We start from the raw sequence: 56900 nt of genomic DNA, 5'->3' as shown, positions 1-56900 counted from the left end.
TCCCCGGCGCATTGCGCCAGTAGCCTTTGTAATCCATGCCAAACCCGAACAGAAAACGGTCTTCCACTTCCAGCCCGGTGAAGTCTGCCTTCAGTCCGGGGCGGGCCTTGCGGTCGTGCTGTTTGTCCACCAATACCGCCGTCAGCACCTCATCCGCCCCTTGTGAACGGCAGTAGTCGACAATGGCCTCCAGGGTCGTGCCCTCATCCAGAATGTCATCAACAATCAATACTGTGCGCCCGTGCATGTCGGCATCGGGTTTCAGCTTCCACTCCAGAATGCCGCCAGTGGTTTCCTGACGATAACGGGTGGCGTGGAGGTATTCGGCCTGCACTGGGAACCGGAGGTGCGGCAGTAGCTGGCCGGTCAGAATGAGGCCACCGTTCATCACACAAAACAACAACGGGTTGCTGGTTTGGAGGCGGTGGGTAATGGCGTCCGCCATTTGCGCAATCGCTGCGTGTACCTGAGATTCGTCCACCAGGCAATCCGCCTCCGCAAACACTTGCTGCAACTCATCGAAGGTGTCATTCATGATGATCAGGTCCTGTCGTAAAACGGCGCATTATACCGAAGCCAATCCCAGGAAGGGAGGGGTTGACTCAAAAGTGGGGAACCTGCTGCCCAGTCTGGCATTGGTCAATCGACGAACAATGCGTATTATGTCGGCCCTAAACGTTTGAAAATGAAATTTGATAAACGCTCGTGCGCCATATTGTCGAACAATTATTGTGGCGCTCGCTATCCGTCTGTGGAGAATTGTGATGAAGAAGTGGCAGTGTGTGGTGTGCGGTTGGATATACGACGAAGCGCAAGGCTGGCCGGAAGATGGCATCGAGCCTGGCACGGTTTGGGATGATGTACCGGACGACTGGGTATGCCCGGACTGTGGTGTGGGTAAAGAAGATTTTGAGATGATTGAAATCAGTTAATGGTCGGTGACAGGAGAGCAAGAATGAGTACAGGCGCCCCGATTGTAATCATTGGTACCGGTCTGTCCGGTTACTCGCTGGTGCGGGAAATTCGCAAGCAGGACAAAGAAACCCCTGTGCTCATGATCACCGCTGATGACGGTTTCAGCTATTCCAAGCCGATGCTTTCTACCGGCTTAACCAGGGGTAAAGAAGCGGACCAGCTGGCGCAGGCCACATCGGCCGACATGGTTGAGCAGATGGGTATCGAGCTTAGAACCCATACCACCATCACGGCGATTGATACCGACGCCCACGAGCTGAGCATTGGCGATGAGCGTCTGGCCTATTCCAAGTTGGTGCTGGCCTGGGGCGCCGATGTCATCCGATTGGCGATTCCGGGTGATGGCCAGGACAAGGTTTATTCAATCAATGACCTGATGGACTACCGGGCTTTTCGCGAGGCGCTCGATGGTAAAAAGCGAGTGGCCATTATGGGGGCGGGCCTGATTGGGTGTGAGTTTGCCAACGACCTTCGCAACGGTGAATTCGAAGTCGACGTTATCGCACCTTCTGACACGGTGATGCCGGGGTTGCTGCCGCCGGAAGCTGCACAGGCCGTCGTTGATGGCCTCAAAGGTGCCGGTGTGCGGTTTCATCTGGAAACGGTGGTTGAACGGATTTCCACGCAGGGCGACGGGGTTGAGTTAGCGCTGGCAAACGGCGAAACCTTGGCGGCGGACATCGTTATCTCGGCGGTTGGTTTGCGTCCGCGCGTTGAGTTGGCAAAAGCCGCGGGCTTGCAGGTCAATCGCGGGATTCTGGTCAATCGGGCATTGGAAACCAGTGCGCCGGATGTGTATGCCCTTGGCGATTGCGCCGAAGTGGACGGCCACGTTCTGCTGTATGTTCTGCCATTGATGGCGTGTGCCCGGGCATTGGCGAAGACGCTGGTGACGGAACGGACGGAAGTGAAGTACGGCACCATGCCAGTGATGGTCAAGACGCCTTGCTGCCCGACGGCCGTTTGTCCGCCCCCACAGGCGGCGGAGGGTGCCTGGCACATAGAGCGCGACGGTAACAGTGTGCGCGCCTTGTTTAAGGCGCCGGACGGTGAGTTGCTGGGGTTTGCAGTCACCGGAGACTATGCGGTTGAGAAGCAGGCCCTGGCCAAGGAAGTCCCACCGTTGCACGATTAAAATCGGTATTCAATGCCGAAATCGATGCGATAATTGAGGTGTTGCAGGGCGTCCGGCAAACTCCCGAATCCGGGCGGTGATGCTGCGGTGCCCACCAGATGGGCGTCCTGCTGGCCTTCTGCAAGCTGCACGGCGGTTCTGGAATCCTCATAGGTTTCCACGCGACCCGTACTGATGGCGGGTTCCATAAATTGCCAGCCTTGGCCGGGTGCCTGTGCATCGGGCCAGTCAGGTTGTGGCAACACCGTCGGTGAAAGCGCGACGCCGGTACACTCTTCGCAGGCCTCAGGGCGTGTGGTTGTCTCAAAGGCGGTTTGCCGAACAATCCGGCTATCCCGCTGAGGGTCGTAACGCCAATCAAATGGCTCGGGCTTATGGCTTGCCAGCGCAGTGCCGGAGAATACCAGCCATGCGGTTAAGCTGAAGGCGACGGCAAAGCCACGCCTGGGTGTCAGTTTCCGCCAGTCGACTGGCGCAAGCCTGCTATTGCGTCCTGCCAGGGGCTGAGGTAGAACAAAGCTTTGTGAGCTAACTAATTTATCAGGAGCAGGCATGCTGGACGTCACCAGAAAACTGGTTGAGTTGCTGGATCTTGTACCCCTTGGGGACGATCATTTCCAGGGCGAGAGTGAAAATCTCGGATTCCCGAATGTCTTTGGTGGCCAAGTGCTCGGCCAGGGGTTGATGGCGGCCGGCCGGACGGTGGAGGGGCGGTTGCCTCATTCGATGCACGCTTACTTTCTGCGCCCGGGCAACCACCGACTGCCAATAGACTATGAAGTCCAGCGAGTGCGGGATGGTGGCAGTTTTTCCGTCCGGCGAGTCATTGCGCGTCAGGGTGGTAAGGAAATTCTTACCGGGTCGGTGTCGTTTCAAGTGGACGAAGACGGTTTTGAACATCAGATCGATATGCCTCCGGCGCCAGATGTGAATAGCCTGAAGTCTGAGCAGGAGTATAGCGAGATGCTAAAGCGCCATACACCCGAAGCTCTTCAAACAGCACTTACGCGGGAACGTCCCATAGAGATTCGTCCGGTCGATCCGGTGAACCCCCTACGCCCTGAACCTCGCCCACCGCACAAACAGAGTTGGCTGCGAGCCCAGGGTCAATTACCGGATGACCCCATATTACACCGGTGTTTGCTGGCGTACGCATCGGATTTCAGTTTCCTGGGTACCTCTCTGAACCCCCATGCGGTGACCTTTATGAGCCGCGACATGCAGGTTGCTACCCTGGATCATGCGCTCTGGTTCCATCGGGATTTCCGCATTGATGACTGGCTGCTCTACGACACGGACAGCCCGAGTGCCTCGGGTGGTCGTGGTTTTAATCGCGGTAATTTTTTCAGCAGTGACGGCACCCTAGTGGCATCAACGACCCAGGAAGCGCTCATTCGCCGGCGCAAGAAGCCGGCCTGATCACCACCTCTCAGCCATGATGGCAGGCCGCGGTAACCGGCTGTCTGTCCAGCCATTCAAATAGGTCGGCCATCGGCAGCGGGGGCGTCAGCACGTAGCCTTGAATCATATCGCAGCCCATGGCCGCCAGCAGTTTGATGGTGTCCTCCGTTTCAACGCCTTCAGCCACCACTTGGTAACCCAGGCTGTGGCACATATCAATGGTGGTCTGAACAATGACCCGGTCTTCCTGCTGGGTCTGCAGGTCGGTGATGAGCGATCGGTCGATCTTGATTTCGCTGGCCGGCAGTTGCTTGATATAGGACAAAGACGAATAGCCGGAACCGAAGTCATCGATCGACAATGGGATGCCGGTGGCGTGCAGTGAACGTAACGCGCGCAGGGAGTTGACCGGGTCCAGCATCATTGAGGTTTCCGTTACCTCCAGGATGATGTGGCCACGATGGCGGCTATAGCTTGTCATCAGACGCTGGACGAACAGCGGGAATTCGGGCTCGCGTAAGTTATTCGGTGAGATGTTCACCGACAGGGTGAAGCTATAATCGCGCTCAAGGAATCGGTCGCGAGCGTCCAGGGCGTGCTCCAGTACCCAGCGTGTCAACGGCTTGATCAGTCCGGTTTGCTCCGCAACGGCGATGATTTGGTCGGCTGACAGCGGCTGACTTCGGCCCGGCCAGCGGATTAACGCCTCCATACCAACAACGGTGTTGCTGGCAAGCGCGAGCTTGGGCTGGTAATGCAGCGCCAGCTCGTTGTTCTGCAATGCCTGTTTAAGATCCGATGCCAGCGTCAGTCGTTCTGCGCTGTAAGAGTCCAGCTCCGGTTGGTAATACGCCAGGCCGCGATCCCGGGCTTCGTCGGATTCCTGGGCAATGTAGGCGCGGCGAATAAGAGCATTGGTGTCGTCGGCGTGGTCCGGGTAGATTGAGACCCCGGTTAACGGATCCAGTGGTAACTGCATGCCCAGGTAATCAATAGGTTCCTTGAGTTGTTCCAGGCACTGGATGATCTGCCGGGGGCTTTGTCGGACCACAGTGGCATCCATGAGAAAACCGAAAGTGGCAGACTCCAATGAAGCCAGGTGAACGGTTTTGCGGTCGTTACACTCAATCGGCCAGACTCCGGGCAATTCGCTGATAATGCTGTTAAATCGTCGGGCGGTTAGTTCCAGCAATCGGTCAGTGTTGCGATGGCCTAATGTTTTGGTGATGGCCTGCAGGTTGTTGAGTTGAATAATCCCGACCGCGTGGCGCTTTTGCGGCTCGCGGGTCAGTTGATCCTGCAGCAACAGTTCAAAGCAGCTGCGATTGGGTAGGCCCGTCAGCGGGTTGTGCAGCGCCTGCTCGACCATCCGCAACTCGGCTTTGCGCCGTGCGGCCATGGCTATCAATTCCGCTTCCCTGGCCGCCGATTTGTCCTCCCTCTCCTGATAGAGCCTGGCGGCCAGTGCCAGAGTCAACAGAATGGCTTCCAGCGCGGACCCGATTTGCATGCCATACATGGAGATGAAATTGGTCGGGATAACGCCGTACTTGTTGGCCGCCGTTAACGCGCTGCCAACCGTTAGTAAGCCCCAGGCAACGGTATAGAAACCGGCCTGAGGGTTGCCGCGCACCCACTGCAGCGGGCCAATGACAGTCAGCAGCAGACAGCTTGGGATGGCCAGCATGACGGACAGCCGTATGGAGGTGTTGTAGTCCAGCAGGAAAGTGCCCGCGAGGGCCAGCAGGTTGGCCGCAATGATGGTTCTGACCAGCCGGTCCATATAGCGGCTCTTGCTGTGCAGAGCCAGAAAGGAACGCGCAAACAGCAGCGCAAACACCATCGCAATGGGCACCGACACCAGCATGGCCTGATTGTGAAGCGAGGGACTGCCCGGCCACAGCACGGAGTAGGTAATGCCGCGTAGCGACGACAGTAAAAAGAGATAGCCCAGGGTGGAGAGCACGTAATAGAGGTACATCCGCTCCCGCAGCGCCAGGAAGATAAACAGATTAAAAAAGATGACGGTGATCAGAATGCCGTAGTAAATGGAATGGAGCCGGTCTTCCACCAACGCGTGGTCGATATAGGCGCCTTGATCCCATAGCCGAATCGGGACCTGCAGGGCGCCCTGGGTTTCGACCTTCAGCATCACCTGGTAGCGATGGCCATGGCTGACCTGAAACGGGATTACGAAATGGGGGTGCTTCAGCGGGCGCTGGGCAAAGGGCTGACGGTCACCGGTGACCACCCGTTTTACGATGGCACCGTCTTTGAGCAAATAGAAGGTTATTTCATCCAGGTGGGGGTAGCTGATTTCCAGTATCTGTTGTGCCGGGAGGGTGGGGATGGCCATGCGAAACCAGAACGTGTCGGTCACATAACCGAAGTTCGGGCTCCCGCTCTCAAGGGGCTGCCACAAACGGCTGCCGTGGACGTCGTCGTAGGTCAGGTCACGTTCTGGTGACGCCTGGATGAATTCGATGTCGGGCTGGGTCCAGTCAGCCGGTTTAACGTCGGCATGAACCTGGGAGGCCACAATGATCATTGCACCCATGAGGGTGAAAAGCAGAACGAGTTGGCGCACAGGTAAACGGTCTTTTTAGTATTAATCTATAAACGTACAGGACGATGACGGTGTGAGCGGAACACAGGTTGAAGGGGATTATGGCGCCTGAGGTTACGTGCCTCAAGTGGGTAGGAAGGTAACTTGTTCATTATGTGAACGGTTCGTACCTTATAGGTGTCAATTGTCCTGCGTCAGGGCAGTTGGGCGATCCATTCTCGTACCCAGGGTAGCGCGATGACTTCTGGATCGGGGGTTTCCAGTGCATCGATTCGCAGTGTATCGCCTACTTTGCGACCAGCCATTTCATGAAATACTTCCTCCATCAGGTCGCCAGCACCACAGAAGGTATCGCCGTAAGAGCTGTCGCCCAATACAATTACGCCAAACGGCCGGCCCGGCTTCAGTGGGAGGGTGTCGCGCAAGTTCATATACAGCGGCAGCAAAGTCGGAGGCACCTCACCCTGCCCTGTGGTTGAGGTACAGATCAGCACCGGGTCGTTGTTGGCGGTCAGGTCAGCGAGCTCGGGGGTCTCAAGCACTAAGGCCTGGTGGCCTTCGGAGGCCAGTTGGGCATGGATGGCTCTGGCCGTCTGCAAGGCGCCGCCGTACACACTACCCACCACAATGTTGATCGCTGTCATAACTGTCTCCCCTGTCGCTGCCTTATAAGCGCCCCATAGTAGCGAGTCCACTTTAGGGGTCAAGTGCAGCTGGGAGCCTCTGGGCGGTTACTCCGGCTCTTTACACGCGGGGCGATCTGGTTGCGTCCGTTTTGCTTGGCTTCATAGAGATTGATGTCGACTTGCCGCAGCAACTGATTGACCGATTCGGATTGGGTGATGGAACAGACGCCGGCGCTGATGGTCACCGGCAGGCGCTGCCCATCGAACATAAAGGGTGTGTGTTCCACCTCGTCCCGGAGTCGCTCGGCAAGTGTCAGGGCTTGCAGCAGCGACGTATCCGGCAGCAGGATCAGGAATTCCTCTCCGCCCCAGCGGGCTGGAATATCGGTTTGGCGAACCACGGTTTGCATCAGCTCCGAAAACTGTCGCAGCACGGTATCGCCGGCATCGTGACCATAGCTGTCGTTCACCCGTTTAAACAGGTCAAGATCAACCAGGACGACCGAAAAATGGTGTCCGGAACGCTGATAGCGGGAAAACTCCATGGTCAGTCGGTGTTGCATGTCGCGACGGTTCGACAGCCGGGTCAAATCGTCGGTACGGGCGGCTTGCTCGTGCATTATCGCCAGATCGACCAGTTCGTTCCGTGCGTTGCGACGGCTGGCCTCAAGGACAAAACAGAAAACCGACTCAAACACGATGGTTGCGAAGAATCGAATCTTGAAGTCAATGTTGTACTCGGCCGCCACAAATGGCAATTCAGGAAAATGAAACACGGTCGCGGCGAACGTCAGGCAACCGACAATCAGTGCAGTGCCAGTCTTAAGATCGGTAAGGTAGAACAACAGCGGCGGGAACACGTACAGCCACAAGGGTCCGGTATTGCTCTCGCCACCCGATGCAATGAGGTAGGCGAACAAGGCGGCGACAATGGATACCATGCCGATCTTGTTGAGTTTGCGATTGCCCGTTCGCCAGTAGGTCAGCAGGTTCACCAACACCAGCCCGGCGAACGACCACAGCACATAGCCATGGATCGTGTGCTCGGAATAGAGCGATTTGGCTCCAATCCCGATCAGAAACAACAGCGCCATGAATGACAACCACGTTAATACGCGGGTCACCCGGACCTCCTCCTGTTCCTCTGCGGACTGGTAACGTGCGCGGGTCAGTTGCGTCATGTTGCTCGGTCAGTTGTGCTTATTATTCGTTTATTGTCGTTTTTAGTTATAAATATGCGTCATATTATCAGCAAGTCATTACTGTTCCGGGCGTTTTTTCGAGAACAGTGCTCGCCGTCATGACGAATTTACAGGGTTTAACATTGGGTGAAAGTTTAAGCGACAATAATGCCTGGCATCGGACCTGTGCAAGCCATAAAACCGTTTACAGCCCGTTTGCTCGCAAGTCCCAACATTTCAATTTGATGACAAAAATCCTATAGTGGCGCTCTCGATTCATCGCGCGGGTGCTGTATTATCATGGCAAAACCAACCGGTTTTTTAGATAAAGCTCTTACCAGTTCGTCCACCGAACGCTTTCGTATAGGCATTTGCCTGCTGTTTCTGCTGGCCATCTGGTTGTTTGTGGGACAGTTGAGCGCGGGCGCCAACGGCAGCATGCTGCTGATGGCGGCGGCTGTTATTGGTGGCTATATGGCCATAAACATTGGTGCCAACGATGTCGCCAACAACGTCGGCCCTGCCGTTGGTTCTGGCGCCTTGTCACTGGGTGCAGCAATCCTTATCGCCGCCGTGTTTGAGGCCGGTGGCGCCATTATTGCTGGCGGTGATGTGGTATCGACCATCAAGGGCGGCATTATTTCGGCCGAACGGCTCCCTGACAGCGACACCTTTGTCTGGTTGATGACGGCGGCACTGCTGGCCGGCGCGCTGTGGCTGAATCTTGCCACCTGGATGGGCGCACCGGTTTCGACGACACATTCGATCGTCGGTGGTGTCCTGGGGGCCGGCATTGCCGCGGGTGGCTGGGGTATTGCGGATTGGGGTGTCATGGGTGCCATTGTCGCGAGTTGGGTAATCTCGCCGGTATTGGGTGGGGCGTTGGCGGCTTTGTTTCTGTTCGCCATCAAGAAAACCATTCTGTACCGGCAGGATCTGGTGTCGTCTGCCCGAGCTTTCGTGCCCTGGCTGGTGGGTATCATGGCTTGGGCTTTCGGCACCTACCTGATGGTCAAGGGTGTCAAAAAGATCGTCAAGGTCGATTTTCTGACGGCCTCCGTGGTTGGGTTTGCATTTGCGGCTGCCGTGTTTTTCGCCATGCGGATGCTGGTTGCCCGAAAGGCGGCCACCATGGAAAACAGCTCAGTGGGCGTCAACAGTCTGTTCACCTGGCCACTGATTTTTGCGGCGGCGCTGCTGAGCTTTGCCCACGGCGCCAACGATGTGGCAAACGCTATTGGTCCCCTGGCGGCTATCAATGATGCGCTGGCTGGCAGCGCCGTGGTTACCTCCGCCAGCATTCCCCTTTGGGTGATGTTAGTCGGCGCACTCGGGTTGGCGGTGGGTCTGATGCTGTTCGGGCCGAAGCTGATTAAAACGGTTGGCAGCGAAATTACCGAGTTGGATAAAACCCGTGCCTTCTGTATTGCCTTGTCAGCGGCATTGACGGTGATCATTGCGTCACAGTTGGGCCTGCCGGTCAGTTCCACCCATATCGCGATTGGTGGGGTGTTTGGGGTTGGCTTTTTACGGGAGTATTTGAAGTCCAATTACGCGACGCAGCTCCACAACATCATTGACAAGCACGATGAATCCGAACGTGAGCGCCTGCAGCCCTTTCTCGATGACTTTCGCAATGCATCGGTTGAAGAGATGGAGAATCTGCTGAAGCGTGCCAAGAAAAACAAGAATGATGTGCCACTGTCCAAGCCTGAGCGCAAGCGGCTGAAGAAGATTTACCGGGAAGAACTGGTGAAGCGCTCGCACCTCACCCGTATTGTGGCGGCCTGGGTCATCACTGTACCAGCGTCCGCTTCCATGGCGGCGCTGTTGTTCTTCACCTTGCGCGGACTGATGGTCTGACCGGCCGTCGGTGCCTGTGTCGGCTAATCATTGAGTGGACGCGGGCACTGGTCGGGACGGCGGTGAATCCGTCATACTAGTGCCTAACGACAATGGGTGGGGAAACAGTGACCTGCCCGCACAGAACGACCCCGGGAGTTGAGGATGAGCACAGCATCAGAGAGCCGTCAGGCCAAAGTGATTGATGAGTTAAGGGTTTTCATCAAGAAGGTATTGAGTGATCCGACGATCGCGGTCAAGTCGGTGGATATCGCTCGAAAATACCGTAACCAGCCGAACGCCAACGAGTTGATCGCGCGCGAGATTGGCGCCAATACCACCGTGCGTATTCCAGAACGCTGGAGCGAAGCCGACAAGATGTTTCTGGATATCCTGCACGACGTGCTGGACGATGAAGAAGCGCTTTATTGAGCGCCCCAGTCAGTGTTTCCCGCTGGTTAAGACCTTAACCGGCGTTGTGGCTACGCCTGCCTGCTCTTGGGTAGCTGCTCGGCCAGAACAACCTCAGCGTGCTGGTGCAGTATCGCGAGCTCATCACGAATCTCAAGGTCTCCCGCCAGTTCCCGCTGCTCTAACAGTATGTCCCGAAGGATTTCCCGGGTGGTGAGCGGATTGGCCAACACGACCCGGAACACAATGCAGGGAAAGTGGTGGTGGCGCGCCGGCTCCAGCCGAGTCCGCGACACAAAAGCCTTACCATGCTCCCGTTGCGCCTTCTGGAGAAATTTGGTGATGCGGTTGAGGCTGGTGTTGAGCTTTTCGGCCTGCAACGGGTTGGCTGCCAGCAGTGCCTGTTGCGCTATCTGTGGACAGTAGCGATAAGTCAGAATGTTCAGCTCTGGCCGGGTGATAAGCTCAAAGTCCGGCTCCGCATCAATCATGTCAGCGAAATTCTGCGCTTTTTCAATACCCTGGTCGATCAGGATTTCATAACCTTCCCGCGCCAGAATTTTCAGTCCCGAGTGAATCAGCATCGCCATGCCGGGTCGCGAACCCTCGAGAGTGGTGCTGCCAAGGTCGCGGGACCCTTTCCGGATAATGTATTGAGCATGATGCTCCACCGCACTCGCCAGCGCCGGGTCGCGAAACACCACCAGGCCCACACCCATCGGGACGTAAAGCTGCTTATGGGCGTCAAAGGTAACCGAGTCGGCTTGTTCTATGCCCTTCAGTAAATGCCGGTGTTGGCGCGAGAACAGAGTTGGGCCACCCCAGGCGGCGTCAACGTGGAAATGGGCGCCAAACTCGCGGGCAATGTCGGCCATTGCGTCCAGCGGGTCGACGTTGCCGGTCTCAGTCGTGCCAGCAATGCCACAGATCGCCATGACTTTGATTTTCTGTTTTTGCAGCTCAAGGCATTTGTCCCGCAAGGCATCGGTCTGGATTCGATTGTTGTCATCGGTATCGACGGCGACCAGCGAGTCGCGGCCCAGGCCCAGAACATCCGCTGCTTTGGACAGTGAGTAGTGGCCCCGGCGCGAGACCAGAATGGCGGCGCCATCGTAGCCGTAGTATTTCAGTGCCCGGAACAGACCTTCCTGATGCAGCCCCCGAAAGCTGCCTTCGGGCGGAAAGGCCTGATTGCGCGCAACCCACAAAGCGGTCAGGTTGGCGACGGTGCCACCGGAACACATGGCGCCCAGGGCATGGCGGGGGTCGTGCATCCACTTACGGTAAAAAGCCCCGTCCTGCTGATAGACCAGCCGGTGAATCATGCCCAGCACCTGGCGTTCCATGGGCGTAAAGGCTTTGGACGTTTCGGTTTTGACCAGGTTCTGGTTCAGCGCAATCATGATCTTGGACAGCGGCAGCATGAAATACGGCAGCGCTGAGGTCATGTGGCCGACAAAACTGGGGGAGGCGGTGTGGACGGAATTGGCCACCAGTTTGTCGAGCAGAAACTGGGCCTGCTCAGACACAAAAATGGGCTTCTCGGGTACCGCTGAATCGGCGAAGTTCTTCTCGACATCGCTTAAATCGCGTTCGACCGCAACAATGTGCTCCTGTAGAAAGCCCGCCAGGTTGCGAGAAATATCCTGGTCAACACGGCTCAGCGTGGAGTCCGGTGCCTCGGGCACCGTAAACACGCGGTACATGGCCTCAACCGAAGCCTGAGCGGATTTTTTCTTGCCTGTCATACGCGCCACGCACTTTCAGTGGGATGCCGGAGGAGTCATTCCCGATACTCCAACGGTTACATTCGGGAAGAAAGGTCTTCCTTTCAGACCAGTCTGGCACACCGCACAGCTTGTGACACGATGCCAGCGCCTCTTCGCGTCCCCGGCTCGGGGGCGTGAGTCATCTCAACGCAGCCGGGGCCGCGTAGTATACGACCTCAGGTAGGCGGCTGCCACCAGGTGAGCGGGGATTTAACCTGGGGATGACTAGAGAATCTCCAGTTGAACGTCCAGAACGGGCGCATCAATGCGGTCCGCAACGGCTTTTTCGACCTGGTCCAGGCGTTGCTGGATTTGCTGCGACGAGGTGCCCAACGCGGCGATGGTCCAGGTTGCACAATCCAGCGCTTCGAGGTCAGCGGTTTCTGCGACCGCAAGATCCGGCTCTCGGCCCCACACCGCCCGCATCGGCGTAAAGGCCTTGCGTTTGGCTTTCAGGTCTTCACAGCCATAGACCTGGAAGTGAAGCGTCAGCACACCCACATGAGGGGTGATGGCCGGCCCCTGGGTGGGCGTGTTCAGTAATCGTCGCAATGCATCAGACATAAAGAGACCCACGGTGGCGGCACCCTGCAATTGAATTTTCTTAAGTCTACTGTTTTTAGTCTACAATAGGGGTTGCGCGCTGAATAATGGCTCTGGCATCCATGCCTGGGGGCAGGGTGCCGTAATTGCGACCGCCGTGTGACGCCAGCCGTGAGCCGCAGAATGCATCCGCAACCGCCGGCTCGGAATGGCGTATGAGCTGGGCGGCCTGCATCGACAATGCCAGCCGGTCAACCAGATTACGGGCACGGTACTCAAAGTCGCTGGTGTCAGCAAAGTCGTTATGCAGCTGGGTCAGGAACTGATCGAATCGGCGATCGCCACTGCGGGCTTCGCCGACCTCTGCGAAAAACGCGGTCAACACTTCGGGCTCTTTTTGCAAGGCACGCAGGGTGTCGAGACACTGCACATTGCCGCTGCCTTCCCAAATCGCGTTCACGGGTGACTCCCGGAACAGGCGTGGCATGATGCAATCTTCCATGACGCCACTGCCGCCGATGCATTCCATGGCCTCATAGGCGTGATTCGGTACCCGTTTGCAGATCCAGTACTTGCCCACCGGGGTGGCCAGACGTGCGAGCAGTCGCTCATGCGGCAGGTGTTGGTTATCCAGTGCGCGGGCGATGCGCATGGTAAACGCAAGGGCGGCTTCACTCTCGATGGCCAGGTCAGCCAGCACGTTCTGCATCAGGGGCTGATCGTTAAGGCGATGGCCAAAGACCTGGCGATGCCGGCAATGATGGAGTGCCTGAGCGGTCGCCTGCCGTAATCCGCCACTGCTGCCAATCATGCAGTCAAACCGTGTCATTGAGACCATTTCGATGATCGTAGGCACACCGCGGCCTTCCTCGCCAACCATCCAGGCCAGCGCACCCCTGAGTTCAACTTCACTGGATGCATTGGAGGCATTTCCCATCTTGTTTTTCAGCCGCTGGATCTGCCACGGATTCTTGGTGCCATCCGGACGCCAGCGGGGCATCAGAAAACACGACAGGCCTGCAGTGGTTTGGGCCAACACCAGGAAGGCATCGCACATCGGTGCAGAGACAAACCATTTGTGGCCAACCAGTTCATAGGGTTGGCCTGGGCCGGGGGTTGCGACAGGATAAGCGCGAGTGCTGTTGGCGCGGACATCGGTGCCGCCCTGCTTTTCCGTCATCGCCATGCCGATGGTGACAGAGGTTTTCTCACTGTCCGGTCGGTTGCTGGGATCGTAGTGGTTGGCCAGGATTTTGGACTCCCACTGCGCGGCCAGTTCCGGCTGTTTGCGTATTGAGGGAATCGAGGCAAAGGTCATGGTGATGGGGCAGCCGTGTCCGGCTTCCACTTGCGAGTGCATGTAGTATTTCGCCGCCCGCGCGACATGGGCCCCTGCACCCGGGTTGGTCCAGGGGCTGCTGTGCAGACCGTGTTCCATCGCAATGGTCATGAGCTGGTGATAGGCCGGGTGAAAATCGACTTGGTCAATGCGGTGACCAAAACGGTCGTGGGTCTGGAATACCGGTTTGTATTCATTGGCGCGGAAGCCAAGTTCAATGGTTTCGGCAGCGCCCGCCAGAGCCCCAAATGCCACCAGTCCGGCTTCTGCCGAGCCTGCCCCTTCGCGTTTGGTGGCCTCCAGTAATGCCCTGTCCTGTTGGAACAGGTTGTAGTTTTCGAGCGCCGGCGGCTGGTTCTTCACCTCATGGGTAACTGCCAGGTAGCGGTCGTGACTCTCTGTGGGCAGGGTTTCAGGGTGTGGTTGACGGGCGTTCATGTCTATCTCCGTGTGCCAGTCAGTCCTTGTATGCAAAAACAGACAATGGATTCGACCAGCTCTTGTTGTTGTTGCGGGCTCATGGTCCGCTCTGCGTCGGTTTGCGCGGGCGATAGTGGCCCCACCAGGCTCTCCGCAATGGCGCCCACCAGGCAGGTGCTGCTCTGGCGTGCCTCCTGGGGCGGAACCGATCCTTCCTCGATACCTTCGCGTATCGCTTGTTCGAAATGCCGGGCATAAGCCTGACGATACAGCAGTCGCTCAGCCTCAACCTTGGGGTCGACCGGTTCGGCAATCAGTGACCACGCCATGGTCGGTCCTCGCAATGCACGCTCGGCAAACTGTCGCAGTGCCGCTTCAAGCCGAGTGACAGCCGTTCCTTCGGTGGCCAGTGCTTCGGCCACTTTGTCGACTTCGCGCTGGGTTGCGCTGCGGAAAATTTCCGCAAACAGCTCCTCTTTCGAATCGAAATACCGATAAAGGGTGCCGGTCGCAACGCCCGCTGCCTGGGCTACATGAGTCACCTGGGCGCTGCGAAAGCCACCTTCCATGACGCAACGAACACCACAATTAAAAATGCGGTTACGGGCCTCGGCTTTCCGGTTGCGCATTTTTTCGGTTTCGCGGTAAGCCATTAGAGCTCCTTTCTAACAAGTGAATCATTATTCATTTTATGTGTCAATTGCATTGAGCGTGCTTTAACAACAGTTTGGAATGCAAAACGATAATGCGAATCGATATGTTACAAAAAATTACAAAAAAATAGTTGAGGACAAATAGCACTGTTCTCGAAACCAGATTATAAAGACGCCAAGGCAGGTATGCTTGCCGAGACAGGGCCAGCCGGTCGAGCAGGACTGGCAGTGCTCGTTGTATTGTCTTCGCTGATGGGGGAGAAGCCATGAGTGAATTCGACGAAAGCAATCTGGAGCAATCCGGAAGCTGGACATTTGACGGTGACGATACCCACTCTATAGCTGGTCGCGCCCGGGTGCGAGCCCAGTTGGCCTCTGATATTGAAGCATTTCTGAGCCAGGGTGGGGAAATTCAGGAGGTGGATACTCTGTTCCGCACAGATACACCCCGAAAAGTGGAGGTTGGCTTTAACAACCGTTCGCTCTGATCCGTCTGCAAAGGCGTCGCCGCATGGTGACGCCTTTGTCCCTGTTTTTGACGCTGTTCCCAGCAAGTCACATGGTACTGTTTTATTCTGCACACTCCTAACCGAGAGCTGGGGACTATGCGACCATTTTTGCGTTACACCTTACTGCTACTGGCCGTTTTGGCGCTTGCCGCTGCCATGTCACTGGTCTGGATGGAGCCAGCGGGGAACGTGCCCTCAACGCCGGCATCGCCCGCAGCGTCCCAGCGCGAAGACACCAGCGCTGTTGGGCTCAGCGATGCCCAAAAGCCTTCTGACCTGGTGTTCGGTGCGAAACCGCCAACGGTTTCGCCGCAGTTACCGGCGTCACTGTCGGGCACCACTGTGCCGACTGGCTGGCGAGTCGTCGATGAGCACGGCAATTTGATTGCCACCGCCGAACTCCGGGCGATGTTTGAGTATTATTTGTCAGCCCTGGGCGAGGAATCCTTGCCCCAACTGATTGTGCGAATTGAGCAGGCGCTGCAGTCCCTGGCCGAGCCCGCCCGGGGCCAGGCGCGGGAAACGCTGGCTGCGTATCTGGATTACAAGCTTGCTGTCAGTGAGTTGGAGGCGAGCTATGGGGCCATGGACCTTGAGCTAAGCCATGATCAACTCGTCCAACGTATGCGCGAAGTCCAAGGCCTACGCCGGGCTTATCTGGATGGACCGACCGTGGATGCGTTCTTTGGCGCCGATGAAGCGGTGGACCGTTTTCAGCTTGCGCGCATGGCGATCAACCAAAATCAGTCGTTGTCACCTGAGCAGCGGGCTGAACGGCTGGCACAGGCAGAAGCGGGTTTGCCCGAGTCAATGCGGGCGGCGCGGCAACAATCCAGGCAGTTTGAGCAGTACCAGCAAGCCCAGCAAGCGTTGGCTGATGATCCGGCCGCGCTCAGGCGATATCGCGAGTCGACATTTGGTGTTGAAAATGCTGAAAAACTGGCTCAGGTTGAACGTGAACAGCTGGCCTGGAAAGCGCGCTGGTCGGCCTACCGTGACGACGTTCAGAGTTTGCGAGCCGCCGGCCTCGCGGAGCCGGAATGGCGGGCGGCGATCGACCGCCTCCGGGCCCAGTATTTTGACGGCCCGGAGCGTGCCCGGGCCGAAGCCCTGGATTCCATTCAGTAGCGCAACGTTCCCACGCGCGGTGCAGCCCGGACCGGTTGCTTAAGTGGCTGCCGGGTTTCGTCAATGCCTGCCGCAAATCCAGGCAGGCGTGTATGATGGGAGCATTCACATCCCATCCTGTGTGCGTGGCGAACCATGGTTCCGGTCCGGTGGTGACCTTAAACTGTCATTGCTGGCTGGCATGCTGTGATTCACTGGACGTTGTACAGCGTTGATGAATCACCTCCCATAGCCACTTCCGGTGGTTGGTAGCATGAGTTGGGCTGTATTCAACGATAGGACAGGAGGCGTTGCTGTGTTTTCACCGCTCAATCGCGTATATCCCGCCAGCCGACCACGGCGTAATCGGGCAGACGAGTTTTCGCGACGGATGGTCAGGGAGACCCGGCTGTCGGTTGATAACCTGATTTACCCGGTGTTCGTACTCGACGGTGATGGTCAACGCGAATCGGTGGCCTCGATGCCCGGTGTCGAGCGACTCAGTATTGACCTGTTGGTCGAGCAAGCCGCGGAATGGGTTGCGTTGGGGATTCCGGCCGTTGCATTGTTTCCCGTGGTACCGGCGGCAAACAAGAATCTGTCGGGATCCGGTGCCTGGGACTCCGAAGGGCTGGCCCAGCGAGCAACCCGAGCCTTGAAACGGCACTACCCGGAGTTGGGTGTGATTACCGATGTCGCACTCGACCCCTTCACCACTCACGGCCAGGACGGCATTATTGACCCTGAAGGTTATGTGCTGAATGACGTCACCGTTGAGGCCCTGGTGAGACAGGCGGTGTCCCATGCCGACGCTGGTGCCGATGTGGTGGCACCCTCGGATATGATGGACGGGCGGGTCAAAGCCATCCGCGAGGCGCTGGAGCGGGCCGGCCATGTGAACACCCGAATTCTGTCCTACGCCGCCAAGTATGCGTCCAGCTATTATGGTCCGTTCCGGGATGCCGTTGGGTCGGCGTCGAATCTGGGCAAGAGTAACAAGGCCAGCTACCAGATGGACCCGGGCAACAGTGACGAAGCCTTGCACGAAGTGGCCATGGATCTGGCCGAAGGCGCCGACATGGTGATGATCAAACCGGGCATGCCCTACCTGGACATTGTTTACCGGGTCAAGCAAGAGTTGAAGGTGCCCACCTTTGTGTACCAGGTCAGTGGCGAGTACGCCATGCACATGGCGGCGGCCGATAACGGTTGGCTGGATGGCGATGCCGTTATGATGGAGAGTCTGATGGCCATGCGCCGTGCCGGCGCTGACGCGATTTTAAGTTATTTTGCCGTGCGAGCCGCACGGCTGCTGAAACACGCCTGATTCCAATTTTACCCCCCGAGGCTTTGAGAGCGATGAGTACGGAAACCGTCAAGATCCTGAACCCAGCCGCCGATGCGACGTCATCCGAATCGGATGGGCCGACGCCTGCGATGCCAGAAATCCTGCCGCCTCTCGACCCTGCCGCCAGTGAACACTACTTTAATCGTGAACTGAGCCATATCCAGTTCAATTACCGGGTGTTGCAACAAGCACTGGATGAGAACCATCCGTTGATCAATCGCCTGATCTTCAACTGTATCTTCAGCAGCAACATGGATGAGTTTTTTGAGATACGGGTGGCCGGCCTGCGTCAGCAAATGAAGTACGGTCGCGAAAGCGTTGGTCCGGACGGCATGTTGCCTGAACAGTTGTTGAATGAAATCAGCCGGGTTGCCCACGACTATATTCATCAACAGTACGACATTCTCAACAACGTGCTGTTTCCGGCGTTGGAGAAGGAGAATATTCATTTCGTGCGGCGCCGGGATTGGACGCCGGCGCAGACTGAGTGGGTGCAGCGCTATTTCGAGGATGAAATCCTGCCGGTGGTTAACCCCATCGGTCTGGACCCGTCGCATCCGTTCCCGCGCCTGGTCAATAAAAGCCTCAACTTTATTGTCGAGCTGGACGGTAAGGATGCGTTTGGTCGTGAAACCGGCATGGCCATTGTCCCTGCGCCTCGCTCGCTGCCCCGTTTGGTGCGGTTGCCGGACGATATCTGTAATGGCGGCGACAACCTGGTGTTCCTGTCGTCAATGATTCACGCTCACACCGATGAACTTTTCCCCGGCATGGAAATCAAGGGCTGCTATCAGTTTCGGTTGACCCGGAATGCCGACCTGGAACTGGAGGACGATCTTGAAGATCTGGCGTCGGCTCTGCGGGGTGAGTTGTTAAGTCGTCGATTTGGCGATGGTGTGCGGCTGGAAGTGGCAGACAACTGCCCGGAAGAGCTGGCGCAGTTCCTGTTGCGGGAGTTTGGTCTGACCGAGCGGGACCTCTATCGTGTTCATGGCCCGGTCAACCTGACGCGCCTGCTGGCGGTCGGTGGCCTGGTGGATCGTCCGGATCTGAGTTACCCCGGATTTTCCCCCATCGTGCCAAAACAGATCCGCAACAAAGAGCTGATCTTCGACGCTATACGGCAGCAACCGGTACTCCTGCTGCATCCCTATGAAAGCTTTACGCCGGTGATCGATTTCTTGCGCCAGGCCGCCAAAGACTCCCAGGTATTGGCGATTCGTCAGACGCTGTATCGCACTGGCGCCGACTCCGAGATTGTGGAAGCTCTGGTGGATGCCGCGCGTCGTGGTAAAGAGGTCACAGCGGTAATCGAGCTGACGGCCCGGTTTGACGAGGCTGAAAACCTGGAGCTGGCAAGTCGCTTGCAAGAGGCCGGTGTGATCGTGGTATACGGCGTGGTGGGGTACAAGACCCACGCCAAAATGATTCTCATCGTGCGTCGGGAAGAAGGCCGCCTCAAACGCTATGTTCACCTTGGTACTGGTAATTACCACGCCGGTAATGCCCGGCTTTACACCGACTACAGCCTGCTGTCCTGCGACGATGCACTGGGGGATGACGTCAATAAGTTGTTCCAGCAGCTCACTGGCATGGGCAAGGCGCTGAAAATCAAGAAGCTGTTTCACGCGCCCTTTACTCTGCACCGGCGGTTGATCGAACTGATTGAGCGTGAGGCCAGTTACGGCGAAAATGGCCACATTATTTTCAAGATCAATGCCCTGACCGATCCTGATGTGATGCGGGCGTTGTACCGGGCTTCCCAGGCCGGCGTCACCATTCAACTGATCATTCGGGGTATCTGCTGTCTGCGCCCGGGTATTCCCGGGCTGTCTGAAAATATTCACGTGCGCTCTATCATTGGCCGATTTCTGGAACACACCCGGGTGTATTACTTCGGTAACAACGGGAAGTCAGAAGTGTTTTGCTCCAGCGCGGATGCCATGGTCAGGAACCTGATCAACCGGGTCGAAGTGGCGTTCCCCATTGAAGACCGCGATCTCTCCGCTCGTCTCAAAGACGATCTCGACGCCTATCTGGCGGATAATTGCCAGAGCTGGGTGTTGCAGCCAAATGGCACTTACGTTCAAAATCAACCCGCTGAGGGCGAAGAGCGATCGGCCTCACAGCTGGTGTTATTAGAGCGGCTGACCAGCAAATAATTCGGCGGACATTCGTGTTTTCAGTGGGTCCGGTTGGCACGAAATGCCGGCCGGACCTTTCCGTTGAGTTGTGACGTGCCGCAGTGCGGAATGTTGCCTTCCTTGAATAAACTTCCCTTGATGGCTAATGGATACTCCATTGAGAGCAAACGGAGCGTGGATAATGACTAAATGGATCTGGGTCGGTGGTCTGGTGATGGCCTCAGGTATTTCGGCCCCCTGGGGGGTTGGTGTCGTGACCGAACAGCAGTGGCAGCAAGTGACGAACGAAGCCAATGCGTCTCAGGCTTTTTTTGAGGTAAGTACCCGTCAATATGAGCGTCACTTTTTCAGTGCCGACATCGAGGGCACTCTGCATATTAAAGATCCTGGTACCGGCGAAGTGTTCGATTATGCGTACCGGGGCGATGTGTCTCATGGCCTGCTCAGTAGCCGGGTAGATTTCCAGCCTGATGGCGCGCCTTCTGAGCTGTTTGCTGAATTGTTCCCCGATCAGCGGCCAACCCTGGCGGTGACCGTGAATGCCTGGGGCTCGGCTGACGTGGAACTGACCATCCCCGCCATACACATGACCTCGGAGCAAACCGGTGAGTCCCTTGACAGCACCGAAGCCTATGGCTGGGGCACAATCGCTGATTCCGGTTCGGAACTGGACATGAGCTTTCGCTGGCCCGGTCTGACGACCCGGGGTCCGAATGCGCAGTTTGCAGTGGGCAACGTGGCTTTTGCCCAAACATTGCGTCGATTAGAGGGCGATGTCTGGATTGGCGATAGCCGCCTGACGCTGGACAGCCTGGAAGTGGATCTGGACGCGCAGCCGGCGGTCAACCTGACTGGCCTGTCACTGGTGAGTGAGGCGACGGCAGAACAGGACAACCACCGGTTCAGTTCGGGGTTAACACTGGCCATTGATCAGGTCAGGTCCGATGAAGAAGTGTCAGGGCCGCACCGTGCCACTTTTGTCATGAACGGCCTGAGTGTTGACGCCTGGAATGGGTTCATGGCGGTGTTGTCAGACATGCAGACGCTGGCCCTGACCCACGGCAATAAACCATCCGCTTCAAGCGAGGCGTTGGTGGAACAGCAAATGGCCCTGATGCTTGATATCAGCAATGCCCTCAAAGTGCTAGCAGGCGCCGGGATGTCGTTTGGGTTTCCCGAGGTGCTGTTTACCACCCCCGAGGGCCTGGTCAGAGCGGAATTGATGCTGCAACACCCGGAACTGACGGCCGAGGAGCAGGCCGATATGACGCTGGTTATGCAGCGTCTGACCGGCGCGTTCAAAATGAGCATCCCGGTCGCTTACGCCGAATCCGAGCCGGCGTTGATGGCCCAACTGATGCCACTGATCGATCAGGGTATGGTGGTCCGTGACGGTGAACACTTTACTCTGGGTGCCGAGCTGAAAGATTTGGAGATCGATGTTAATGGCCAGACAATTCCATTGCCACCGATGATCTAGCCTACCGCCAACAGTCTGTCTGGCGGTGTTGTGGTGGTTCGAACCGGCGCCACCCCATTGTTATTGCCAGTCAGGCTTCCAGGGACCCGGGGCCTCCGGTCAGTAGTGTTCACCCGTTCGAGAACATACCAGGCCGGGTACTACTGACCGGGTACTGCTGACCGGGTATTACTGGCCGGTCACAACCGTCGCCCGCCCAATTCCCCTGGGATCAGACGCCGCCTCGGTTTGCCCGGTTTGATGGTCAATCACAATCAGTTGCATATTGCCGTAAGCTCGCCCGACATCGGTCAGGGAATGCCCCAGCTTGGTGAGTTCGTCGCCCAGTTCACCCTCCAAAAAACCAGGTTCATGCTGGATTACGTCTGGCAGGTACTGGTGATGGAAACGGGGCGCGCTGACGACATTGGCCGCACTCTCGCCCGACATCAGGTCCAGGAGGCCAAGGTAGACCATTGTGATGATGCGGCTGCCGCCCGGGGTACCAATAATGGCGCTGCGCTCGGGGCCCTGCATTAACGTCGGCGACATGCTTGAAAGTGGACGTTTTCCGGGTTCAACCTTATTGGCCTCTCCGCCCACCAGTCCATACGCGTTAGGCGTGCCCGGCTTGATTGAAAAATCATCCATCTCATTATTCAGCAGCACACCGGTCTGGGCCGACAGAAATCCCGAGCCAAACGGCAGATTGATGCTCAGGGTCGCGCTGACACGATTGCCGTCTTGGTCCAGAACCGATAAGTGGGTGGTGTGGGTGCCGGCGGAAAAGTCACCTTCCAGCGCGTCGCTTGGGGTGGCCCGGGCGCTACGGATGGTGCCGGCCTGCCGAGTCAGGTAGGACGCATCCAACAACCGCGAGACCGGGACATCGGTGAAATCCGGGTCACCGAGATAGAGCGCGCGGTCATGGTAGGCGCGTCGCATCAGTTCAGTCAGGTAATGAAGACGAGCCGTCCCGGCGCTCGGGCTCTCCGGTTGATTGTCGTTGGATAACAGCCCGGTATTGGTCAGTGTCGTCAGCGGCCTTGCTGTCATCATGCCGAACATCTGGGCCATGGCGATCCCCCCCGATGACGGCGGTGGGGCACTCCAGATCCGGTAGGGGCCATAATCGATGGTTATCGGCGTCCTCTCAATGACCCTGTAGGCGGCAAGGTCGTCCTCAGTCCAAAGCCCGCCGGCCGCGGTCACATCTTCAATCAGTCGGGTTGCCACCTGGCCCCGATAAAATCCGTCAAAGCCATGGTTCGCCAGTTCGGTCAGCGTGCCTGCCAGGGCGGGTTGTCGCAGCACGGTGCCGGTCTCGGGCACCTCACCGTTTCGGAGATAAACCCGGCGGGCCGCGGGGTAGCGAGCCAATACCGCACGACGCCATTGCGCCAGTGTCCGGTAATGTTCATCCACAGCAAAGCCGTCGTTGGCCGCCGCAATAGCGCCTCCCAGGGTCGTCGATAAGGGCAGTCGGCCGTAGTGATTACTGATGTGGGCAAAGGCGGCGGCCTGGCCGGGAATGCCCGCGGCCAATGGGCCATTGACTGAGAGTTTGTCGGGGTGGACATCGCCATTGGCGTCCAGGTACATGGTTGCATGAGCCTGGCTGGGGGCTTTTTCCCTGGCATCCACAAAGACCGTGCGACCGTCAGAACTCTGCAGTAGCCAGAAGCCGCCGCCCCCGATACCGGCGCTGTAGGGTTCCACGACGCCCAGCACGGCCGCCGTGGCCACTGCTGCGTCAAACGCATTGCCGCCGTTGGCAAGTGTATCCAGGCCGACCTCGGTGGCCAGCGGATGGGCACTGGCGACGGCGGGCTGAAAATTCGGTGAGCGGGTCGATGCACACCCGGATAAAATCGCCAGCACCAGCAGCACAACGACAGGCCATAACCGCAAGCGGGCTGGGCGGTGGGCCCGGTTAGGCATTCGGTTACTGCCCCGTCAGTTGGTGGTAGCGTTCCATTAACTGGGCTTCGGTTTCAATGTGCTTGGGGTCGACAGGAATGCAGTCAACCGGACAGACTTGCTGGCACTGTGGCTCATTGTAATGCCCCACGCATTCCGTGCACTTGTTCGGGTCGATGATATAAATCTCATCGCCCGCTGAAATGGCCTCGTTCGGGCATTCCGGCTCACAGACGTCGCAGTTGATGCATTCGTCGGTAATGATCAGGGCCATACGGCAAAACCTCGGGGCATAACATTGGGGCGACCATTTTACCGGAATTTTGCCCCTCTGTATCGGATCAGGACTGGCTGAATTTCTGTTTCAGCGCCGCCACCACGGACGGATTGACAAATTCACTCACATCACCGCCCAGCGATGCAATTTCACGGATCAACGTGGACGAAATATACGACAGATGATTGGCAGGGGTCAGGAACACACTTTCAACATCCGGGGCCAGGCGACGGTTCATGTCGGCCAGCTGGAATTCGTATTCGAAGTCTGACACGGCTCGCAAGCCGCGCAGAATCACCGTTGCGCCCTGGTCTTTGACGAATTCAGCCAGCAGGTAGCTGAACCCGGTAACCCTCACATTTGGCAGGTGGGCGGTGGCCTTTTCGACCAGGACGACCCGTTCTTCCAGGGTCAGCAACGGCTGTTTTTTGGTGTTGGCCGCGATGGCAACAACCACGGTATCGAACATTTTCCCGGCCCGCTCAATGATGTCGGTGTGGCCGTTGGTGACGGGATCAAACGTCCCAGGGTAAATTACCGTGGTCATGCAGGTGTCTCCTTGTAGTCTGAATGTACAGCATAACGGAGGAACGGGTGACACGCACCCCGGCTCACCTCGCGGGGCCGGAGTATGGTCGCGGTCAGGCGTTTAAGCGAGCGGCGAGGTGCACGCTGTTGCGGGCGGAGAGCGCATACACGGAGAGCTGGGGGTTCGCCCCGATGCTGGTGGGAAAGATTGAGGCATCGTGGACGCTCAGGTTCGCCACCTGGTGATGTTCGCCGAAGCTGTTGACCACGGACTGCTCGGGTTTGCTGCCCATGCCGCAGCCGCCCATCTGATGGGCGGTGAAGAGCCGCACCCGGTGCGGCGTCATGGGGAGCTTGGCAATGGCCTGCCGGGCGTCAGCCCAGGAGGTGAACCAGGGCGAGTCCAGGTGCATTAGTTGAACCCGTCTGGCGCCCGCAGCAAACTGCAGCTCGGTCATCTTCATGAAGGCCTCTCGCATACCGGTCCATAGATAGTCGGAGATCGGGTAGTCCAGAATCGGACTGCCGTCGTCCTGCAAGCTGACTTGTCCACCCGGGCTATCGCTGTGAAACCCGTCCCGGATCAGGGCGATGACGGACTGCAGCTTGGGCAGTTTGCTCATGTTGCTGGCCTGCTGTTTACCATGGCCGGGCATCACTGCGGCGGACAACGCCGGATGCAACGGTGGCACCTCCATTTTAAAACCGGCGGGTCCGTCAACGCCCTGACGGAAATTGAACTCGTCGGAATAGATGGATTGCGGTGCGCCGTAGTAGGGCTCTACCTGCTGGGGCATTTCCGCCAACGAGGCATTGACAGGATGCAGGAAGGTGCGTTTGCCAAGCCGGTTGTGGGGGTCAGGCAGTTCGGAGCGCAACAAAAGTCCGGGTGAGCCGATGGCGCTGGCCGCCACAACAAAATGCCGGGCCTTCAGTTCAACCTGGATGTTACGGGGCGTGACGCCGTCGGCCGACAGCGCTGTGGCCAGGAGACGGTCGATACGCCCCTGCGCCATCACGAGCCGGTCTGCCCGCAAGCCGTGAATCAGTTGCGCCCGGTGGTCCAGAGCGCCGGGGATGGTGGTTAACAGTGCGCCTTGCTTGGCATTGGTAGGGCAGCCCACACCGCAGTAGCCCAGGTTCCAGCAACCTTTCACGTTGCGGGGAATCACCGCCCACGACCAGCCCAGCTTTTCACAACCTTGCCGGAGCACGTCGTTATTCACATTGGGGGCGACCGCCCAGGGTGCAATGTTGTGGTGTTGTTCGCGCCCATCAAACCAGGGTTTCAGTATGTCGGGTCTCAGATCGTCCAGGCCAAAATGGTCGGCCCAGTGATTCAGTGTTGGTTCCGGGGTGCGAAAGCTGGAGGTCCAGTTGACGGTGGTCGAGCCTCCCACGCATCGGCCCTGAAGAATCGAAATGGCGCCGTCCCGGGTCACTCGGCTCATGCCGTCCTGATACAGGGAAGCGTAGGCGGTCAGTTCATCCATTTTGAAGTCTTTTTGATAGTAGAGCCGCCCCTCTTCCACCATGATCACCGAGAGCCCGGCGCGCGCGAGAATTTCCGCGGTCGTGCCGCCACCGGCGCCAGTGCCGACGACCACGACATCGGCTTCCAGGGTCTGGTTTTCAGTCAGGGTCGCGGCGTCGGTGACTTTCCAGTCCCCAGCCAATCCCTGGGCAATTCGATCCATCAGTGCCATGTGTAACCTCAGTTCGCCAGGAATCAGGCTCGTGTCCTGAATTGCGGCAGGGCGTCCATCGCCCAGGCCGGTGGCCCGGGGTAGCCGGACAGGGGCCAATTGTCCTTGTAGCCATAGAACGCCACATTGGTGACTTTGATCAACGCCATATAGCCTTTGTTGAACAGCCCGACGCGGCTGGTTCGCCAGCGGTTGAGGAAGGCATTCGCCTCGGTGGTGGAGACGTGTTCCCAGCTCGGCCAGACTCGTGCCAGGGTGACTCGGGTCGGGCCAAAATTCAGCAGATCGAACAGTTGTCGCAGCTCGTTCTGGTTGGCGGATCCGAACTGCACCACGCCGGCGTCCATACGCGCTATCGTCCGATCAATCTGCTGACGGCGATCGTTGGGCGCTTCCGGCAACCCCGGTCCTATGATGGCCGGCAGCAAAGCCTCGAATAGAACGATGTCGTCACGGGTGAAAAACCGAAAGGCATAGTCGTCAGCGGTGGCGGTGTCAGAGTTACGCGCCGGTGCGGTAGCGCAACCCATCAGGCCGGCCGTCAGGCTGATGCCGCCCAGTAAAACGGCACCGCCCAGGCCGGTCCGAAGAAAGCTCCGGCGATCCATGGTGGCCGGTGCCCCATGGTCACCGGGTGAGGGTTGGGTCATGGCAGGCTCTCGTGATTGTCGTGAACACTCAATGCAATCGCAGGCAGGCCGCGTTGCGCTGTCTTGAAGGGCCGCCAGCCTTTTCTGCGCAGTCTTGCCCTGAATCCGTTGGTCAGCGGAGCCAGATCGCCAATAGACTTTTCAGCGGCTCCCTAACGGATAAACATTTTGTAGACCATCTTATGCATGGCCGTGCCGTGGGGCGCATAGACAAATTTGCCACTGTTAAAGCGCTGTTTACTGAAGATCGCCCGGGCGTGGGAAAACGTCAGAAACCCTTCTTTGCCGTGGTAGTGGCCCATGCCTGAAGCGCCAACGCCACCGAAAGGCAAGTCATCCTGGGCAACGTGCATCAGGGTGTCGTTGATGCACATGCCGCCCGAATGAGTCTGCGTGACGACGTGTTCCTGCTGGTCCCGTTCATAGCCGAAGTAATATAGTGACAGCGGTCGAGGCTGATCGTTGATGTAATTAATGGCCTCATCAATATTGCTGTAACTGACCACCGGCAAGATCGGTCCGAATATCTCGTCCTGCATCACTTTCATGTCTTCGGTGGCCTTCAAGACCAGATGCACTGGCAGTTTCCGGGTACCGTCCTTCATGTTTTCCTGGGCGGGGTTGATTTCGATGACGTCGGCGCCTTTTTCGCGGGCGTCGTCCAGGTAGCCCTGCAAACGCTGGTACTGGCGTTCGTTGATGATGGCGGTGTAGTCATCGTTGTCCCGCAGGCTGGGGTACATAGTGGCAAACTGGGTGCGGAACTCGTCCACAAAGGTCTGGACCCGGTCCGCCGGGCACAGCACGTAATCCGGTGCTACGCAGGTCTGGCCAGCATTAATGGCCTTGCCAAAGGCTATGCGCTGAGCGGCGTCAGACATCGGGACATCGGCTGAGATGATGGCAGGCGATTTGCCGCCCAGCTCCAGTGTCACCGGCGTCAGGTTCTCGGCCGCGGCCCGCATGACGAGTTTGCCGACCGAAGTCGAGCCGGTAAACAGAAGGTGGTCGAAGGCGCGACTGGCAAAGTCGGCCGCCACGTCGGCCTCGCCAATGATCACCGCAACCAGATCCTGAGGGAAGGTTGTTTCTACCAGTTCCTTGATCAGGGCCGATGTGTGCGGGGTGAATTCGGACATCTTGATCATCACCCGATTACCCGCCGCCAGTGCCGCCACTAAAGGTCCAATCGCGAGAAACAGGGGGTAGTTCCAGGGCACAATGATGCCGACCACGCCCAGTGGCTGGTAGTGCACTTTGTTGCTGGCAGGCTGAAACAGGATGGATACGTTGCGCTTGGAGGGCTTCATCCAGTCATCCAGGTGTTTCAGCGCGTAGTTGATGCCTTGCACCGATGGCATCAATTCAGCAATCAGGGTTTCGTCTTTGGAGCGGCAACTGAAATCCCGATCAATGGTTTCAAGAATTCGGGCTTCGTTTTTCAGGAGCACTCGTTTCAGGCGTTTGAGATTCTCTGTTCGCTCGGTCAGGGAAGGCATGGTATTCCGCCGAAAAGCCAGGCGTTGCTCTTCGAAGATGCGACCTGTGTACTGAATCTGTTTTTTACTTTCAGTCAGTTGAACAACATTGGCAACCATGGTTTTCTCCTTAGCACGGGCGCAAGCCCGCACCCGTGAGGGTGAGCCTGCGGCTGTTTTATTATCGGGTTGGCGTGAGCTGTATCCGGTGTTTAAAAAACACTCTATTTGCGCCTATTGCTATTATTAGAGTATATACTCTAGGTAGTCAAGCGAGTGTCTTTGGCGAATCAGGCCAGATCCAGGCGGAGTGGATCTGGGTGTTAATTCCGGCACGGTAAAACAATCTGTCTTACAGTGAGCTTATGAAAACAAGAGATAAGATACTGCTGTCCAGTCTTGAGCTTTTCAATGAACGCGGCGAGCGCAATATCACCACCAACCACATAGCGGCATATCTGGCGATTTCGCCCGGCAATCTTTACTACCACTTCAGAAACAAGTCCGACATCATTTACGAGATTTTTCTGGAGTATGAGAAGTTGGTGGATTACTACCTTCAGATTCCGACCGATCGCCCGCTCACAGTAGACGATATGGCGTTCTACCTGGAATCGGTATTTGACGGACTCTGGAGCTATCGGTTCTTCCACCGGGAACTGGAGTTTCTGCTTGATAGCGATCAGCGCCTGAGACGGGACTATCGCGCGTTTACCAATCGATGCCTGGCGGCGATCAACCAGATCTTTGACGGCCTGGCTGAAGGTGGGGTTATTCAGCCCCAGCCGGAGGAGTTGCGGTCCGCGATGTCGTTAAACGTGTGGCTGGTCATTACCAACTGGATGGCGTTTCTGAAAACAGCCCACGGCTCGGAGCTGTCGAACAACCTGTCACTGGTACAGTTGAAGCAGGGCATTTATCAAGTGCTGACCCTGGAAATTCCTTATCTCACGCCGGCGTATCTTGAGCCGGTCATGGCCCTTCGGGAGAAGTACCGCCCGGAATTGCCGGAGGCCCGGGTTGCTTGAGGGTTACCTGAGGGGTAATGCAAGGTGAGGGAACTTTCAGCGGGGCAAATGGTCTCAGTGTTTGACGCGTGGGAATTCGGACGATTCCTGGCGTCATCCTGAGTGAATCTCAGGTTTTAGCACGTCGTAAACCCTGACGTTTCACCCGGCTCTTGTTAGCCGGGTCTTTTTTGGGTGGTGCCGGGAACCCATAGGCTTATTCAGCGAATCCCTCGGCGCGCTCCAGCCACTGCGCCAGAGCCTGACGACTCTCATCGACGCCTTTTTTGGACGTGGCCGAAAACATGATCAGGTGTTCGACGCACGAGAACGACTCCAACCTTTTTGCAATGCCCAGCAGCGCGGTTTTGGCCTGCCCAAATTTCAACTTGTCGGATTTGGTGGCGAGAATCATCAAGGAGAGCTGGTTATGCTGACACCATTCCACCATCATTTGGTCAAAATCAGTCAGGGGATGTCGGATATCCATGACCAGCACCAGCCCTTGCAGACTCGTCCGTTGTGACAGATAGTTGTCCAGGTGCTTTTGCCAGTCGTCCTTCATATCCCGGGACACCTTGGCGTAACCGTAGCCTGGTAAATCCACCAAACGGCAAAACTCCCGGTTCAGGGAGAAAAAGTTGATCAACCGGGTGCGGCCGGGCGTTTTGCTGGTTCTGGCCAGCTTGCCATGCGCAGTAATCGAATTGATGGCGCTCGATTTGCCCGCATTGGAGCGGCCAGCAAAGGCCACTTCAGCCCCGGTATCTTCCGGGCACTCTTCGAGACGAGACGCGCTGACCAGAAAACGGGCACTGTTGAACGAGATGGCTTTGGGTGTTGAATCTTCCGTCACGGAGAGGGGATTTCCTATTGGATTTCAGTTGTCAGGGATTAATGTATAATGCTACACCAAATCCGGACAGCGCGCAGAGTGTTGGTGCTGACGGCCTTTAAACAGGCCGCTACTGTCAGTGTCTGCCGACTGAAAAACGAATAACATGATTATGATGAGAGAAGCGGAGCGAGCATGAGAAAACTGATCGCAGGTGTTGTTCTCGGTTTCAGCCTGACGGCGTCAGCCTTCGGAGCGGGAGATCCTGAAGCGGGTAAAGCAAGCGCAGCGGTATGTGCGGGGTGTCATGGGCAAAATGGTGCTGCGCCGGTCATGCCGGTTTACCCGAAACTGTCTGGCTTGGGTGAAACCTACCTGCACAATCAGCTGGGTCTTATTCAGAGTGGCGCCCGCAAGATTCCCGAGATGACGGGCATCCTGACCGGCAAGTCCGATCAGGATCTGCAGGATATGGCCGCCTATTTTGACCAGCAGGCGATGCCGATTGGGAAAGCCGACGCGGCACTGGTGGAGCGTGGTCGCCAACTATACCGTGGTGGCAATCTTGCCTCCGGTGTGGCGGCCTGTGCTGGCTGTCATAGCCCGAACGGCAGCGGCAATGAGCCGGCCGGCTTTCCTCGTTTGAGCGGTCAGCACGCCGAATATGTCGAAAAGCAGTTGTTGGCCTATCGTGAAGGTGAAAGGAGTTCCGGTGGTCAAAGCGCGATCATGATGGACATTGCGTCCCGATTGACGGGTGCAGAGATCAAGGCTGTTGCTAATTATGTCTCCGGCCTGCACTGATTACGGATGTTGATTGTGATGCATAAAGCCCCGCTCTGAGCGGGGTTTTTTGTCGGAGCGTGCGAACTTTATTGCATCATTGGAGTCACAGGGCATTCACTTGAGATTCCTTCCCCCGAATTTAGCCATTGCCAATGAGGTAGTTATGACAAAAATGTGGAAAGCGGCGTTTTTTTTGATGCTGGCGGTTTCTTTTACGGCTCAGGCCGATGCCTGGCAGGAAGGTCAGCACTACACCAAGCTCACGACTCCGGTGCAGACTCGCAGCGGTGACAAAATCGAGGTGGCCGAAGTGTTCTGGTATGGCTGTCCGCACTGCTATACGTTCAAGCCGTTGATTGAGGCCTGGGAAAAAGACATTGCGGACGACGTTGAGTTTGTATTGTTGCCGGCAGCACTTGGGCGCTCCTGGGAGCCTCATGCCCGTGCTTTTTATACCGTTGAGGCCATGGGCAAGCTGGAGCAGACCCACGATGCCTTGTTCAATGCCTTGGCGAGGGACCGGCGCAAACTGAATTCGGCGGAGGAGTTGGCGGGCTATCTGGCGGACTACGGCGTGGATGAAGAAGCTTTTGTAAAGACATTCAATAGCTTCGGCGTCAACGCCAAAATGCAGCAAGCCCAGGCCAAAATTCGTGGCGCGCGCATTACCGGTACACCCACTATGCTAGTAAATGGGAAGTACACGGTAAGCGCCTCCATGTCCGGCAGTCATGAGAACATGATCAAGGTCGTTGACTACCTGGTTGAGAAAGAGCGCGCTGCCCGATAGGCGTTGAAAACAGTGGTTGTGGCCATTTTCGCCATGACCACGCCTCGACATTGACCGATGTGAATGGTGGCGGACGCAAACCCCATGTATAGACGCATCCGAAAACAGCTGCACGGTTGGATGGGCGCCGATGGGAGCGATCGGGGTGCCTGCTCGGGTCTGGACCACGTGCCCGAATTTGAAGCCCATCGCCACATCCGGCTGCTTACGTTCAATATCCAGGTCGGCATCCACACTTCATCCTATCGACATTACCTTACCCGCAGCTGGCAACATTTTCTGCCGCACCGGAACCGTAACGACAATCTTGACCGGATTGCGATGCTGCTTCGCCATTACGATGTGGTGGCGCTGCAAGAGTGCGATGGTGGCAGTCTGCGCAGTGGCTACATCAATCAGGTTCAGTACTTGGCAGAGGCCAGCGGCCTGCCGTATTGGCGGCAGCAGTTGAACCGTAATCTGGGGCCGTTGGCTCAGCACAGTAACGGTCTGTTAAGTCGGTATCGCCCGCTGCGCGTCACCGAACACCGTTTGCCGGGGCTGATTCCGGGCCGTGGAGCAATCATTGCGAAGTACGGCTCCGAGGACGATCCTCTGGTGCTGGTCATGATGCACCTGTCCCTCAGTAAATCGGCGCAACAGCGGCAACTGGGCTTTATCCGTGAACAGATTGCGCCTTATCAGCATGTGGTGCTTATGGGGGATATGAACAATCACGCGGACGAACTGCTAGCCAATACGCCGCTCAGTGACACCGATCTGATTCCGCTGCCGGCGAGCGCGCACAGTTTTCCCAGCTGGCGGCCAGAGCGGGCGCTGGACCATATTCTGGTCAGTCCTTCGCTCGAAATCCAGCGGGCAGAGGTGGTGAGCTATCCGATGTCCGACCACTTACCGATCGCTATGGATATTGCACTACCGAAAGGGTACGTCGAGACGTTTTGAGGGGATGTTACTTTGCTGCAAGCCATAAAAAACCCGGCCTAGGCCGGGTTTTTTATGGAAGCCTGATCAGAATTACTTGATCTTGGCTTCTTTGTAAGCAACGTGCTTGCGAACAACCGGATCGTACTTCTTGATTTCGATTTTTTCCGGGGTGTTACGCTTGTTCTTGTGGGTCGTGTAGAAATGACCCGTGCCTGCTGATGAGACCAGCTTGATTTTCTCGCGCATGATACGGCTCCTTAGAATTTCTCGCCACGGGCACGAAGATCGGCCAGCACAGCGTCAATGCCTTTCTTATCGATAACGCGCATACCTTTGGTAGACACACGCAGTTTCACAAAACGTTTCTCGGACTCAACCCAGAAGCGGTGGTTCTGAAGGTTGGGCAGAAAACGACGACGGCTATGGTTCATCGCGTGAGAAACGTTATTACCCGAAAGCGGTCGCTTACCGGTAACTTGACAGACTCTGGACATACTTGCCTCCGACCTGAGCTAGGGTCTTGAAAATACGAATTCGTTTAATCGCGCCTTCCGGTGCTTGCCAGACGCTGCCATACCAGGCTATGTGAAACGATGGCCTGCGCTCATGGCGTAGTGGCACAACTCGGCACAACCTGAAAATTAAGGGACGCTTTTATACCAGAACCAGGACCCTAACGCAAAAAATTGTTGGGAAATTGGCCAGGTTTTGTCTGTTTCTGCGGGCAACACTTACATCAAGCCCCGTTCGGCCAACGAAACCACTTCGCCATGACCCACCACCATATGGTCCAGGACCCGGATATCCACCAGCCCCAGAGCTTCTTTCAAGCGTTTGGTCAGGCTAATATCCGACTGGCTTGGCTCTGCCACACCGGAAGGATGGTTGTGCGCAAAGATGACCGCTGCGGCGTTGAGTTCCAGTGCCGAGCGAACGACTTCGCGGGGGTAGACCGCGGCGCCATCAATGGTACCACGGAACAACTCCTGGTACTGAATAATCCGGTGCCGGTTGTCGAGGAACAGGCCCGAGAAGACTTCATGGGGATAGGTGCCTAAGCGGCTGCGTAGGTAGGCGCGGGTATCTTCGGGCGAGCGCAGCGGATCGCCCTGTCGCAAGGGTTCATCCATCACGCGCCGGGCCATTTCCATCGCAGCTTGCACCTGCGCGTATTTGGCGGTCCCGAGCCCCTTTATAGCGCAGAACTGGCGCTTGGAGGCAGTCATCAGGCCTCGCAAGCCACCGAAATGGTCAATCAGATGGCGAGACAGGGCCATCACAGGCATACCGGGGGTGCCGGTACGCAGAAAAAGGGCCAGCAATTCGGCGTCTGACAACGAGCCGGCGCCATGGGAAAGCAGTCGTTCACGGGGCCGTTCGTCGGTCGGCCAGGGTGTAGTCGCCATGTGGAGTCCTTTCTTGGCTAGGTAGGTCGCGGTGCTTCCGGCACCGGCCTGGAGTCTAGCACAGCGGGTCGGACTGTCGGCGGCCGCCATCGAATGCTATCTTAAGGCATCTGATTTTATTCACATTGAAGGCGGAGCACGCATGTCGCAGAAACGTATTCTGCTGGGAGTCACCGGAGGTATAGCCGCTTATAAAAGCGCAGAGCTGGTGCGGCTGCTGAAAAAGCGAGGCCACGAGGTGCGCGTGGTTATGACCCACGGCGCCGAAGCGTTTGTCACACCGCTGACCTTTCAGGCGCTCAGTGGTGAAGCGGTACGCACCTCGTTGCTGGATCCAGCCGCGGAGGCGGGCATGGGCCATATTGAGTTGGCCAAGTGGGCTGATTTGGTTCTGGTTGCGCCAGCGTCGGCCGATTTCATGGCACGACTGGCCCAGGGTATGGCGGACGATTTACTGACCACGCTCTGCAGTGCGACCGAATCTCCAATAATACTGGCGCCTGCAATGAACCAGGCGATGTGGAATAACCACCGCACACAGCGGAATGTCGGCTTGCTGGAGTCTGATCCGCAAATCGCTTTGTGGGGGCCGGATCAGGGCGACCAGGCCTGCGGTGACGTCGGGCCGGGCCGTATGCTTGAGCCGCAGGACATTGCCGATCGTGTTGATCGGCCCGCAGCAAAGGTGTTGGCCGGACAACGGGTGGTTATTACGGCGGGGCCTACCCGGGAACCCATTGACCCGGTGCGCTACATCACCAATCACAGCTCCGGCAAGATGGGCTATGCTCTGGCCATGGCTGCTCATGCGGCCGGCGCCGACGTTACGCTGATCAGTGGTCCAGTCAACCTGCCGGCACCGGCGGGCATCAAGGTTGTGCCGGTTATCACGGCGCAGGATATGCTGGAACGGTCCCTGGCGGCGGTCGATGGCGGCTGTGATATCTTTATTGCCACCGCCGCGGTGGCCGACTACCGACCGGCGCAGTGTGCCGATCAAAAAGTTAAGAAGTCGAAGGACGATATGTCGCTGGCGCTGGTGCGTAATCCCGATACCCTGGCCGCCATCGCAGCGCGAAACCAGGCTCCCTTTACCGTTGGATTTGCGGCCGAAACCAACGACCTGGTTCATTATGCGACGGATAAAATGCAGCGAAAGCGGCTTAACATGATCGTGGCCAATGATGTGTCGAAGCCGGACCTCGGTTTCAACAGTGATCACAACCAGGTGACAGTGTTCTGGCCCGATGGTCAGCAATGCCTGGGGCCGGACACCAAAATCACACTGGCCGGGCAACTGGTCGCACTGATTGCCGAGCAGTTCGCTCAGAGCCTGCGCACACAGGGCAAACCCACCAACAGCAGTAAGGTAAAATCATGACCAGACAGTCATTGCAGGTGCGGATTCTGGATCCCCGTATTGGCCAGCAGATTCCTTTTCCGGCCTACGCAACGGACGGTTCTGCCGGTTTGGATCTTCGAGCGTGCCTGCACGAACCGTTGACGATGGCGCCGGGTCAGACGGAGCTACTGAAAACCGGGCTTTCCATCCATATCGGCAACCCGGCCCTGGCAGCAATGATCTTGCCCCGGAGTGGGTTGGGGCATAAGCATGGCATCGTGCTGGGCAATCTCGTGGGATTGATTGATTCCGACTACCAGGGCGAACTCATGGTGTCCTGCTGGAATCGCGGCAGCACCCCCTTCACAGTCGACGTTGGCGAGCGTATAGCCCAGTTGGTTCTGGTCCCGGTGATCCAGGCTGATTTTGAGGTGGTGGAGACGTTTGAAACCAGCGACCGTGGCGCCGGTGGATTTGGTTCAACCGGAACCCGTTAACGATTTCAAAGATCCCACGGGCATGGCTCGGTGAGCGATCTATACTTGTTATCTAAATAATCGAGCCCTCGCAGGCGCGCAACATCGAGCGGATCTCACTATGAAACTCGGCAAAAAGAAAACGACCGAAGAGTTAGCGGCCGAAGTGCCCGAGAAAAAGCGGAAAAATAAGGCGGAAAAACCTGCGAAGGGCTCCAAAATGAAGCGCCTGTCTGCGGTTGTGAGCCTGCAGGTGGCGGTCATTGTTGGTGCCGGGATTGCGACCTCTGCGCTGCTGTTCTATCTGGTCCTGCAGCCGGCGGAATCCAGGCACCGAGACCTCCTGGGGGATCGGATGGCCGATCAGGCCAAGGCTCAGGTTGAGCAGCAGGTCAGGGTTCTGACCCAATTGGTCGAAGGCGTGGCGGCCCAGGTATCGGTTCGAAAGGCGGTCTCCGACCTGAATACGACCGCGGCTGCCATGGCCGATGTCGGTGAATTGTTGCCCTCGGTTTATCGCGCCTTTGCGTTTCCTTATGGTGAGGTTCCGCGGCGCTCGGACAGCACGCTGGGGCTCGGATTTGCCAGCCTCGACGTTGCCCGTCAGGCGGAGTCAGGGCAGGCGCTCGCGCCGGATGCGTTTCCTCGAGACAACAAGTGGTACGTGCAGATTGCTGCCCCCATACGCGATCCCAACAGTCAGACCATTCAGGGCAGCTTGCTGGTCATATTCGATGCCGGCGTATTGGCGCCATCGCTGCAGTCGGTTACCGGTAAAGTGGATCTGATTCAGACCGTCTCCGGTAAAGGGCAGCCGGTAATCAGTGGGGGCCAGGGTTCCGGTAATGCGGTTGAGCGTTCGTTGACACCGCCTAACTGGTCGCTGCGTTACACGCCGGCCGCCAGCACCGAACCACTGGTTAATCGCACGCTGGCGATCGGACTGGCCATTGCGCCGGCGTTGGTGGCGGCGATTCTGGCCTGGTTCCTGATGATGACGGCCCAGCGTTCCATACGTAAAGAAATTGCGGCTCTGATCCAATGGGCGCACAAGGCCTTTGGTGGTGAGCGCGCCAAGCTACCCAGCTTGCAGTGGGATCTGGTAGCGTCAGTCGCCGAGGTTCTGCATCGGTTGGCCCAGGTTACGGATAAACGCCTGGCAAAGGCCCTGGCAGCAGGACGAGGACCAACGGCCAAGCCCCCATCAAGCCAGGGTAAAGCCAAGGCCGGACCCGGTGCGGCGGAACCTGAGCCGATGTTTCAGGACAAGGACATGCTCGATATCGACATGCTGGACGGCGATGACGACGTGCTCGGTATTGGTGGCTCGGACGGAGATAAATCCGGTCGCGGCCTGGGGGTTGAAGAGGTGAGTGTGCCGAAAGTGGAGATATCACCGTCCATCTTTCGTGCCTACGACATCCGCGGCATCGTCGATGAAACCCTGACGCCCGACGTCGTAACGGTGATCGGCCAAGCCATTGGCAGTGAGGCGATCCACCGTCAGGTGCGGACTCTGTGTATTGGTTACGATGGCCGACACTCAAGCCCAGAGCTTGCCGACGCATTGGCCCGAGGAATCCTGTCTACCGGTTGCAATGTGATTGAGGTGGGCGCAGTGCCCACCCCGGTGCTGTATTTTGCCACCCATCATCTTGAAACCGGTTCCGGGGTGATGGTTACTGGGAGTCACAACCCACCGAACTACAACGGTCTGAAAATCATGCTTGGGGGCGAGACGCTCTCGGGCGAGGCTATCCAGAAACTGTTACAGCGCATACAGACCGGCGATATGGAGCAAGGCCGCGGCTCCCGAACGGCACAGGACGTCCGGCGTGACTACCTCAACCGGATCGTGGATGACATTGCGGTCGCGGCTCCGTTGAAAGTGGTCCTCGACGCCGGCAATGGCATTGCCGGCGAGTTGGGTCCGGTGTTGATTGAGGAATTGGGCTGCGATGTCATTCCACTGTATTGCGAGGTGGATGGCGATTTCCCCAACCATCACCCCAATCCTGGTGATCCGGCCAATCTGACCGATTTGATCGAACGGGTGAAAGCAGAACAGGCCGATATCGGGCTGGCCTTTGATGGTGACGGCGACCGACTCGGCGTAGTGACCAACAGCGGTAAGATTATTTGGCCGGACCGGTTGTTGATGTTATTTGCCCGAGACGTGGTCTCCCGGAACCCGGGTGCGGATGTCATATACGACGTTAAGTGCAGTCGCCGACTGGCCGGTGTGATCAGTCAAGCGGGCGGGCGCCCGGTGATGTGGAAGACTGGCCACTCGCTTATTAAAGCGAAAATGCGGGAAACCGGTGCTTTGCTCGCGGGAGAAATGAGTGGCCATGTGTTCTTTAAGGAACGTTGGTACGGTTTTGACGACGGCCTTTACTCAGCGGCGCGCCTACTCGAAATTCTCGGCGTGGAAGATCGCCGGAGCGATGAAGTGTTTGCCGAATTCCCGGAGGATCTCAGCACGCCGGAACTGAATGTGGCGGTTACCGACGAATCCAAATTTGGTCTGGTGGAGCGCCTGAGTAAAGAAGGAACCTTTGGCGATGGCAGTGTCAGTACGATTGATGGCGTGCGGGTGGACTACCCGGATGGCTGGGGCCTGTGTCGCGCCTCCAATACCACGCCGGTGCTGGTGCTGCGGTTTGAAGCGGAGACCGAAGCGGCCCTTGAGCGGATCAAGACGGTTTTCCGGACACAATTACAACGGGTGGCGCCAGATCTGGTGGCGGATTTCTAGGCGCGATAGAATGCGCCTGCCTTCACGTGAATCGTCATCACCAACGGCAACCATAAACTATTTTTACAAGGCATAAAGAATGGCATTGGATCGTGAAACCGCCATGCAAGTGGCTGCAGTACTGAGCAAGGGGCTACCTTATATTCAGCGGTTTACCGGTAAAACCGTGGTCATCAAGTACGGCGGCAATGCCATGGAGAATGAGGACCTGAAAAGCAGTTTTGCGCGCGATGTGGTGTTGATGAAGCTGGTTGGCATCAATCCGATTGTCGTGCACGGCGGTGGTCCGCAAATCGGTGACTTGCTGGAACGACTCAATATCAAATCCCAGTTTATCGACGGCATGCGGGTTACGGATGGCCAGACCATGGACATCGTCGAGATGGTGCTGGGAGGTCAGGTCAACAAGCAAATTGTGTCGTTGATCAATCGCCAGGGTGGAACAGCGATCGGCCTGACCGGTAAAGACGCCAACCTGATCCGTGCCCGGAAACTGGAGGTCGTCAGTAAAGCGGATGAGCTGACCCGGCCGGAAATCATTGATATCGGACATGTCGGCGAAGTGGAAAGTGTCAATGTGGAAGTCATTGACATGCTGAACCGAAGCAACGTGATTCCAGTCATTGCGCCCATTGGTGTGGGGCGCGACGGAGCCTCCTACAACATCAATGCCGATTTAGTGGCCGGTAAGGTCGCGGAAGCGGTCAAGGCTGAGAAGCTGATTTTGTTGACCAATGTGTCCGGTCTGAAAAGCAAAGAAGGCAAAGTACTGACCGGACTTACCGCCAGCCAGGTCAACGCACTGATTGAAGACGGCACCATTCATGGCGGTATGTTGCCCAAAATCCGCTGCGCTTTGAATGCCGTTGAGAATGGCGTGCGGACATCGCACATCATTGATGGCCGAGTGGCGCATGCCACGTTGCTGGAAATCTTCACCGACGAGGGTGTCGGCACCCTGATTTCGCGCGGCTGATGAACAGCGCCAGCGCAATTGCCCGGAGATCGGTATGAAGAAGTTGTTGACGAGGCTGGCCGTGGTAGCGCTGGTTGGTTTTGTTGTCTTCAAAGGGGCGGCCTGGTACCTCGCCGGCCAGCGCCTGGGTGACCTGAATCAAGCCATTGCCGAAGACGGAGTGGTGCACAACGGCCAGATAAGTTCGAGCGTGGTTGGCCACCTGACGATCCACGAGGCCAAGTACCAGCATTTTCAGCTCACACAACCGATACGAGCGGCATCGCTGCAATTCACCACCGGCTCGCCGCTGGCCTTGCTGACGACGCTGGTGGACCCGAGCCGGTTACCCGGAACGTGGTCGCTTGAGGCTGACGGGCTATACCTACGGCTTGATGCCGCGATGATCCAGGATTGGGTCGCGCCTCAGGCTGAAACATTGCCACCGCTGATGGCCCTGGTCTGTGGGCCGGATCCTCGCCAGATGCTGGGCAGTGGCGACCTGATTCGGATGGGCGTGTCGGAGGTCGCCGGCGATGCATTGCTGACGCAATCCGCAGACGGCATGTACTTTGAATTGAACACCCAAGCGACCGGCAGCCTTGAGCTTACCCTATCGGGGATTCGGCTGGACCCGCTTCAGGCTGACACCGCCTTGCCAGAGTTCACAACACCGGTGGCCGTCGTGCTGCGTGACGGCGGCCTCATGCGAAAAGTGGCGGCTTACTGTGCTCGTGAGTCGGCGTTGGACACCACCGACTGGGTGGGGCGGGTGGCGCAAGGCCTCCGAGCGGCGCTTAATGCCCGTGGTTATGAGCCCAGTCCACAGATGGTGGCGTTGTATAAGCGCTGGTTGGTGGACGGTGGACAGCTGGAATTGACCATTGCTCCCTCACATCCCACCCTCGGTGTACCGGTCAAAACCACCACTCCGAGCGAGTCGGACAAAGGCGATGAATTCCGCATTATCTATAATGATGCCAGCGTGCCAGATGTGTACCTCAGTGCGATTGAGCCGGCGGAACCAGTGGCGCCTGAGCCGCCGGTGCAAGCGGTGGCGATAGACAGCGCCGACGTGGATGCCCTTGGGTGGCGCCCGGCGACGGTCGGCACTGCAAGTCGCTGGCTTGAGCGTAAAGTCAGAGTTACTCTGGATAGTGGTCGCGTGGTTGAAGGCCGTTTGACGCGCACGGCCGAGAGCCGGCTTGAAGTGACGCAAATGGTCGATGGTGGTGAAGTGGCCTACCCGATGTCCATCTCGGCCATCAGTGGGTTCGAAGTCTGGCGTCGGACAGCGGATCAGGGGCGTACGGGAAATGATTCAGTGCCTGAGTCAGCGGCGTTCCCCGACGCCAATACGGATAAAGCAAGCGAACAAACAACCGATTAACCTCCTGCCTTCCGAACATCACGGTGTGCGATATGTCTGATCACAAGATTGCCACGGCACCAAAAGCGCCCAGTATCCGCGACATGCTTGCCCGGCTGATCGCCTTGCCGTCCATCAGCAGCGCGTCGCCGGAGTGGGACCACAGCAATGAGCCGGTCGTGCGGCAGTTGGCGGAGTGGCTGGAGCCCATGGGGTTCGCCACCGAGATATTGCCCGTACCGGGAATGCCCGGGAAGTACAACCTGATTGCCACGCTGGGCAGTGGCGACGGTGGCTTGGTGCTGTCTGGGCATACCGATACCGTGCCTTACGACGACAAACGTTGGCAGAGTGATCCCTTTACCCTGACCGAGCGGGATAATCGCTGGTACGGGCTGGGAACCTGCGACATGAAGGGCTTTTTCACATTAGCCATTGAGGCGGCACGGGCCTTCTCGGGTCAGGCCTTGAAACAGCCGCTGATCATTCTGGCCACCGCCGATGAGGAAAGCTCGATGAACGGCGCGCGGGCATTGGCGGAAGCCGGTCGCCCAAAAGCGCGTTACGCAGTGATAGGAGAGCCCACCAGCCTGAAGCCGGTCAGAATGCACAAGGGCATCATGATGGAGCGGCTGTTGTTTGAGGGGCAGTCGGGGCACTCCTCGGATCCGGCGCTGGGCAACAACGCCCTGGAAGGGATGCACGAAGCCATGACCGAACTGCTGGCGCTGCGCTCGGGCTGGCAAGCTCAGTACCGGAACCCCAACTTCAAGGTTCAGGTCCCGACGTTGAATCTGGGCTGCATACACGGTGGAGACAACCCCAATCGGATCTGTGCCCAATGCGAACTGCATTTTGATCTGCGGCCTCTGCCCGGCATGAAGATGGATGAATTGCGCCAGGCAATACTGCATCGGGTTCAGCCGCTGGCCGCGCGCCGGGGTTTGAAACTGACGTTTGAACCCTTGTTTGATGGTGTGCCGGCTTTTGAAACGTCGCCGGAGGCCGAGTTGGTAAAAGTATGTGAACGATTGACCGGCCAGCCTGCAGAGAGTGTCGCCTTCGCCACCGAGGCGCCCTGGCTCCAGCAATTGGGCCTGGAAACACTGGTGATGGGGCCGGGCTCGATTGATCAGGCCCACCAGCCCGATGAATTTCTGGCGTTATCCCAGATCACGCCGGCGGTCACCATACTGAAGGGCCTTATTCAGCGCTTTTGTGTGGAGTAAACGGGACGGTTCAGTGCCGACGCTTGCTCATCCAACGGCGCTGGCACGCAAACCTTAACGATCCTTGGATGTTATCGAACTCGATACCAGAAGGCTGTGGGAGCAAGGACTTGAAATCAAACGACTGGCTGCATGGATTTCGCCACTCTTCACCCTACATCAATGCACACCGTGGTCGCACGGTGGTATTGACGCTGGGGGGTGAGGCCATTGCGCATGACAACCTGATCAACATCATCCATGACATCACCTTGCTGAGCAGCCTGGGTGTCCGGTTGGTGGTGGCATTTGGCGCCCGTCCGCAGATCCAGCAGCGCCTGGACAGTGCTGGTCAAACTTCGGAATTCCACAACGGTCTACGCATTACCAAGGAAGACCAGTTGCCGTTGGCACTGGAGGCCATCGGTGCCCTGAGGGCGCACCTTGAAAGCCGGCTCTCCATGGGGCTGGTGAACTCACCCATGCACGGTGCCCGCATCCGGGTCAGTAGTGGGAATTATGTCGCGGCCCGTCCGGTTGGTGTGCTGGGGGGGATCGATCACGGTTATACCGGCCGTGTGCGCCGGGTTGATGTCAGTGGCATTGAAAAACTGCTGGAAGCCGGCCACATAGTGCTGTTGCCGCCCCTGGGTTATTCACCCACCGGTGATGCCTTCAACTTGTCCTATGAGGATGTCGGCAGCCAGGTGGCGGCGGCGTTACAGGCCGAAAAACTGATTATCTTCAACGAGCACCAGGGTGTGCTTGATGAGTCCGGCGTGCTGATTCGTGAACTGACGGTGCGTCAGGCCTGTGATCGGCTGGCGGGCGTGGCCGCCGCCGAAGCTGACAGTGAGCTGCTCAAGGCCGCCTGCGATGCCTGTGTTAAGGGTGTGCGGCGTGCTCACATCATCAGTTACACCGAAGACGGCGCCTTGCTGGAGGAGCTGTTTACCCGGGACGGTTCCGGCACGCTGGTCAGTGATGACAACTACGAGCAGGTGCGCCGGGCACGGGTTGAAGATATTGGCGGCATTGTTGAACTCATTCAGCCGCTGGAAGAGCAGGGCATCCTGGTCCGGCGTTCCCGAGAGTTGCTGGAAACCGAGATTGGCTGTTTCATTGTGGCCGAGCGCGACGGCACCATAGTCGGCTGTGCCGCTTTGTACGCATACCCGGAAGCGCAAGCCGGTGAGTTGTCCTGCTTCGCGGTGGACCCGGCTTACAGACGGTCTGGGCGCGGTGATGACATTCTTGCGATGGTGGAGGGTATGGCCCGATCCCAGGGGGTTGCCCGGTTGTTTGTCTTGACGACGCAGACGGAGCACTGGTTTCGTGAGCGCGGGTTTGAGCCGTCGTCGGTGCAGTCGCTGCCCGGACCCAAGTTGGCGAACTACAATACCCAGCGCAACTCAAAAGTGTTCGTCAAACGCCTCACCTAGTTGCGATAGTCTCAGGCTTCGATGTTCTGCCGACGTTTCCGACAGCGCTCTGACCGCCTCGAAAAAGTGGGTGAAATTATAATCGTGCTGTTTGAGAAGCTGACGAAATCCCGGCACATACTGGTTGTATTGCTGGAATAATGCCAGGTTGGCGTTATTGAAAGCCGGTGGGTTTTCGCCGAATGGGCCAGGATCGCGCCAAGGTCGCGACAGCGCCAGATAGTCTTCCCGCAACCGTGCCAATGTGGCGCGTTTGAGGGACCTCAGGTTTTGATCCGTCATCTCGCCCCGGCGCTGATACAAAGCGGACAATTGATCGCTGGCATCCTCTACCAGCGCTAGGGTCTGGGCACGTTGGTCGAGCAGGGCGAGTGCCCGCCGGAAGCCTGTCTGTTCACCCCGCTGCGTCAGCCAGAGCTTCAGGCCCTCAAGCTCCACGGCGGTGGCAAAGCTTTCATTGAACGCGGTATCGCCGGCAACGTATACCACTTGGTGGCTGAGTTCATGGATTATCAAGGCCGCCATCGAATGCGTGGGCAGGCGGGTAAAGCCGCTGTGGATCGGGTCATCAAACCAGCCCAGTGTGGAGTAGGCGGTTACGCCTCCGATATACGTATCATAGCCCCGGGTCTGAAAAGTCTGCTGTTCGGCGCGGGCGTCTTCAAGGTCGAAGTAACCGCGATACGCCTGACAGCCAACGAAGGGATAGCACCACTGGTGGGCTTGCAGAGAAAATTCGGGCACAACCACTAAATTAACGACCACGTAGGGCCGGTCGAGGTCGACATAGTCCCGGAAGGCACCTGCGACTGGCAGGTCCAGGCGATCGCGGGCAAATTCGCGCACCTCGACCGCCGTCGCCAGGGCGCGTTTGAGTTCGTCTGACGTGCTGGGTCGGGCGACCACCTGGTCGATTGGCTCCCGCTCCATCATTAACGAAAACTGGCCGTTGATTGCCTGCGCATAGTAGCTGATCGCTGTGCAGCCCGTTTGGCTGAGCATCAGTAGCGCAAGTAGGTAGATATGGCTAAGCTGATTCATGTGTTTTACTTTTAACCCAAGTCCTGCAGGCTATACTATCAGGAGTTAGCCGCAGCGGTTTGATCGCATGTACGGCACGATACTCCCGCCAAAGGTTGGGAGGTGCCGATAAAAGGGGGTGTTGCGTGTCGCACCGCCATCCGCTTTACCAATTGTCAGGTAGTCAATGGATCCGAAGGAACGTCGCGCCAGCCCTCGCCAGCCCATCAAGCTGGCCGCCCAGCTTGTTCTGGGGCCTGAAGAAGCATGGCCCTGCCAGATTGCGGACTTTTGCGCAGAAGGTCTGTTCATACGCTATTCCGGTGAAACAGCCCGTAAGCTGGACAAAAGCCTCGCGCGAAGTGGCACTGATGAAATAGGCGTGCGTTTTCGCAGTGTGGACGGTCGGACTCGCCATGAAATGAAGGCCCGCATTATGCGACGCATTGACGGCGCTGTCGGCGTTCTGTTTACCCAGGTGAATCCGGAAGCCGTCGCCGCCATGCTGCAGCAGTGTGGTGGCGACCGCAACCAGGAGCGCCCGGCGCTCAAGCCCCCGAGTGAAAAAGTTCAGTTTGTATTGCACCAATGCGCGAAGGCCTTGGTGCACTATATCGAACCGTTGATGGATACTTGCCTGGCCCAGATGTCCGAGGCGCTCAAGCAGGCGGCCCAGAGCGCCACCAGTGACCAGCAAGCCAACGACTATCTGGACGCCAATGGCCAGCTTGCAATCCGGCAGCGGGCGATTTGGCATCAGATGATGAAAGCCTTGGAATCACCGCTCAAACCGGAGCGCAAAGGCGCCCCGGGTGGCGAACTGGCGGTGGTGGACAAGGGCGAGTTTGAAGACTGGCTGACCATCAAAGTGATGGTCACTAAAGCCGATACCCTCTACCGCGGCGAGTTGCTGCAGCTGAAAATGCGGCTGGACAAACTGGCGGTCAGCAATGCCACGGGACACCAGAATCCGCTCGGTCCCTCGCTGGTGTGCGAAGCTTTCCATCAGGGGTTGCAGCACCTTAAGGGCAGTCGCAACGTTGAGAAAGTGTGTCTGAAAACCTTTGAAAGCTCGGTGTTGCAGGCGTTGGAACCACTGTACCAGGATCTGAATCAGCTTCTGATCCGCCAAGGCATCCTGCCAGACCTGGACCTCAGCAAGTATTTGAGTGAGCGCACCCCACGCCCTGAGCCTGTGGCTAAAGCCGAGCCGGCCACCCCAGAGCCGGCCGCCCGCAAGACTCTCGCCTCGGGTGAGCCGGAAGAACGGCCGGCGACATCGCCAGCCAAACCTCCGCATGCTCTGGGTGCCAACGCTTCCCAAGGTTTCCGTAATTATTCCCAGGCTGCACAATCGGCTTTTGCGACCGTCCGGAATCTGGTATCGACGCTGACGGCCAGCCGCTTGAGCCGTGGTGACATCGAACCGGTTCACTTCGCCCCTCAGGCTCGACCGCTGTCGGCAGGTGAATTTCAACGCGAGCTGCAACAGCTTCAGGTTCAGGGCGTGGAGGCATCCGCCGAGCCGGTTGCGTTGAAAGACCGTGTTATCGAGCGGGTTAAGGCATCCGGCAATAACGCACTGGATGTTGAGCAGCAAGGCACACTGGATGTGGTTGATCGTTTCTTCCGCAGTGTGGTGGAGAATCCGAAACTCAGTGAGTCTACCCAGCAGCATATGCGTCAGCTCGAGGTGCCGGTACTGAAGGTGGTGCTGCGGGACCGGGCTTTTTTTGACGACCATGCCAGCCCGGTTCGTGGTGTGATGAACCGCTTGGCGCAGTTGGGTATCAAAGGTGGCCGCATGAATCAGGTGGTTCAGCGCCGTATTGACGAGCTGGTGCAGCGAATTACCACCGATTTTGAACAGGATACCCGGGTTTTTGAAAACGCCTTGGGCGAGCTGGATGGCTTGATTGATCGTCAAAATCTGGTGTACCGGCGCAATGTCGAGCGAGTCACGGCGGCGGCTGAGGGTGCCCAGAAAGTGGCGGAGTCGAAAGCCGCCGTCAGTGAGGCTCTTGATCAGCGCCTGGCCGGTCGTCAGGTGCCAAAAGCCGTGGTCAGTCTGCTAAACAGCGGCTGGCGCGACTTGCTGTCACTGACCTGGATACGACAAGGCCCGGACGGCCAGCTATGGCAGGACTATTTGTCGGTGATCGACTCACTGCTCACCTTTGGTGGTGATCCGGATGCCGCCATCAATCTGCCGGAATTGCTCCGGGTGATCCAGGACGGGTTGGCATCGATATCGAGCAATCACATGCCCTCGTCCCAGGTTCGAGACGAACTCAAACAGTTTCTGGTCCGTAAGCCGAACTCCGTAGTAGAAATGGTTCAGGTGGCGGCGCCCGCAAAATCGGAAGAGCAGCGCCAGCAGCAGGCACTGGAACGTGAACAGAAGAGTTTACAGCGCTGGATTGCCCGGGCACAGAAACTGCGAACAGGGGATTGGCTCCGGGATCAGGAAAAACCGGAAGAGCCTCAGTACATTCGTCTGGTGTGGATTGCCCGCGGATTTAGCCGCTTTGTGTTTGTGAACCATCAGGGCATGCGTGTGGTGGAGTTGGAGTTGAATGCAATGGCCCGCCAGATGCAGAAAGGTATTATCGTTCCAGACGGCCTCTACGACCGGCCGCTGGTGGACGAAAGTATTGATCTCATGGTGCGCAAAGTATACGACCAGCTGTCCTGGGCATCGACCCACGATGAGGCGACGGGGTTACTGGGGCGCCGGGAGTTTGAGCGCATGCTGGAACAACAGCTGGCCCGGCATGAAGATGAACGTACCCTGGTGCGACTGGATCTTCGCCAGCTGCGCCTGCTCAATGACACCGCCGGCTACTCGGCCGGTGACGATGCCATCAAGGCGGTAGCGGATATCCTTCGTCGCGAAGTGGGCGAGGGTATGCCGCTGGCGCGTTTGGCCGGTAATGAATTTGGCTTTCTAGTGTCATCGGAAAAGGCAGAAACAACGATCACGAGTGTCATCAAGGCCATTGAATCCATGGCGCTGACGTTTGCAGGCAAGCATTACCGATTGTCGGGTAGTGCGGGTATGGCACCCGCACTGCCGGCATTGGCTACGGCCGAGCGTTGGCTGAGAGCGGCAGACGACGCCTGCAAGGTGGCCAAGAAGCAGGGCAATGGCCGTGTGTCACTGTACAGCCTCGATGCCCACGGGCAGGCACAACAGGAGCAGATTGCCGCCAAGGTGGCCGGCCTGGGTAATTTGGATGAGGAGCGCATGTTGCTGCGCTGCCAGAAGATCATTCCTTTGCACTCCGCCACCCAGATGCCGTCCCAGTACGAGGTGTTGATCAGCATGTACGACGATGCCGGCAATCTGATCACGGCGGCCGAGTTTGTGCGGATGGCCGAGCGCTACAATCGCATGCAGGCAGTGGACCGTTGGGTGGTGGGGCACATGCTGGACTGGTTGCGAGACGCTCCGTCCGAAGTGGCCGAGCTTGGCGGTATGTGCATCAACCTGTCCGGCTATTCGTTAAATGACGAATCCTTGCTGGAGTTCATTTACGACAAGCTCAGTCAGAAAAATGCGCCCATTGAGCGGCTGTGGTTTGAGATCACCGAGGCCGCTGCGATCAATAACGTCCAGGGCGTTGCGGAGTTTATTGAGGAAATGCGGGAGTTGGGCTGTCGTTTCTGTCTGGCCAATTTTGGCAGCGGGCCTACCTCGTATCAGTATATGAGAACCTTGCCGGTGGACCTGATCAAGCTGGACGGAGCGTTTACCCAACAAGTGGCCGTCAGCGAGACCGATCACGCTATGGTACGCTCCATGGTCGAGATGGCGCACTACATGAACCGCGAAGTCATTGCGTCCCAGGTTGAAAGCCGGGAGGCGCTGGAAGCGTTGCGGTTGTTGGGTGTTGATTACGCTCAGGGCTACATCATCGAAAAACCACGGTTGCTGAGCAGCCTGATTTAAACCACCCCACACCGGTAACTTATGTCCAAACGCCACCCCATTATCGCAGTCACGGGTTCCTCGGGAGCTGGAACCACGACCACGGGGCGTAGTTTCAGCCGTATTTTCGCCAGTGAGGGCATTCACGCGGCCCTGGTCGGGGGTGACAGTTTTCACCGCTATACTCGCGATCAAATGACCCGGCTGGCGGCCAAAGGCCAGTTTGGCGAGCGTAACCACTTCGCCCTGGCCGCCAACCATATTGATAAACTCGAAGCGCTGTTCTACGACTACGGCCACACCGGCAGCGGTCAGTTCCGCCGTTATGTGCATGATGAAGACTATGAACTGATCCGGGCCGGGCACAAGCCGGGCACCTTTACGTCCTGGGCGCCACTGCCAGCGGATACTGATTTGCTGTTTTACGAAGGGCTGCACGGGGGGGTGACCAGTGAGGCCTACAATATCGCGCAGTACGTCGACTTACTCATCGGCGTGGTACCGATCGTCAATCTGGAGTGGATTCAGAAAATACGACGGGATACCTACAATCGCGGTTACTCTCAGGACGCGGTGGTAGCGACGATCATCAACCGCATGGACGACTATGTCCACGATATCGTGCCGCAGTTTTCTCACACCCACGTCAATTTTCAACGCATTCCGCTGGTGGATACTTCCAACCCTTTTGTGGTTCGGGATGTGCCGACCGAGGATGAGAGTCTGATTGTGATTCGTTTCCGGGAGTCATCGGCGGTGGACTTCCCTTACCTGCTGCAGATGATCGCTAACAGCAGTGTGTCCCGGCATGACACGCTGGTCATACCGGGCACCAAACTGTCCCTGGCGATGGACCTTATTATGCGACCAATGGTCTCGGACCTGATGTCGCAAAAGTCGTTTGCCTAGTGCCTGACTGCAGCGCCGGCCCCGTTCAGGCGGTCAACCGGCCATCGTGATAGTCCCTCAGGGTCTGCTCAATCTCTTCTTTGGTGTTCATCACGAATGGGCCGTACTGTACGACCGGTTCGCCGATGGGCTTGCCTGCAATCAACAACACCCGAGCCCCTTCGCTGCCGGCGGTCAACTGCAGCGTGTCACCGGCACCCAGTACGCTGGCGGTGCTGCGCCGGAGCTCCGTGTCCCCTGATGAGGCCTGGCCGTCATACAGGTACAGCATGGCATTTAGCTCGGGAGCCAGCGGCAGGGTAATCTGCCCGGATGAGGCCAGATGGATGTCGGCGTACACCGGCGCAGTGGAACCTCCGGAAATGGCACCCGTATAAGCGCGGTCCTCCACACGGAGCTCTCCGGCAATGAGCTTCAACTTGCCGCCGCTGAAGGCGGCTTCCGGAATATCTTCGGGCTGCAAATCCCGGTAACCCGCCGGTTTCATTTTTTCGGCTGCGGGCAAGTTCAGCCAGAGTTGAAAGCCTCGCATCATGCCTGCCTCTTGCTGAGGCATTTCAGAGTGGATAATCCCGCGTCCCGCCGTCATCCATTGAACGCCGCCATTCTTCAAGTTGCCGCGATTGCCCAGGTGATCTTCATGCAGCATGTGGCCTTCAATCATGTAGGTAACGGTTTCGAATCCGCGATGTGGGTGCGAAGGAAAGCCGGCGATATAGTCGGCCGCCTGCTCGGAACCGAACTCATCCAGCATCAAAAATGGATCGAGCCGGATGGCCTGGCTCTGCCCGATCGAGCGTTTGATTTTCACGCCCGCACCATCGGATGTTTCGATGGCGGGAATGACTTGTTTGATAGCACGAATAGCCATGTTCACCTCCCCGTTGAGTCGTGTCAGGTGGGCCGCCTACGCGATCAGCGCGTCAATGTTGGTAGCGGCGCCATCCAATGCTTCATGTTTATGATCATCACCCATATTCAGGCCTTCGGCATAAACAAAGTTGACATCCTTGATGCCTAGAAAGCCCAGGAATGCCCGAATGTAGGGAGTTTGAGTATCGTTGCTGGTGCCGGCATAGATGCCGCCACGTGCCGCCAGCACATAAACCGGGCGATCCTGGAGCAACCCGACCGGCCCTTGTGCGGTATACCGAAAACTGACGCCGGCGCGGGCGATGTGATCGAAATACGCTTTAAGCGCTGACGGAATGCCAAAATTGTACATCGGCACGCCCAACACGATGGTATCGGCTTCAACAATTTCGTTGATCAAGCCATCCGAATAGTCCACTACCCGTTGTTGCTCGCCCGAGCGTTCGTCCGTGGCGGCGGAAAATGCGCCGAATCGGTCAGCGTCCAGGTGCGGCACGGGATTGGCGGCGAGATCGCGATACACCACCGATACGCCCGGATGTTGGGCTTTCAGGTTGTCGAGCGTTTTCTTGACCAACTGCGAGGATTGGCCGTCTTGACCAAAAATACTGGCGGTAATAACAAGGATGTTCTTCATGATGGTGAGTCTCCAGACCTTTGTGTTCAGGTTATGGACTCATTAAACGCCGATCGTGTCGTGGAAGAAATCGGATAAATCTGGTGGGGATGTTCAAAAAAACTGAATAGATGGCGGGCAGCGTTGCTGCCTGCCATCAGGTCCGGTTATTCAACATTGCGGGAATAGAAAATTTCCAGCATTTCCCGCTTCAGGCGCTCTTCAATGGACTGGGCTTCGGTGCTGCCGAGGTCACTGGCGTTGACCCCAAACACGTAGTTATCCAGCTTGAAGTTTTTCAGCATCATTTTGGTGTGGAACATGTTTTCCTGATACACGTTCACATCGATCATCTGATACGCGTTCTGAGTGTCCTCGGTCAGGTAATTCTGGATCGAGTTGATGTCGTGATCAATGTAATGCTTGGTGCCGTCCACATCACGGGTGAAGCCACGGACCCGATAATCCACGGTGACCACATCGGAATCGAAACTGTGGATCAGGTAATTCAATACCTTCAAGGGTGAGATCAGGCCGCAGGTGGATACATCAATGTCCGCCCGAAAGGTACTGATGCCCTCGTAGGGATGGCTTTCCGGGTAGGTGTGCACGGTCACGTGGCTCTTATCCAGGTGTGCCACGATGGCATCTGGCAAGGGGCCGGGGGATTCTTCGTTGTCGGGCTCACCGTTGGTCAGTTCGTGCTCGGCAATCAGCATGGTGACCGAGGCGCCGTGGGGCTCGTAATCCTGGCGGGCAATATTCAGCACATTGGCACCAATGATCTTGACCACGTCGGTGAGGATCTGGGTCAAACGCTCTGCGTTGTACATCTCATCGATATAATCAATATAGGCTAACCGCTGCTCTTCCGTCTGCGCATAACAAATGTCATAAATATTGAAGCTTAGCGATTTGGTCAGGTTGTTAAACCCATGCAACTGTAGCTTGGATTCCATGCTCAGCCCCTCAGTTCTGGAGGTAAATGATGTGTGGTCATGCCTGCTTGAACATACCAGCACGTTTATGGCACCGAAGCCGCCACCGATAACTGACCGGATTGATCACCTTTTGCACAGACCGGCGGAAAGGTTGCGTATTATGCACACCCTGAAAGCGGTTTAACAGGGTGTCGGAAGACAAATTAGCATCCGTAATGGCCGAACAATTTCAGGCTCCGCAAGCGGTGATCGTCAGGCTTCCCGGATTTCATGGGTGTGGCTGATTTCGACGCCGGCCTTTTCCAGCATGATGGAGGCCGAACAGTATTTTTCAGCGGATAGCGAAACCGCACGCTTGACCTGGTTTTCTTTCAGGCCCCGCCCGGTCACCACGAAATGCAGGTGAATCCGGGTGAACACCGCAGGCACTGCATCGGCACGTTCCGCTTCCAGTTCGGCGTGACACCCCGTCACCTCCTGACGACTTTTCTGCAAAATGCTCATCACATCGAACGCCGAGCAACCGCCCAGACCCATCAACAACATCTCCATGGGGCGGGGGCCAAGGTCTCGGCCGCCGTGGTCGGGCGGGCCATCCATTTGCACCGTATGGCCGCTGCCACTGGTGGCTTTGAAGCTGGCGTCACCGGCCCAGTCGATGGTTGCTTTCATGAGGATCTCCTTGGAATTAATAGCCCGGAATGCTAGCACATCCTTTTCAGCCTGGGCACCGTGCCGGGATGCCCTCCAGACTTGCAGAATCGTCGACAGACTGAGGCCGAAGTGTCCTGGCAGCAAAACCGGGGCAAAGTATTCACAGTGTTCTATACTTCCCCACGGTTGTGTTCCGGTTGCTGAAACCGGGCCTTCTTGTTATAAGTTGCGACGCTCGGCGCGTGTGCGCCAGTCAAACGCCACCCCGGGGCCGCGACTGAAGTCCGCCAAGCGGATATCGCCGACGCTAACAGTAACCCGCAAGGACAGCCGGGTGATTACAACAACACCGGGAATTCGCCAGTAAAAGGAGGCACAACTCGCATTATGGCCACTATCGTCAAACCGGTTGAGCAAAAGACCAAGCATCTCGATTACTTTCTTTCGCAGTGCCACCGCAGGCGTTACCCTGCGAAAAGCACCATTATTTACGCTGGCGACAAAAGCGACTCACTGTTTTACATCGTCAAAGGCTCAGTCACTGTCATTATTGAAGATGATGACGGCCGGGAAATGATCATGGCCTATCTCAACGCCGGAGATTTCTTCGGGGAAATGGGCCTGTTCGACAACATGGACTCCCGCAGCGCCTGGGTCAAAGCCAAGACCGAGTGCGAAGTGGCCGAAATCAGCTACACCAAGTTCCGGGAAATCGCCCAGCAGGACCCCCGGGTGCTCTACTTCATCGGCGAGCAAATGGCGACGCGCCTGCGTCAGACCACGCGCAAAGTCGGTGATCTGGCTTTCCTCGACGTTACCGGTCGTGTCGCCAGAACCTTGCTGGACCTGTGCAAAGAGCCCGATGCAATGACCCACCCTGACGGAATGCAGATCAAGATCACCCGCCAGGAAATTGGCCGCATAGTGGGGTGTTCTCGCGAAATGGTCGGGCGTGTGCTGAAAACCCTGGAAGACCAGGGGCTGGTTCAGGTGAAAGGTAAAACCATGGTGGTGTATGGCACCCGCTAGGCCCGTGATGCCAACCACGGACAAGATAGGGACGTTGTAGTGGCTCAAAACCGATTTCTTGCATTACTGGCACAACATCAACTACCGGCGAGCCATGTCCATCTGGTTCAGATATTGCCCATGGTTCAGATGATGTGGGCCGATGGTCGCAATCAGGCCAAAGAGAAAGCCCTGGTGAGTGAGTTGCTGCACCAGCATGCCGCCGAGCTGAAGCAGTTGGCTGGTGGCCAGGAGGTGGTACCGAACGCCGATGTTCAGCTCTTCAAGGCCAATTTTTTGGATTGCCGGCCGGCGTCGGAGTTGTTGGAGCAACTGTCGACGCTGGCCCTGGAAATCCTGGCCAGCAAGCCGACCGGCAGCCCAGGCGCCGACGGTCTTACCCTCGAAAATCGCCGCATTTTTCACCTCTGTCTGGAGATCGCTGCGGCTTGTTACGCCGGCAGCTTCGAAGACTTCGAAAATCAGACCACGCAGCGCATGGCTGCCCAGGAAGTTCGCTTGGTGGAGCGGTTGTTTTCGGCGTTGTATACCCAACCAATTCACTGATACAGCCTTATCGCGTGAACCGTGACGCTGGTCGGAATGACCGCGCCAGTGTCTCTGCGCCAACATGAGGTCTATTAGCATTCGTCCAATGCGTTGGCAGTGCACTTTCACAATCAGGGGCGTTCATGCTTAAAGAATCGTTGCAGGATAGTTGGTCGTTTTTTAGCCGAAATATTATGGCCATTGCCTCGATTATCTTGCCGATCATTATTCCGGTCGAGATACTGACCTCTCTCTATACTTACTCAACCCAGGGTGAGGCACCGACACTGGGCTCCAGCCTGGTGATGATGGTGGTTTGGGGGCTGTCCTACTCGGTGTATATGGTTGCGGTGATCTTTTATATTTCGTCGACAATTTCCGGGCAGACCCTGAGCACCAAAGCGCTGTGGCGACAAGGTGCCCAGGTTTGGGGGCGCTACTTTCTGTTGATTTTGTTGGTGGGCGCCATGGTCCTTGTCGGGTTTATGGCCTTGATCGTGCCAGGCATTATCTTTATGATCCGGTACGCCTTCGCAGAATTCGAGCTGCTGCTGAATCAGAAGCACGCAATCGAGGCGCTTAAATCGAGCTGGCACGCCACCGCAGACTATGTGTGGGCGATCCTGGGCGGTTACGCTGTCATCAGTCTCGCATTGTGGCTGCCGTACTTACTGATTGTGAAATTGCTGACGGCGCTGGGGCTTAATTATGATATTGCCTACTCCCTATTAGACACCGCCTCGTCCGTTTTTGGTGTGTTCTACACAATTTTTGCGTTTCGTATCTATGAATATTACCGGTCAGAGCAGGCGGGCATGGCCCCGTAAAGGCAGGAAAGGGGCATGGTGCGGCTGTGCCAATGCCCAGGTGACGCCCCCACTGGCCGGTTGTTGATTTGAAGCACCATGACCGATGTGTGCGTGGATATTCACCAATAAACAGGAACCAAACATGACTGCGTTGACCGCCGTATTGTTGTACATCGTCTGGATGCTTGTCTTGGCGCTGGCCTATGCTGGCCCTCGCATTCCGCAGGCCCTGACCGGTGCCAGGCCCATCGACAGCTGGGAACGTGGCAAGGTGCCAATCGACCCGCTGTTTCTGCAACGCGCCAAAGCTGCCCACATGAACTGTCTTGAAAATTTCCCGCTGTTTGCCGGCGTCGTGGTCATCGCGGCACTGATGAATCAGATGGCGGCCGTAGATAAAGTCGCCGCTTTCGTACTCTACGCCCGCATCGCACAGGGCCTGGTGCATATCAGTGGCACATCGTTTCTGCAGATCATGTTACGCGCCACTTTTTACCTGATTCAGGTGGGGTTGATCCTGTACATGGTGTTTGGATTGCTGGGGTAACGATCAAAACCGGTCTGGCCTGTTGCCTAAGGCCGGCTGGGAATCGCCGGGTCAAATACCGGCATTGAATGCGGCGCGTGATGTCGGTGCGCGCCCCAGGCAGCCCGAGTACCGCCAGCTTGCACGCGATGGTTGAGCGGTGGCGAGTGAGCGACTCGAAATGAACAGCAGCAAGATCAAAAGGCAAGCAGGCTTGCTTCGGCAGCAGAGCCTCACGGTGTATTTTGCGGCTCGTGATCCTCGGATGCCATTGCCGGTGCGCCTGCTGGCGCTGGTTGTCGCCGCTTATGCGATCAGCCCCATTGACCTGATTCCCGATGTCATCCCGGTTATCGGATACCTGGACGATATCATTATCATTCCCCTTGGCTTGGCGCTCATCATTCGGCTGACGCCGCCAGAGATTATCGTCGCGGCAAGGAGGCAGGCTGAGAGTGCCTCGCAAAAGCCGGTCAGCTATGCGGCGGCTGCCGTTATCATCATTCTCTGGGTGCTCGCGTTACTGGCGATTTCGCGATGGCTTTATCAACTGGTTTTTTCTTAACCTTGGTCAGCTTCGAAAAAATGGCGGGTTACACCCTTTCCATATGTTTGGCGATCCTGATCCGCCATCGAAGCCCTGCACTATTGCCCACTTTCTAGCATATCCCGCTCCAGGTTGCCCTCGATACCCTCCAGCTTATGCTCGGGACCAAACAGATGACCGTAGGCGGATTGCACGCTTTCAACGATGAACTCGTAGGGCAGGTCTGCAAACACACCGTGGTCATTGACGTATTCCATATGAGCGTGGCCGGCTTCGGTGTATTCCTGAAACACCGAGTCGTGGACACCGTCAAAGGGCAGTGGTTCCACGCTCATCAGTTCGCACAGTTGCGCATTGAAGGCGGGCGTAGCTTTCACCCAGCGATTGTTCAGGTGCAGCTCAATAAAGCCGTGCATGCGGAAAATGTCGGATCGCAGCCATTCGATCAGCTTTGGGCTGGACAGGTGGTTGCGGACATCGGCCAGTCCCAGCCTGCTGGGAACTCCGATTGCGCGAGCGGCCGCGCCCAGCAACACCGCTTTTGGAATGCAGTAGGACTCGCCGCTGATCAAGGCGTCACTGGCGCGAAAGGTGTGTGCCTCAGTGCTGAATACATAAGGGTTGTAGGTGATGCTGTCCCGCACCGCCAAATACAGCAATTTAATCCGCTCAACCGGGTCGTCCGGAACGCCCTTTAATTGAGATTCAATCCAGGCCTTGAGCTGTGGCTGGTGATAGTCAAAGTAATCGGTGGCCTGCAGGTACTGTTTCATGGGACGTGGCATCCGTTGGTGACAATAGGTTCGATGCTCACCCAGCGGTGGGGCTGCCGCAATGGCCAAACCCCTCAAATGGCATGGCCTTAGCTGCCAAGCACGGTATTCCCGGCCGCCAAGCTCTGAATCGCCCCCGGTATTCTAGACACCGCTCAGGCTCTGAAAGTAACGCCGCTCGTACTCTACCGGCGACAGATTATCACTCGTGCCGTGTCGGCGCCTCGGGTTGTAAAACATCTCAATATAGTTGAACACATCGCGCCTGGCAGCTTCCCGTGTCGGATAGATCTGTCGTTTAATTCGTTCCCGCTTGAGTAGCTGAAAGAAGCTTTCAGCCACGGCGTTGTCATGACAGTTACCACGCCGGCTCATGCTGCCTACCAGATGATTGGCCTTCAGAAAGCTTTGCCACTCACCGCCGCTGAACTGACTGCCCTGGTCTGAATGCACCAT

At 57.3% G+C, this 56900-nt stretch carries 54 protein-coding genes (1 of these 54 running past the window's edge); 28 read left to right on the top strand and 26 right to left on the bottom strand.

Annotation, left to right across the window (positions count from 1 at the left end; all coding sequences use genetic code 11):
- Window positions 1–535, bottom strand: the 5' portion of a protein-coding gene (locus GRX64_RS09625; RefSeq protein WP_166266607.1) for a hypoxanthine-guanine phosphoribosyltransferase. 23 nt of this gene lie to the left of the window's left edge; 535 of the gene's 558 nt are visible here — the first part of the coding sequence; it begins with the start codon at window positions 533–535; its stop codon lies off the left edge, out of view.
- A 229-nt stretch (window positions 536–764) separates the two neighbouring features.
- Here GRX64_RS09625 and GRX64_RS09620 point away from each other — a divergent pair, with 229 nt between their 5' ends.
- Both GRX64_RS09620 and GRX64_RS09615 read left to right on the top strand, forming a co-directional pair.
- Window positions 765–932: a rubredoxin gene (locus GRX64_RS09620; protein ID WP_166266606.1), complete on the top strand. Its 168-nt coding sequence runs from the start codon at window positions 765–767 to the stop codon at window positions 930–932.
- Between the two features lie 23 nt (window positions 933–955).
- Window positions 956–2110, top strand: a complete 1155-nt coding sequence (locus GRX64_RS09615; protein WP_166266605.1) for an NAD(P)/FAD-dependent oxidoreductase — start codon at window positions 956–958, stop codon at window positions 2108–2110.
- Here GRX64_RS09615 and GRX64_RS09610 read toward each other — a convergent pair.
- Window positions 2107–2664, bottom strand: a complete 558-nt coding sequence (locus GRX64_RS09610) for a hypothetical protein (RefSeq protein WP_166266604.1) — start codon at window positions 2662–2664, stop codon at window positions 2107–2109. The two genes, GRX64_RS09615 and GRX64_RS09610, sit on opposite strands and share 4 nt — an antisense overlap.
- Between GRX64_RS09610 and GRX64_RS09605 the strand changes: the two genes are divergently transcribed.
- A complete protein-coding gene (locus tag GRX64_RS09605; protein WP_166266603.1) occupies window positions 2663–3529 on the top strand; it encodes an acyl-CoA thioesterase in 867 nt (288 codons plus the stop codon). The genes GRX64_RS09610 and GRX64_RS09605 overlap by 2 nt on opposite strands.
- Window positions 3530–3539: 10 nt before the next feature.
- Here the strand turns inward: GRX64_RS09605 and GRX64_RS09600 are convergent, their stop codons facing one another.
- From GRX64_RS09600 to GRX64_RS09590, 3 genes are all read right to left on the bottom strand, one after another.
- Window positions 3540–6098 carry an EAL domain-containing protein gene (locus GRX64_RS09600; RefSeq protein WP_345790071.1) on the bottom strand — a complete coding sequence of 853 codons (2559 nt, stop codon included), beginning with the start codon at window positions 6096–6098 and terminating at the stop codon, window positions 3540–3542.
- 173 nt (window positions 6099–6271) lie between these two features.
- Window positions 6272–6721 carry a flavodoxin gene (locus GRX64_RS09595; protein ID WP_166266602.1) on the bottom strand — a complete coding sequence of 150 codons (450 nt, stop codon included), beginning with the start codon at window positions 6719–6721 and terminating at the stop codon, window positions 6272–6274.
- Between the two features lie 59 nt (window positions 6722–6780).
- Window positions 6781–7884 carry a GGDEF domain-containing protein gene (locus tag GRX64_RS09590; RefSeq protein WP_166266601.1) on the bottom strand — a complete coding sequence of 368 codons (1104 nt, stop codon included), beginning with the start codon at window positions 7882–7884 and terminating at the stop codon, window positions 6781–6783.
- A gap of 300 nt (window positions 7885–8184) precedes the next feature.
- On the opposite strand from GRX64_RS09590, the gene GRX64_RS09585 reads away from it, so the two are divergent.
- Window positions 8185–9747: an inorganic phosphate transporter gene (locus GRX64_RS09585; protein ID WP_166266600.1), complete on the top strand. Its 1563-nt coding sequence runs from the start codon at window positions 8185–8187 to the stop codon at window positions 9745–9747.
- 144 nt (window positions 9748–9891) lie between these two features.
- A complete protein-coding gene (locus GRX64_RS09580; protein ID WP_166266599.1) occupies window positions 9892–10158 on the top strand; it encodes a hypothetical protein in 267 nt (88 codons plus the stop codon).
- A 50-nt stretch (window positions 10159–10208) separates the two neighbouring features.
- On the opposite strand, the gene panP is transcribed toward GRX64_RS09580, so the two are convergent.
- The 4 genes from panP to GRX64_RS09560 all read right to left on the bottom strand — a co-directional run bounded on the left by panP (window position 10209) and on the right by GRX64_RS09560 (window position 14861).
- On the bottom strand, window positions 10209–11885 hold the full coding sequence (gene panP, locus GRX64_RS09575; protein WP_166266598.1) for a pyridoxal-dependent aspartate 1-decarboxylase PanP: 1677 nt from the start codon (window positions 11883–11885) through the stop codon (window positions 10209–10211).
- Between the two features lie 246 nt (window positions 11886–12131).
- A complete protein-coding gene (locus GRX64_RS09570) occupies window positions 12132–12470 on the bottom strand; it encodes a DUF503 domain-containing protein (protein ID WP_166266597.1) in 339 nt (112 codons plus the stop codon).
- 55 nt (window positions 12471–12525) lie between these two features.
- On the bottom strand, window positions 12526–14226 hold the full coding sequence (locus GRX64_RS09565; protein ID WP_166266596.1) for an isovaleryl-CoA dehydrogenase: 1701 nt from the start codon (window positions 14224–14226) through the stop codon (window positions 12526–12528).
- A gap of 2 nt (window positions 14227–14228) precedes the next feature.
- Window positions 14229–14861, bottom strand: a complete 633-nt coding sequence (locus tag GRX64_RS09560) for a TetR/AcrR family transcriptional regulator (RefSeq protein ID WP_166266595.1) — start codon at window positions 14859–14861, stop codon at window positions 14229–14231.
- A gap of 266 nt (window positions 14862–15127) precedes the next feature.
- Between GRX64_RS09560 and GRX64_RS09555 the strand changes: the two genes are divergently transcribed.
- From GRX64_RS09555 to GRX64_RS09535, 5 genes are all read left to right on the top strand, one after another.
- Window positions 15128–15349, top strand: a complete 222-nt coding sequence (locus GRX64_RS09555) for a hypothetical protein (RefSeq protein ID WP_166266594.1) — start codon at window positions 15128–15130, stop codon at window positions 15347–15349.
- 117 nt (window positions 15350–15466) lie between these two features.
- A complete protein-coding gene (locus GRX64_RS09550; protein WP_166266593.1) occupies window positions 15467–16498 on the top strand; it encodes a lipase secretion chaperone in 1032 nt (343 codons plus the stop codon).
- A 295-nt stretch (window positions 16499–16793) separates the two neighbouring features.
- Window positions 16794–17804 (top strand): porphobilinogen synthase, encoded by a 1011-nt coding sequence (gene hemB / locus GRX64_RS09545; protein ID WP_282433944.1) that lies wholly within the window; start codon window positions 16794–16796, stop codon window positions 17802–17804.
- A 110-nt stretch (window positions 17805–17914) separates the two neighbouring features.
- Entirely contained in the window at window positions 17915–19987 is a 2073-nt protein-coding gene (gene ppk1 / locus GRX64_RS09540) for a polyphosphate kinase 1 (RefSeq protein WP_166267059.1), read from the top strand.
- 163 nt (window positions 19988–20150) lie between these two features.
- On the top strand, window positions 20151–21449 hold the full coding sequence (locus GRX64_RS09535) for a DUF945 family protein (protein WP_166266591.1): 1299 nt from the start codon (window positions 20151–20153) through the stop codon (window positions 21447–21449).
- Between the two features lie 168 nt (window positions 21450–21617).
- Here GRX64_RS09535 and ggt read toward each other — a convergent pair whose 3' ends face one another.
- The 6 genes from ggt to GRX64_RS09505 all read right to left on the bottom strand — a co-directional run bounded on the left by ggt (window position 21618) and on the right by GRX64_RS09505 (window position 28107).
- Entirely contained in the window at window positions 21618–23369 is a 1752-nt protein-coding gene (gene ggt / locus GRX64_RS09530) for a gamma-glutamyltransferase (protein WP_166266590.1), read from the bottom strand.
- 4 nt (window positions 23370–23373) lie between these two features.
- A complete protein-coding gene (locus GRX64_RS09525; RefSeq protein ID WP_166266589.1) occupies window positions 23374–23622 on the bottom strand; it encodes a YfhL family 4Fe-4S dicluster ferredoxin in 249 nt (82 codons plus the stop codon).
- Between the two features lie 67 nt (window positions 23623–23689).
- Entirely contained in the window at window positions 23690–24172 is a 483-nt protein-coding gene (gene coaD, locus GRX64_RS09520; protein ID WP_166266588.1) for a pantetheine-phosphate adenylyltransferase, read from the bottom strand.
- 94 nt (window positions 24173–24266) lie between these two features.
- On the bottom strand, window positions 24267–25859 hold the full coding sequence (locus tag GRX64_RS09515) for a GMC family oxidoreductase (RefSeq protein WP_166266587.1): 1593 nt from the start codon (window positions 25857–25859) through the stop codon (window positions 24267–24269).
- Window positions 25860–25882: 23 nt separating this feature from the next.
- Window positions 25883–26509, bottom strand: a complete 627-nt coding sequence (locus GRX64_RS09510; protein ID WP_166266585.1) for a hypothetical protein — start codon at window positions 26507–26509, stop codon at window positions 25883–25885.
- A gap of 152 nt (window positions 26510–26661) precedes the next feature.
- Window positions 26662–28107, bottom strand: a complete 1446-nt coding sequence (locus GRX64_RS09505; protein ID WP_166266583.1) for a coniferyl aldehyde dehydrogenase — start codon at window positions 28105–28107, stop codon at window positions 26662–26664.
- Window positions 28108–28352: 245 nt separating this feature from the next.
- On the opposite strand from GRX64_RS09505, the gene GRX64_RS09500 reads away from it, so the two are divergent.
- Window positions 28353–29015 carry a TetR/AcrR family transcriptional regulator gene (locus tag GRX64_RS09500; protein ID WP_166266581.1) on the top strand — a complete coding sequence of 221 codons (663 nt, stop codon included), beginning with the start codon at window positions 28353–28355 and terminating at the stop codon, window positions 29013–29015.
- A 196-nt stretch (window positions 29016–29211) separates the two neighbouring features.
- Here the strand turns inward: GRX64_RS09500 and yihA are convergent, their stop codons facing one another.
- The gene (gene yihA / locus GRX64_RS09495; RefSeq protein ID WP_166266579.1) at window positions 29212–29850 is read right to left on the bottom strand and encodes a ribosome biogenesis GTP-binding protein YihA/YsxC; all 639 of its coding nucleotides are present in this window, start codon (window positions 29848–29850) and stop codon (window positions 29212–29214) included.
- Between the two features lie 174 nt (window positions 29851–30024).
- On the opposite strand from yihA, the gene GRX64_RS09490 reads away from it, so the two are divergent.
- The 3 genes from GRX64_RS09490 to GRX64_RS09480 all read left to right on the top strand — a co-directional run bounded on the left by GRX64_RS09490 (window position 30025) and on the right by GRX64_RS09480 (window position 32350).
- Window positions 30025–30633 carry a c-type cytochrome gene (locus tag GRX64_RS09490; RefSeq protein ID WP_166266577.1) on the top strand — a complete coding sequence of 203 codons (609 nt, stop codon included), beginning with the start codon at window positions 30025–30027 and terminating at the stop codon, window positions 30631–30633.
- Window positions 30634–30778: 145 nt separating this feature from the next.
- Window positions 30779–31405, top strand: a complete 627-nt coding sequence (locus tag GRX64_RS09485) for a thiol:disulfide interchange protein DsbA/DsbL (protein WP_166266575.1) — start codon at window positions 30779–30781, stop codon at window positions 31403–31405.
- A gap of 84 nt (window positions 31406–31489) precedes the next feature.
- Entirely contained in the window at window positions 31490–32350 is an 861-nt protein-coding gene (locus GRX64_RS09480; protein ID WP_166266573.1) for an endonuclease/exonuclease/phosphatase family protein, read from the top strand.
- Window positions 32351–32422: 72 nt separating this feature from the next.
- Here the strand turns inward: GRX64_RS09480 and rpmG are convergent, their stop codons facing one another.
- The 3 genes from rpmG to radC form a co-directional block, all read right to left on the bottom strand.
- On the bottom strand, window positions 32423–32578 hold the full coding sequence (rpmG, locus tag GRX64_RS09475) for a 50S ribosomal protein L33 (RefSeq protein ID WP_123635181.1): 156 nt from the start codon (window positions 32576–32578) through the stop codon (window positions 32423–32425).
- A gap of 11 nt (window positions 32579–32589) precedes the next feature.
- Window positions 32590–32826 carry a 50S ribosomal protein L28 gene (gene rpmB, locus GRX64_RS09470; RefSeq protein ID WP_166266571.1) on the bottom strand — a complete coding sequence of 79 codons (237 nt, stop codon included), beginning with the start codon at window positions 32824–32826 and terminating at the stop codon, window positions 32590–32592.
- A gap of 237 nt (window positions 32827–33063) precedes the next feature.
- Window positions 33064–33738 carry a RadC family protein gene (gene radC, locus GRX64_RS09465; RefSeq protein ID WP_166266569.1) on the bottom strand — a complete coding sequence of 225 codons (675 nt, stop codon included), beginning with the start codon at window positions 33736–33738 and terminating at the stop codon, window positions 33064–33066.
- A gap of 142 nt (window positions 33739–33880) precedes the next feature.
- Between radC and coaBC the strand changes: the two genes are divergently transcribed.
- From coaBC to argA, 7 genes are all read left to right on the top strand, one after another.
- A complete protein-coding gene (gene coaBC / locus GRX64_RS09460) occupies window positions 33881–35119 on the top strand; it encodes a bifunctional phosphopantothenoylcysteine decarboxylase/phosphopantothenate--cysteine ligase CoaBC (RefSeq protein ID WP_166266567.1) in 1239 nt (412 codons plus the stop codon).
- The gene (dut, locus tag GRX64_RS09455) at window positions 35116–35577 is read left to right on the top strand and encodes a dUTP diphosphatase (RefSeq protein ID WP_166266565.1); all 462 of its coding nucleotides are present in this window, start codon (window positions 35116–35118) and stop codon (window positions 35575–35577) included. Before coaBC ends, dut begins: the two co-directional genes overlap by 4 nt.
- Before the next feature lie 100 nt (window positions 35578–35677).
- Window positions 35678–38314 (top strand): phosphomannomutase/phosphoglucomutase, encoded by a 2637-nt coding sequence (locus GRX64_RS19725; RefSeq protein WP_166266563.1) that lies wholly within the window; start codon window positions 35678–35680, stop codon window positions 38312–38314.
- A 79-nt stretch (window positions 38315–38393) separates the two neighbouring features.
- A complete protein-coding gene (gene argB, locus GRX64_RS09445) occupies window positions 38394–39290 on the top strand; it encodes an acetylglutamate kinase (RefSeq protein WP_166266561.1) in 897 nt (298 codons plus the stop codon).
- A gap of 34 nt (window positions 39291–39324) precedes the next feature.
- The gene (locus GRX64_RS09440; RefSeq protein ID WP_166266559.1) at window positions 39325–40659 is read left to right on the top strand and encodes an acetylornithine deacetylase; all 1335 of its coding nucleotides are present in this window, start codon (window positions 39325–39327) and stop codon (window positions 40657–40659) included.
- Between the two features lie 32 nt (window positions 40660–40691).
- Entirely contained in the window at window positions 40692–41867 is a 1176-nt protein-coding gene (gene argE / locus GRX64_RS09435) for an acetylornithine deacetylase (RefSeq protein ID WP_166266557.1), read from the top strand.
- Window positions 41868–41977: 110 nt separating this feature from the next.
- The gene (gene argA, locus GRX64_RS09430) at window positions 41978–43288 is read left to right on the top strand and encodes an amino-acid N-acetyltransferase (protein WP_166266555.1); all 1311 of its coding nucleotides are present in this window, start codon (window positions 41978–41980) and stop codon (window positions 43286–43288) included.
- Here the strand turns inward: argA and GRX64_RS09425 are convergent.
- The gene (locus tag GRX64_RS09425; RefSeq protein ID WP_166266553.1) at window positions 43259–44329 is read right to left on the bottom strand and encodes an aminopeptidase; all 1071 of its coding nucleotides are present in this window, start codon (window positions 44327–44329) and stop codon (window positions 43259–43261) included. The genes argA and GRX64_RS09425 overlap by 30 nt on opposite strands.
- A gap of 166 nt (window positions 44330–44495) precedes the next feature.
- Between GRX64_RS09425 and GRX64_RS09420 the strand changes: the two genes are divergently transcribed.
- The gene (locus tag GRX64_RS09420; RefSeq protein ID WP_166266551.1) at window positions 44496–48260 is read left to right on the top strand and encodes a DUF1631 family protein; all 3765 of its coding nucleotides are present in this window, start codon (window positions 44496–44498) and stop codon (window positions 48258–48260) included.
- A 21-nt stretch (window positions 48261–48281) separates the two neighbouring features.
- Window positions 48282–49148, top strand: coding sequence for a phosphoribulokinase (locus tag GRX64_RS09415; RefSeq protein ID WP_166266549.1), 867 nt, complete (start codon window positions 48282–48284; stop codon window positions 49146–49148).
- Window positions 49149–49173: 25 nt separating this feature from the next.
- On the opposite strand, the gene GRX64_RS09410 is transcribed toward GRX64_RS09415, so the two are convergent.
- The 4 genes from GRX64_RS09410 to GRX64_RS09395 form a co-directional block, all read right to left on the bottom strand.
- On the bottom strand, window positions 49174–50019 hold the full coding sequence (locus GRX64_RS09410; RefSeq protein ID WP_166266547.1) for a pirin family protein: 846 nt from the start codon (window positions 50017–50019) through the stop codon (window positions 49174–49176).
- A gap of 36 nt (window positions 50020–50055) precedes the next feature.
- Window positions 50056–50658, bottom strand: coding sequence for an FMN-dependent NADH-azoreductase (locus GRX64_RS09405; RefSeq protein WP_166266545.1), 603 nt, complete (start codon window positions 50656–50658; stop codon window positions 50056–50058).
- A gap of 146 nt (window positions 50659–50804) precedes the next feature.
- Complete coding sequence (gene speD / locus GRX64_RS09400; protein ID WP_166266543.1) at window positions 50805–51596, bottom strand: adenosylmethionine decarboxylase; 792 nt, start codon at window positions 51594–51596, stop codon at window positions 50805–50807.
- Between the two features lie 234 nt (window positions 51597–51830).
- Complete coding sequence (locus GRX64_RS09395; RefSeq protein ID WP_166266542.1) at window positions 51831–52250, bottom strand: OsmC family protein; 420 nt, start codon at window positions 52248–52250, stop codon at window positions 51831–51833.
- Window positions 52251–52619: 369 nt separating this feature from the next.
- On the opposite strand from GRX64_RS09395, the gene crp reads away from it, so the two are divergent.
- The 5 genes from crp (at window position 52620) to GRX64_RS09370 (ending at window position 55689) form a co-directional block, all read left to right on the top strand.
- Window positions 52620–53261, top strand: coding sequence for a cAMP-activated global transcriptional regulator CRP (gene crp / locus GRX64_RS09390; RefSeq protein ID WP_166266540.1), 642 nt, complete (start codon window positions 52620–52622; stop codon window positions 53259–53261).
- Window positions 53262–53300: 39 nt separating this feature from the next.
- A complete protein-coding gene (locus GRX64_RS09385) occupies window positions 53301–53807 on the top strand; it encodes a hypothetical protein (RefSeq protein ID WP_166266538.1) in 507 nt (168 codons plus the stop codon).
- Window positions 53808–53932: 125 nt separating this feature from the next.
- Window positions 53933–54616, top strand: coding sequence for a YciC family protein (locus GRX64_RS09380; protein ID WP_166266536.1), 684 nt, complete (start codon window positions 53933–53935; stop codon window positions 54614–54616).
- A gap of 124 nt (window positions 54617–54740) precedes the next feature.
- Entirely contained in the window at window positions 54741–55145 is a 405-nt protein-coding gene (locus tag GRX64_RS09375; RefSeq protein WP_166266534.1) for an MAPEG family protein, read from the top strand.
- A gap of 160 nt (window positions 55146–55305) precedes the next feature.
- On the top strand, window positions 55306–55689 hold the full coding sequence (locus GRX64_RS09370) for a YkvA family protein (protein WP_166266532.1): 384 nt from the start codon (window positions 55306–55308) through the stop codon (window positions 55687–55689).
- Between the two features lie 80 nt (window positions 55690–55769).
- Here GRX64_RS09370 and GRX64_RS09365 read toward each other — a convergent pair whose 3' ends face one another.
- Entirely contained in the window at window positions 55770–56444 is a 675-nt protein-coding gene (locus GRX64_RS09365) for a transglutaminase-like domain-containing protein (RefSeq protein ID WP_166266530.1), read from the bottom strand.
- A gap of 144 nt (window positions 56445–56588) precedes the next feature.
- Window positions 56589–56900: IS3 family transposase (locus GRX64_RS09360; RefSeq protein WP_166266528.1), on the bottom strand; the 312-nt coding region annotated here is incomplete at its 5' end.

This window comes from Marinobacter caseinilyticus (assembly GCF_011074955.1).
In the GTDB taxonomy this organism is placed as follows: Bacteria; Pseudomonadota; Gammaproteobacteria; order Pseudomonadales; family Oleiphilaceae; genus Marinobacter; species Marinobacter caseinilyticus.
Note: the sequence above shows the minus strand (reverse complement) of the source record. Positions and strands in the feature narration are given on the sequence as shown.

Bases quoted from the DNA above. Each gene is read 5' to 3' on its own strand.
- coaD (WP_166266588.1), bottom strand. From the start codon at position 24,172: ATGACCACGGTAATTTACCCTGGGACGTTTGATCCCGTCACCAACGGC.
- GRX64_RS09590 (WP_166266601.1), bottom strand. From the start codon at position 7,884: ATGACGCAACTGACCCGCGCACGTTACCAGTCCGCAGAGGAACAGGAG.
- GRX64_RS09410 (WP_166266547.1), bottom strand. From the start codon at position 50,019: ATGGCTATTCGTGCTATCAAACAAGTCATTCCCGCCATCGAAACATCC.
- GRX64_RS09505 (WP_166266583.1), bottom strand. From the start codon at position 28,107: ATGGTTGCCAATGTTGTTCAACTGACTGAAAGTAAAAAACAGATTCAG.
- GRX64_RS09550 (WP_166266593.1), top strand. From the start codon at position 15,467: ATGCGACCATTTTTGCGTTACACCTTACTGCTACTGGCCGTTTTGGCG.
- GRX64_RS09365 (WP_166266530.1), bottom strand. From the start codon at position 56,444: ATGAAACAGTACCTGCAGGCCACCGATTACTTTGACTATCACCAGCCA.
- panP (WP_166266598.1), bottom strand. From the start codon at position 11,885: ATGACAGGCAAGAAAAAATCCGCTCAGGCTTCGGTTGAGGCCATGTAC.
- GRX64_RS09585 (WP_166266600.1), top strand. From the start codon at position 8,185: ATGGCAAAACCAACCGGTTTTTTAGATAAAGCTCTTACCAGTTCGTCC.
- GRX64_RS09380 (WP_166266536.1), top strand. From the start codon at position 53,933: ATGCTTAAAGAATCGTTGCAGGATAGTTGGTCGTTTTTTAGCCGAAAT.
- GRX64_RS09605 (WP_166266603.1), top strand. From the start codon at position 2,663: ATGCTGGACGTCACCAGAAAACTGGTTGAGTTGCTGGATCTTGTACCC.
- GRX64_RS09515 (WP_166266587.1), bottom strand. From the start codon at position 25,859: ATGGCACTGATGGATCGAATTGCCCAGGGATTGGCTGGGGACTGGAAA.
- GRX64_RS09370 (WP_166266532.1), top strand. From the start codon at position 55,306: ATGAACAGCAGCAAGATCAAAAGGCAAGCAGGCTTGCTTCGGCAGCAG.
- GRX64_RS09615 (WP_166266605.1), top strand. From the start codon at position 956: ATGAGTACAGGCGCCCCGATTGTAATCATTGGTACCGGTCTGTCCGGT.
- GRX64_RS09555 (WP_166266594.1), top strand. From the start codon at position 15,128: ATGAGTGAATTCGACGAAAGCAATCTGGAGCAATCCGGAAGCTGGACA.
- GRX64_RS09490 (WP_166266577.1), top strand. From the start codon at position 30,025: ATGAGAAAACTGATCGCAGGTGTTGTTCTCGGTTTCAGCCTGACGGCG.
- speD (WP_166266543.1), bottom strand. From the start codon at position 51,596: ATGGAATCCAAGCTACAGTTGCATGGGTTTAACAACCTGACCAAATCG.
- crp (WP_166266540.1), top strand. From the start codon at position 52,620: ATGGCCACTATCGTCAAACCGGTTGAGCAAAAGACCAAGCATCTCGAT.
- GRX64_RS19725 (WP_166266563.1), top strand. From the start codon at position 35,678: ATGAAACTCGGCAAAAAGAAAACGACCGAAGAGTTAGCGGCCGAAGTG.
- rpmB (WP_166266571.1), bottom strand. From the start codon at position 32,826: ATGTCCAGAGTCTGTCAAGTTACCGGTAAGCGACCGCTTTCGGGTAAT.
- GRX64_RS09525 (WP_166266589.1), bottom strand. From the start codon at position 23,622: ATGGCCCTGATCATTACCGACGAATGCATCAACTGCGACGTCTGTGAG.
- GRX64_RS09425 (WP_166266553.1), bottom strand. From the start codon at position 44,329: ATGAATCAGCTTAGCCATATCTACCTACTTGCGCTACTGATGCTCAGC.
- radC (WP_166266569.1), bottom strand. From the start codon at position 33,738: ATGGCGACTACACCCTGGCCGACCGACGAACGGCCCCGTGAACGACTG.
- GRX64_RS09595 (WP_166266602.1), bottom strand. From the start codon at position 6,721: ATGACAGCGATCAACATTGTGGTGGGTAGTGTGTACGGCGGCGCCTTG.
- ppk1 (WP_166267059.1), top strand. From the start codon at position 17,915: ATGCCAGAAATCCTGCCGCCTCTCGACCCTGCCGCCAGTGAACACTAC.
- GRX64_RS09535 (WP_166266591.1), top strand. From the start codon at position 20,151: ATGACTAAATGGATCTGGGTCGGTGGTCTGGTGATGGCCTCAGGTATT.
- GRX64_RS09485 (WP_166266575.1), top strand. From the start codon at position 30,779: ATGACAAAAATGTGGAAAGCGGCGTTTTTTTTGATGCTGGCGGTTTCT.
- GRX64_RS09620 (WP_166266606.1), top strand. From the start codon at position 765: ATGAAGAAGTGGCAGTGTGTGGTGTGCGGTTGGATATACGACGAAGCG.
- GRX64_RS09375 (WP_166266534.1), top strand. From the start codon at position 54,741: ATGACTGCGTTGACCGCCGTATTGTTGTACATCGTCTGGATGCTTGTC.
- GRX64_RS09405 (WP_166266545.1), bottom strand. From the start codon at position 50,658: ATGAAGAACATCCTTGTTATTACCGCCAGTATTTTTGGTCAAGACGGC.
- GRX64_RS09395 (WP_166266542.1), bottom strand. From the start codon at position 52,250: ATGAAAGCAACCATCGACTGGGCCGGTGACGCCAGCTTCAAAGCCACC.
- GRX64_RS09415 (WP_166266549.1), top strand. From the start codon at position 48,282: ATGTCCAAACGCCACCCCATTATCGCAGTCACGGGTTCCTCGGGAGCT.
- ggt (WP_166266590.1), bottom strand. From the start codon at position 23,369: ATGCCTAACCGGGCCCACCGCCCAGCCCGCTTGCGGTTATGGCCTGTC.
- dut (WP_166266565.1), top strand. From the start codon at position 35,116: ATGACCAGACAGTCATTGCAGGTGCGGATTCTGGATCCCCGTATTGGC.
- GRX64_RS09440 (WP_166266559.1), top strand. From the start codon at position 39,325: ATGAAGAAGTTGTTGACGAGGCTGGCCGTGGTAGCGCTGGTTGGTTTT.
- GRX64_RS09565 (WP_166266596.1), bottom strand. From the start codon at position 14,226: ATGAACGCCCGTCAACCACACCCTGAAACCCTGCCCACAGAGAGTCAC.
- argE (WP_166266557.1), top strand. From the start codon at position 40,692: ATGTCTGATCACAAGATTGCCACGGCACCAAAAGCGCCCAGTATCCGC.
- GRX64_RS09510 (WP_166266585.1), bottom strand. From the start codon at position 26,509: ATGACCCAACCCTCACCCGGTGACCATGGGGCACCGGCCACCATGGAT.
- GRX64_RS09610 (WP_166266604.1), bottom strand. From the start codon at position 2,664: ATGCCTGCTCCTGATAAATTAGTTAGCTCACAAAGCTTTGTTCTACCT.
- GRX64_RS09560 (WP_166266595.1), bottom strand. From the start codon at position 14,861: ATGGCTTACCGCGAAACCGAAAAAATGCGCAACCGGAAAGCCGAGGCC.
- coaBC (WP_166266567.1), top strand. From the start codon at position 33,881: ATGTCGCAGAAACGTATTCTGCTGGGAGTCACCGGAGGTATAGCCGCT.
- GRX64_RS09580 (WP_166266599.1), top strand. From the start codon at position 9,892: ATGAGCACAGCATCAGAGAGCCGTCAGGCCAAAGTGATTGATGAGTTA.
- argB (WP_166266561.1), top strand. From the start codon at position 38,394: ATGGCATTGGATCGTGAAACCGCCATGCAAGTGGCTGCAGTACTGAGC.
- rpmG (WP_123635181.1), bottom strand. From the start codon at position 32,578: ATGCGCGAGAAAATCAAGCTGGTCTCATCAGCAGGCACGGGTCATTTC.
- GRX64_RS09480 (WP_166266573.1), top strand. From the start codon at position 31,490: ATGTATAGACGCATCCGAAAACAGCTGCACGGTTGGATGGGCGCCGAT.
- GRX64_RS09420 (WP_166266551.1), top strand. From the start codon at position 44,496: ATGGATCCGAAGGAACGTCGCGCCAGCCCTCGCCAGCCCATCAAGCTG.
- GRX64_RS09500 (WP_166266581.1), top strand. From the start codon at position 28,353: ATGAAAACAAGAGATAAGATACTGCTGTCCAGTCTTGAGCTTTTCAAT.
- GRX64_RS09570 (WP_166266597.1), bottom strand. From the start codon at position 12,470: ATGTCTGATGCATTGCGACGATTACTGAACACGCCCACCCAGGGGCCG.